General features: G+C 57.9%; 49 protein-coding genes and 1 riboswitch (2 of these 50 only partly in view). Of the genes, 22 read left to right on the forward strand and 27 right to left on the reverse strand.

Going from position 1 to position 57,671, the window contains the following annotated elements; all coding sequences use genetic code 11:
• From ileS to V1599_RS06235, 6 genes are all read left to right on the forward strand, one after another.
• Positions 1 to 2,073: the 3' portion of an isoleucine--tRNA ligase gene (gene ileS / locus V1599_RS06210; protein WP_395301210.1), read on the forward strand. Its footprint begins 744 nt before the window's first position; only the last 2,073 of its 2,817 coding nucleotides appear in the window; its start codon lies beyond the left edge, outside the window; it ends in the stop codon at positions 2,071 to 2,073.
• Positions 2,073 to 2,573, forward strand: coding sequence for a signal peptidase II (gene lspA / locus V1599_RS06215; RefSeq protein ID WP_112011067.1), 501 nt, complete (start codon positions 2,073 to 2,075; stop codon positions 2,571 to 2,573). The genes ileS and lspA overlap by 1 nt, the downstream gene beginning before the upstream one ends.
• Positions 2,574 to 2,625: 52 nt before the next feature.
• Positions 2,626 to 3,075, forward strand: a complete 450-nt coding sequence (fkpB, locus tag V1599_RS06220) for an FKBP-type peptidyl-prolyl cis-trans isomerase (protein WP_112011068.1) — start codon at positions 2,626 to 2,628, stop codon at positions 3,073 to 3,075.
• A gap of 1 nt (position 3,076) precedes the next feature.
• Positions 3,077 to 4,027 carry a 4-hydroxy-3-methylbut-2-enyl diphosphate reductase gene (gene ispH / locus V1599_RS06225; RefSeq protein WP_112011069.1) on the forward strand — a complete coding sequence of 317 codons (951 nt, stop codon included), beginning with the start codon at positions 3,077 to 3,079 and terminating at the stop codon, positions 4,025 to 4,027.
• A gap of 137 nt (positions 4,028 to 4,164) precedes the next feature.
• On the forward strand, positions 4,165 to 4,728 hold the full coding sequence (locus V1599_RS06230) for a glucose-6-phosphate isomerase family protein (RefSeq protein WP_395301211.1): 564 nt from the start codon (positions 4,165 to 4,167) through the stop codon (positions 4,726 to 4,728).
• Positions 4,721 to 5,491 (forward strand): glucose-6-phosphate isomerase family protein, encoded by a 771-nt coding sequence (locus tag V1599_RS06235; protein WP_297118730.1) that lies wholly within the window; start codon positions 4,721 to 4,723, stop codon positions 5,489 to 5,491. Before V1599_RS06230 ends, V1599_RS06235 begins: the two co-directional genes overlap by 8 nt.
• A 37-nt stretch (positions 5,492 to 5,528) precedes the next feature.
• Here the strand turns inward: V1599_RS06235 and V1599_RS06240 are convergent, their stop codons facing one another.
• From V1599_RS06240 to V1599_RS06260, 5 genes are read right to left on the reverse strand one after another with little or no spacing between them, the layout of a single operon-like run.
• Positions 5,529 to 6,347 carry a PTS system mannose/fructose/sorbose family transporter subunit IID gene (locus tag V1599_RS06240; protein ID WP_006173945.1) on the reverse strand — a complete coding sequence of 273 codons (819 nt, stop codon included), beginning with the start codon at positions 6,345 to 6,347 and terminating at the stop codon, positions 5,529 to 5,531.
• On the reverse strand, positions 6,347 to 7,144 hold the full coding sequence (locus V1599_RS06245) for a PTS sugar transporter subunit IIC (protein WP_112011072.1): 798 nt from the start codon (positions 7,142 to 7,144) through the stop codon (positions 6,347 to 6,349). Before V1599_RS06245 ends, V1599_RS06240 begins: the two co-directional genes overlap by 1 nt.
• 10 nt (positions 7,145 to 7,154) lie before the next feature.
• Positions 7,155 to 7,649: a PTS sugar transporter subunit IIB gene (locus tag V1599_RS06250; protein WP_112011073.1), complete on the reverse strand. Its 495-nt coding sequence runs from the start codon at positions 7,647 to 7,649 to the stop codon at positions 7,155 to 7,157.
• A gap of 10 nt (positions 7,650 to 7,659) precedes the next feature.
• On the reverse strand, positions 7,660 to 8,088 hold the full coding sequence (locus V1599_RS06255; RefSeq protein WP_112011074.1) for a PTS sugar transporter subunit IIA: 429 nt from the start codon (positions 8,086 to 8,088) through the stop codon (positions 7,660 to 7,662).
• A 2-nt stretch (positions 8,089 to 8,090) separates the two neighbouring features.
• Positions 8,091 to 9,836, reverse strand: a complete 1,746-nt coding sequence (locus tag V1599_RS06260) for a class I mannose-6-phosphate isomerase (protein ID WP_112011075.1) — start codon at positions 9,834 to 9,836, stop codon at positions 8,091 to 8,093.
• Between the two features lie 187 nt (positions 9,837 to 10,023).
• Here V1599_RS06260 and V1599_RS06265 point away from each other — a divergent pair, with 187 nt between their 5' ends.
• From V1599_RS06265 to V1599_RS06290, 6 genes are all read left to right on the forward strand, one after another.
• Positions 10,024 to 11,031, forward strand: a complete 1,008-nt coding sequence (locus tag V1599_RS06265; protein WP_112011076.1) for a LacI family DNA-binding transcriptional regulator — start codon at positions 10,024 to 10,026, stop codon at positions 11,029 to 11,031.
• A gap of 128 nt (positions 11,032 to 11,159) precedes the next feature.
• Complete coding sequence (gene dapB / locus V1599_RS06270) at positions 11,160 to 11,981, forward strand: 4-hydroxy-tetrahydrodipicolinate reductase (protein ID WP_112011077.1); 822 nt, start codon at positions 11,160 to 11,162, stop codon at positions 11,979 to 11,981.
• A 454-nt stretch (positions 11,982 to 12,435) separates the two neighbouring features.
• Positions 12,436 to 13,584 (forward strand): glutamine-hydrolyzing carbamoyl-phosphate synthase small subunit, encoded by a 1,149-nt coding sequence (gene carA, locus V1599_RS06275; RefSeq protein ID WP_112011078.1) that lies wholly within the window; start codon positions 12,436 to 12,438, stop codon positions 13,582 to 13,584.
• Positions 13,585 to 13,602: 18 nt separating this feature from the next.
• Complete coding sequence (gene carB, locus V1599_RS06280) at positions 13,603 to 16,827, forward strand: carbamoyl-phosphate synthase large subunit (protein ID WP_112011079.1); 3,225 nt, start codon at positions 13,603 to 13,605, stop codon at positions 16,825 to 16,827.
• A 123-nt stretch (positions 16,828 to 16,950) separates the two neighbouring features.
• Entirely contained in the window at positions 16,951 to 17,439 is a 489-nt protein-coding gene (locus tag V1599_RS06285; protein WP_258458430.1) for a toxin-antitoxin system YwqK family antitoxin, read from the forward strand.
• 111 nt (positions 17,440 to 17,550) lie between these two features.
• On the forward strand, positions 17,551 to 17,784 hold the full coding sequence (locus V1599_RS06290) for a YgdI/YgdR family lipoprotein (protein ID WP_112011080.1): 234 nt from the start codon (positions 17,551 to 17,553) through the stop codon (positions 17,782 to 17,784).
• A gap of 44 nt (positions 17,785 to 17,828) precedes the next feature.
• Here V1599_RS06290 and V1599_RS06295 read toward each other — a convergent pair whose 3' ends face one another.
• The gene (locus V1599_RS06295) at positions 17,829 to 20,741 is read right to left on the reverse strand and encodes an autotransporter outer membrane beta-barrel domain-containing protein (protein ID WP_395301212.1); all 2,913 of its coding nucleotides are present in this window, start codon (positions 20,739 to 20,741) and stop codon (positions 17,829 to 17,831) included.
• 373 nt (positions 20,742 to 21,114) lie between these two features.
• Here V1599_RS06295 and kefF point away from each other — a divergent pair, with 373 nt between their 5' ends.
• The 3 genes from kefF (at position 21,115) to folA (ending at position 24,097) form a co-directional block, all read left to right on the forward strand.
• Positions 21,115 to 21,645: a glutathione-regulated potassium-efflux system oxidoreductase KefF gene (gene kefF / locus V1599_RS06300; RefSeq protein WP_297118706.1), complete on the forward strand. Its 531-nt coding sequence runs from the start codon at positions 21,115 to 21,117 to the stop codon at positions 21,643 to 21,645.
• Positions 21,638 to 23,503, forward strand: a complete 1,866-nt coding sequence (gene kefC / locus V1599_RS06305; RefSeq protein WP_112011083.1) for a glutathione-regulated potassium-efflux system protein KefC — start codon at positions 21,638 to 21,640, stop codon at positions 23,501 to 23,503. The genes kefF and kefC overlap by 8 nt, the downstream gene beginning before the upstream one ends.
• A gap of 114 nt (positions 23,504 to 23,617) precedes the next feature.
• Positions 23,618 to 24,097 carry a type 3 dihydrofolate reductase gene (gene folA / locus V1599_RS06310; RefSeq protein ID WP_003856431.1) on the forward strand — a complete coding sequence of 160 codons (480 nt, stop codon included), beginning with the start codon at positions 23,618 to 23,620 and terminating at the stop codon, positions 24,095 to 24,097.
• 38 nt (positions 24,098 to 24,135) lie between these two features.
• Here folA and apaH read toward each other — a convergent pair whose 3' ends face one another.
• Genes apaH through lptD form a run of 6 tightly spaced genes read right to left on the reverse strand, consistent with a single transcriptional unit; the run spans position 24,136 to position 30,865 of the window.
• A complete protein-coding gene (apaH, locus tag V1599_RS06315) occupies positions 24,136 to 24,984 on the reverse strand; it encodes a bis(5'-nucleosyl)-tetraphosphatase (symmetrical) ApaH (RefSeq protein ID WP_112011085.1) in 849 nt (282 codons plus the stop codon).
• Positions 24,985 to 24,988: 4 nt separating this feature from the next.
• The gene (gene apaG, locus V1599_RS06320; RefSeq protein ID WP_112011086.1) at positions 24,989 to 25,366 is read right to left on the reverse strand and encodes a Co2+/Mg2+ efflux protein ApaG; all 378 of its coding nucleotides are present in this window, start codon (positions 25,364 to 25,366) and stop codon (positions 24,989 to 24,991) included.
• Positions 25,367 to 25,369: 3 nt separating this feature from the next.
• Entirely contained in the window at positions 25,370 to 26,191 is an 822-nt protein-coding gene (gene rsmA, locus V1599_RS06325; protein WP_395301213.1) for a 16S rRNA (adenine(1518)-N(6)/adenine(1519)-N(6))-dimethyltransferase RsmA, read from the reverse strand.
• Positions 26,188 to 27,177, reverse strand: coding sequence for a 4-hydroxythreonine-4-phosphate dehydrogenase PdxA (gene pdxA / locus V1599_RS06330; protein ID WP_181573229.1), 990 nt, complete (start codon positions 27,175 to 27,177; stop codon positions 26,188 to 26,190). Before pdxA ends, rsmA begins: the two co-directional genes overlap by 4 nt.
• Positions 27,174 to 28,460 carry a peptidylprolyl isomerase SurA gene (surA, locus tag V1599_RS06335; RefSeq protein WP_112011089.1) on the reverse strand — a complete coding sequence of 429 codons (1,287 nt, stop codon included), beginning with the start codon at positions 28,458 to 28,460 and terminating at the stop codon, positions 27,174 to 27,176. The genes pdxA and surA overlap by 4 nt, the downstream gene beginning before the upstream one ends.
• 53 nt (positions 28,461 to 28,513) lie before the next feature.
• Positions 28,514 to 30,865 carry an LPS assembly protein LptD gene (gene lptD / locus V1599_RS06340; RefSeq protein ID WP_112011090.1) on the reverse strand — a complete coding sequence of 784 codons (2,352 nt, stop codon included), beginning with the start codon at positions 30,863 to 30,865 and terminating at the stop codon, positions 28,514 to 28,516.
• A 240-nt stretch (positions 30,866 to 31,105) separates the two neighbouring features.
• Between lptD and djlA the strand changes: the two genes are divergently transcribed.
• A complete protein-coding gene (djlA, locus tag V1599_RS06345) occupies positions 31,106 to 31,924 on the forward strand; it encodes a co-chaperone DjlA (RefSeq protein WP_395301214.1) in 819 nt (272 codons plus the stop codon).
• 30 nt (positions 31,925 to 31,954) lie between these two features.
• Here the strand turns inward: djlA and rluA are convergent, their stop codons facing one another.
• The 6 genes from rluA to araB form a co-directional block, all read right to left on the reverse strand.
• Complete coding sequence (gene rluA, locus V1599_RS06350) at positions 31,955 to 32,614, reverse strand: bifunctional tRNA pseudouridine(32) synthase/23S rRNA pseudouridine(746) synthase RluA (protein ID WP_395301215.1); 660 nt, start codon at positions 32,612 to 32,614, stop codon at positions 31,955 to 31,957.
• 12 nt (positions 32,615 to 32,626) lie between these two features.
• The gene (gene rapA / locus V1599_RS06355) at positions 32,627 to 35,533 is read right to left on the reverse strand and encodes an RNA polymerase-associated protein RapA (RefSeq protein WP_395301216.1); all 2,907 of its coding nucleotides are present in this window, start codon (positions 35,531 to 35,533) and stop codon (positions 32,627 to 32,629) included.
• Between the two features lie 129 nt (positions 35,534 to 35,662).
• The gene (polB, locus tag V1599_RS06360) at positions 35,663 to 38,014 is read right to left on the reverse strand and encodes a DNA polymerase II (RefSeq protein WP_395301217.1); all 2,352 of its coding nucleotides are present in this window, start codon (positions 38,012 to 38,014) and stop codon (positions 35,663 to 35,665) included.
• Between the two features lie 212 nt (positions 38,015 to 38,226).
• Complete coding sequence (gene araD, locus V1599_RS06365) at positions 38,227 to 38,922, reverse strand: L-ribulose-5-phosphate 4-epimerase (RefSeq protein ID WP_395301218.1); 696 nt, start codon at positions 38,920 to 38,922, stop codon at positions 38,227 to 38,229.
• A 47-nt stretch (positions 38,923 to 38,969) separates the two neighbouring features.
• Positions 38,970 to 40,472 carry an L-arabinose isomerase gene (gene araA / locus V1599_RS06370; protein ID WP_112011095.1) on the reverse strand — a complete coding sequence of 501 codons (1,503 nt, stop codon included), beginning with the start codon at positions 40,470 to 40,472 and terminating at the stop codon, positions 38,970 to 38,972.
• 10 nt (positions 40,473 to 40,482) lie between these two features.
• Positions 40,483 to 42,192, reverse strand: coding sequence for a ribulokinase (gene araB / locus V1599_RS06375; protein ID WP_112011096.1), 1,710 nt, complete (start codon positions 42,190 to 42,192; stop codon positions 40,483 to 40,485).
• 335 nt (positions 42,193 to 42,527) lie between these two features.
• Here araB and araC point away from each other — a divergent pair, with 335 nt between their 5' ends.
• Both araC and V1599_RS06385 read left to right on the forward strand, forming a co-directional pair.
• On the forward strand, positions 42,528 to 43,373 hold the full coding sequence (araC, locus tag V1599_RS06380; protein WP_112011098.1) for an arabinose operon transcriptional regulator AraC: 846 nt from the start codon (positions 42,528 to 42,530) through the stop codon (positions 43,371 to 43,373).
• 128 nt (positions 43,374 to 43,501) lie between these two features.
• Positions 43,502 to 44,269 carry a DedA family protein gene (locus tag V1599_RS06385; protein WP_297118678.1) on the forward strand — a complete coding sequence of 256 codons (768 nt, stop codon included), beginning with the start codon at positions 43,502 to 43,504 and terminating at the stop codon, positions 44,267 to 44,269.
• 137 nt (positions 44,270 to 44,406) lie between these two features.
• Here the strand turns inward: V1599_RS06385 and thiQ are convergent, their stop codons facing one another.
• The 4 genes from thiQ to sgrR all read right to left on the reverse strand — a co-directional run bounded on the left by thiQ (position 44,407) and on the right by sgrR (position 49,485).
• Positions 44,407 to 45,108 (reverse strand): thiamine ABC transporter ATP-binding protein ThiQ, encoded by a 702-nt coding sequence (gene thiQ / locus V1599_RS06390; protein ID WP_395301219.1) that lies wholly within the window; start codon positions 45,106 to 45,108, stop codon positions 44,407 to 44,409.
• Positions 45,092 to 46,702 carry a thiamine/thiamine pyrophosphate ABC transporter permease ThiP gene (thiP, locus tag V1599_RS06395; protein ID WP_395301220.1) on the reverse strand — a complete coding sequence of 537 codons (1,611 nt, stop codon included), beginning with the start codon at positions 46,700 to 46,702 and terminating at the stop codon, positions 45,092 to 45,094. The genes thiQ and thiP overlap by 17 nt, the downstream gene beginning before the upstream one ends.
• Positions 46,678 to 47,661, reverse strand: a complete 984-nt coding sequence (gene thiB, locus V1599_RS06400) for a thiamine ABC transporter substrate binding subunit (RefSeq protein WP_395301221.1) — start codon at positions 47,659 to 47,661, stop codon at positions 46,678 to 46,680. The genes thiP and thiB overlap by 25 nt, the downstream gene beginning before the upstream one ends.
• 31 nt (positions 47,662 to 47,692) lie before the next feature.
• Positions 47,693 to 47,793, reverse strand: a riboswitch (TPP riboswitch).
• A gap of 36 nt (positions 47,794 to 47,829) precedes the next feature.
• On the reverse strand, positions 47,830 to 49,485 hold the full coding sequence (sgrR, locus tag V1599_RS06405) for an HTH-type transcriptional regulator SgrR (RefSeq protein ID WP_395301222.1): 1,656 nt from the start codon (positions 49,483 to 49,485) through the stop codon (positions 47,830 to 47,832).
• Between the two features lie 88 nt (positions 49,486 to 49,573).
• Here sgrR and sgrT point away from each other — a divergent pair, with 88 nt between their 5' ends.
• The 3 genes from sgrT (at position 49,574) to V1599_RS06420 (ending at position 51,395) form a co-directional block, all read left to right on the forward strand.
• On the forward strand, positions 49,574 to 49,726 hold the full coding sequence (gene sgrT, locus V1599_RS06410) for a glucose uptake inhibitor SgrT (RefSeq protein WP_112011104.1): 153 nt from the start codon (positions 49,574 to 49,576) through the stop codon (positions 49,724 to 49,726).
• Positions 49,727 to 49,846: 120 nt separating this feature from the next.
• Entirely contained in the window at positions 49,847 to 51,025 is a 1,179-nt protein-coding gene (locus tag V1599_RS06415) for a sugar efflux transporter (protein WP_112011105.1), read from the forward strand.
• A gap of 217 nt (positions 51,026 to 51,242) precedes the next feature.
• Positions 51,243 to 51,395, forward strand: a complete 153-nt coding sequence (locus V1599_RS06420; protein ID WP_045907789.1) for a Hok/Gef family protein — start codon at positions 51,243 to 51,245, stop codon at positions 51,393 to 51,395.
• A gap of 92 nt (positions 51,396 to 51,487) precedes the next feature.
• On the opposite strand, the gene leuD is transcribed toward V1599_RS06420, so the two are convergent.
• The 5 genes from leuD to leuL all read right to left on the reverse strand — a co-directional run bounded on the left by leuD (position 51,488) and on the right by leuL (position 56,347).
• Entirely contained in the window at positions 51,488 to 52,093 is a 606-nt protein-coding gene (gene leuD, locus V1599_RS06425) for a 3-isopropylmalate dehydratase small subunit (RefSeq protein ID WP_112011106.1), read from the reverse strand.
• Positions 52,094 to 52,103: 10 nt separating this feature from the next.
• Positions 52,104 to 53,504 carry a 3-isopropylmalate dehydratase large subunit gene (gene leuC, locus V1599_RS06430; protein WP_395301223.1) on the reverse strand — a complete coding sequence of 467 codons (1,401 nt, stop codon included), beginning with the start codon at positions 53,502 to 53,504 and terminating at the stop codon, positions 52,104 to 52,106.
• Positions 53,505 to 53,506: 2 nt separating this feature from the next.
• Positions 53,507 to 54,598, reverse strand: coding sequence for a 3-isopropylmalate dehydrogenase (leuB, locus tag V1599_RS06435; RefSeq protein WP_297118651.1), 1,092 nt, complete (start codon positions 54,596 to 54,598; stop codon positions 53,507 to 53,509).
• A complete protein-coding gene (gene leuA / locus V1599_RS06440; RefSeq protein ID WP_395301224.1) occupies positions 54,598 to 56,169 on the reverse strand; it encodes a 2-isopropylmalate synthase in 1,572 nt (523 codons plus the stop codon). The genes leuB and leuA overlap by 1 nt, the downstream gene beginning before the upstream one ends.
• A 91-nt stretch (positions 56,170 to 56,260) precedes the next feature.
• Positions 56,261 to 56,347 (reverse strand): leu operon leader peptide, encoded by an 87-nt coding sequence (gene leuL, locus V1599_RS06445; RefSeq protein ID WP_112011110.1) that lies wholly within the window; start codon positions 56,345 to 56,347, stop codon positions 56,261 to 56,263.
• 638 nt (positions 56,348 to 56,985) lie between these two features.
• Between leuL and leuO the strand changes: the two genes are divergently transcribed.
• Positions 56,986 to 57,671 carry the 5' portion of a transcriptional regulator LeuO gene (leuO, locus tag V1599_RS06450; protein WP_112011111.1) on the forward strand. It continues 259 nt past the right edge of the window, so the window shows 686 of its 945 coding nt (coding positions 1-686); the start codon lies at positions 56,986 to 56,988; the stop codon falls past the right edge of the window.

Below are 57,671 nucleotides of genomic sequence, written 5' to 3' on the forward strand. Positions count from 1 at the left end.
GCCAACCGCGCGATCTCCCTGTCCGGTGAGTTCGAGTACGCGCTGGTGCAGGTTGAAGGTCAGGCGCTGATCCTGGCAAAAGATCTGGTCGAAAGCGTGCTGAAGCGCGCGAACATCGCCGACTACACCGTGCTGGGCACCGTGAAGGGTGACGCGCTGGAACTGATGCGCTTCAAGCATCCGTTCCTCGACTTCGACGTGCCGGCGATCCTGGGCGACCACGTGACGCTGGACGCGGGTACCGGTGCGGTCCATACCGCTGGTGGCCACGGCCCTGACGACTACAGCATCAGCCTGAAGTACGGTCTGGAAATCGCCAACCCGGTTGGCCCGGACGGTTCATACCTGCCTGGCACCTACCCGGCGCTGGACGGCATCAACGTCTTCAAAGCGAACGACATCATCGTGGACATGCTGCGCACCAGCGGCGCGCTGCTGCACGTTGAGAAAATGCAGCACAGCTATCCGTGCTGCTGGCGCCACAAGACGCCGATCATCTTCCGTGCAACCCCGCAGTGGTTCGTCAGCATGGATCAGAAAGGCCTGCGCGCGCAGTCGCTGAAAGAGATCAAAGGCGTGCAGTGGATCCCGGACTGGGGCCAGGCGCGTATCGAATCTATGGTCGCTAACCGCCCTGACTGGTGTATCTCTCGTCAGCGCACCTGGGGCGTGCCGATGTCTCTGTTCGTGCATAAAGAGACGCAGGAACTGCACCCGAATACGCTGGAGCTGATGGAAGAAGTGGCGAAGCGCGTCGAGGTTGACGGCATTCAGGCGTGGTGGGATCTCGATGCCCGCGACATCCTGGGCGCGGACGCGGACAGCTACGAGAAGGTGCCGGATACCCTGGACGTGTGGTTCGACTCTGGTTCTACCCACGCCTCTGTGGTTGATGTGCGTCCAGAGTTTGCCGGTCACGCTGCCGATATGTATCTGGAAGGATCTGACCAACACCGCGGCTGGTTCATGTCATCGCTGATGATCTCCACCGCCATGAAAGGTAAAGCGCCTTACCGCCAGGTACTGACCCACGGCTTCACCGTGGATGGTCAGGGCCGTAAGATGTCCAAATCCATCGGTAACACCGTGTCACCGCAGGACGTGATGAACAAGCTGGGCGCGGACATCCTGCGTCTGTGGGTGGCTTCTACCGACTACACCGGCGAAATGGCCGTTTCTGATGAAATCCTGAAACGTGCCGCCGACAGCTATCGTCGTATCCGTAACACCGCGCGCTTCCTGCTGGCGAACCTGAACGGCTTTGATCCAGTGAAAGACATGGTGAAGCCGGAAGAGATGGTCGTTCTCGACCGCTGGGCGGTAGGCTGTGCGAAAGCGGCGCAGGACGATATCCTGAAAGCCTACGAGTCTTATGACTTCCACGAAGTGGTGCAGCGCCTGATGCGCTTCTGCTCCATCGAGATGGGCTCGTTCTACCTCGACATCATCAAAGACCGCCAGTACACCGCGAAAGCGGACAGCGTGGCGCGTCGCAGCTGCCAGACCGCGCTGTTCCATATCGCAGAAGCGCTGGTGCGCTGGATGGCGCCGATCATGTCCTTCACCGCGGATGAAATCTGGGGCTACCTGCCGGGCGACCGTGAGAAGTATGTCTTCACCGGTGAATGGTACGAAGGCCTGTTCGACCTCTCCAGCAGCGAAGCGATGAACGATGCCTTCTGGGACGCGCTGCTGAAAGTGCGCGGCGAAGTGAACAAGGTGATCGAGCAGGCGCGTGCTGACAAGAAGGTCGGCGGCTCTCTGGAAGCGACAGTGACCCTGTACGCCGAACCGGAGCTGGCGGCGAAGCTGACGGCGCTGGGCGATGAATTACGATTTGTCCTGTTGACCTCCGGTGCGAAAGTTGCGGATTATGCCGGGGCGCCTGCTGATGCACAGCAGAGCGAACTGCTCAAAGGGCTGAAAGTCGCGCTGAGTAAAGCCGAAGGTGAGAAATGCCCGCGCTGCTGGCATTACACCACCGATGTCGGCCAGGTGGCGGAACACGCAGACATCTGCGGACGCTGTGTAAGCAACGTCGCCGGTGACGGCGAAAAACGTAAGTTTGCCTGATGAGTAAATCTCTCTGTTCAACAGGACTGCGCTGGCTGTGGCTGGTTGTGGTGGTGCTGATTATCGATCTGGGCAGCAAGTTCCTGATCCTCCAGAACTTTGCTCTGGGGGATACGGTTTCGCTGTTCCCGTCGCTTAACCTGCACTACGCACGTAACTACGGCGCAGCGTTCAGTTTCCTGGCCGACAGCGGTGGCTGGCAGCGCTGGTTCTTTGCGGGTATCGCTATCGGTATCTGCGTGATCCTGGCCGTGCTGATGTACCGCTCGAAGGCAACGCAAAAGCTGAATAACATCGCCTACGCGCTGATCATTGGCGGCGCGTTAGGCAACCTGTTCGATCGCCTGTGGCACGGCTTCGTGGTCGATATGATCGACTTCTACGTCGGCAGCTGGCACTTCGCGACCTTTAACCTCGCCGATAGCGCAATTTGCGTCGGTGCGGCACTGATCGTGCTGGAAGGCTTCTTGCCGAAACCGGCCGCGAAAGAGCAGGCGTAACACACCCGCCCGGTGGTGTAATGCCACCGGGCAAAACAAGCGAGCAATTTGCATGTCTAAATCCGTACAGAGCAACAGCGCGGTTCTCGTTCACTTCACGCTGAAGCTGGATGATGGCTCCACGGCTGAATCCACCCGCAACAACGGCAAACCGGCCCTGTTCCGTCTTGGCGATACTTCCCTGTCTGAAGGCCTTGAGCAGCAGCTTCTGGGCCTGAAAGAGGGCGAGAAGAAGGCATTCTCGCTTGAGCCGGATGCGGCGTTTGGCGTGCCAAGCCCTGACCTGATCCAGTATTTCTCGCGCCGTGAATTTATGGACGCGGGCGAGCCGGAAATCGGCGCGATTATGCTCTTTACCGCTATGGACGGCAGCGAAATGCCTGGCGTGATCCGCGAAGTTAACGGCGATTCCATTACCGTTGATTTCAACCATCCGCTTGCCGGGCGTACCGTCCATTTTGATATTGAAGTGCTGGAGATTGACCCAGCGCTGGAGGCCTGAAATGCAGATCCTGTTGGCTAACCCGCGCGGCTTTTGCGCCGGTGTAGACCGCGCTATCAGCATTGTTGAAAACGCGCTGGAGATTTACGGCGCGCCGATTTACGTGCGTCACGAAGTGGTGCACAACCGCTACGTGGTCGACAGCCTGCGCGAGCGTGGCGCGATCTTTATCGAGCAGATCAGCGAAGTGCCGGACGGCGCGATCCTGATTTTCTCCGCGCACGGCGTGTCTCAGGCGGTCCGTAACGAAGCGAAAAGCCGCGACCTCACGGTGTTTGACGCCACCTGTCCGCTGGTCACTAAAGTGCATATGGAAGTGGCGCGCGCCAGCCGCCGTGGCGAAGAATCGATTCTGATTGGTCACGCGGGTCATCCGGAAGTGGAAGGGACGATGGGGCAGTACAGCAACCCGGAAGGGGGCATGTACCTGGTCGAGTCGCCGGAAGATGTGCTGAAGCTGAACGTGAAAAACGACGCGCGCCTGTCGTTTATGACCCAGACGACGCTCTCCGTGGACGACACCTCAGACGTGATTGACGCGCTGCGCCAGCGTTTCCCGAAGATCGTCGGGCCGCGTAAAGATGATATCTGCTACGCCACTACCAACCGTCAGGAAGCGGTGCGCGCGCTGGCTGAGCAGGCGGACGTGGTGCTGGTGGTCGGCTCGAAAAACTCCTCTAACTCTAACCGTCTGGCCGAGCTGGCGCAGCGGATGGGGAAATCCGCATTCCTGATTGATGATGCAACGGATATTCAGGAGTCGTGGGTGAAGAACGTCGCCTGCGTCGGCGTCACGGCGGGGGCTTCCGCGCCGGATATCCTGGTGCAGAACGTGATTAGTCGCCTCCAGGAGCTGGGCGGCGGTGATGCCATACCCCTGGAAGGACGCGAAGAGAACATCGTCTTCGAAGTGCCGAAAGAGCTGCGTATCGATGCGCGCGAAGTCGAGTAACTGAATTTTAATGAATGCAAAGCCAGGCACCGTGCCTGGCTTTTTTGATCCACGGCGCAATTCCGGCACGGCATCACAAGGTTAATCGATTAATCTGCTATGCTTTTCAGGCTGTTCTCCTCGGGCCGGAGACACATATGAAACCTGACATTACCCAGCCACCGCAGGTGGACTGGCTGACCGGCGCGTTCGCGCAGGGTCATATCCTGCGTAAAACGACGCGCATTGCCGATCTGGCGGGCGTGTTTGCCTGCACTGACGGCTGGCAGAACGGCGACCCGCAACGGCCCGTTTACGATGTTGAAATCCTCGACGGTAAGACGGTCGAAGGCAGCCTGTTCACTGGCGTAACCCATCTTCAGCCCGGAAAAGTCGGCAATGAATTCTTTATGACCCGCGGCCACTTCCACGCGCGCCGGGAGCAGGGGGAAGTCTACCTCGGGCTGCGCGGGACGGGATTATTGCTGCTGCAATCAGAGAACGGCAAGGCGTGGCTCGAATCCGTGAACGCCGGTTCGGTACATGTCATTCCCGGCTTTACCGCACATCGTCTGATTAACACCGGCACGGAGATACTCTCCGCGCTGGCGGTCTGGCCGACAGTCGCCGGGCATGATTACGCGGCTCTTCAGCAGGGTTTTGCGCTGAGGGTAACGGAGGTGGACGGCGACATCCTCGTGCGTGAGGTGCAGCATGGCTAATTACGGGCTGGATATGCAGATACATCATCGGCCGCTCGGCTTTTCATACGGAGAAGAGGTCACAGGCCCGATGCCGGAGATCCGCCGTCTGGATCAGATCCGCTCGTCGCTGCGCGATCCGGACTGTCAGGGGCCGGAAGAGGTGTACGCTATTGCGATGGACGTGGCGCGAATGCAGGACAGGGATGAGCTGAGCAAACGGATGCTGCTGTTTGGCGTGGTGACCTATGCCGCCGGACAGCTTGGCGACGAGCCCGTGCGCAGCCAGGGGCATGTTCATCGCATCAGCCTGCATAGCGGCTGGTCGCCGCCAGAGCTGTATGAAATCTGGCAGGGGACCGCCATTATTTATATGCAGGAGCGGGTTGAAAACGATCCGGGCCGCTGCTTTGCCGCGATCGCTAACGAAGGTGAGAAAGTGCTGGTTCCACCGGGCTGGGGTCATGCCACGCTCTCCGCCGATCCGGATGTTCCGCTGACGTTTGGCGCCTGGTGCGACCGGGAATATGGCTTTGAGTACGAGGCCGTGCGGGCCCATAAAGGGCTGGCCTGGTATCCGCTGATGCAGGACCGGCAGGTCGTCTGGCAGCATAACCCGCGCTATGCGCCGGGACGGTTACAGGTCATCACGCCGCGGCGGTATGACGAGTTTGGCATCACCGCAGAGCCTATCTACCAGCAGTTTATTGCCGATCCGGCGCGCTTTCAGTTTATTTCCCGGCCCGATAAAGTCGCCGCGCTGTGGCACAATTTTCACCCATAAAAAAACCGGGGCCAGCTGGCCCCGGTTATCACAGGCATTATCCGGCGAAAAGCCCCGACGCCACGCCAGCGGCGGCCAGCACCAGCAGAAGTAACATCGCCTTCACCGGTGAGACACCGCGTTTCGCCATCAGGTACCAGGTGCTCAGAACCACCACCAGCGGCAGCAGCTGCGGGAAAATCCCGTCGAGCATCTGCTGAACATGAATGTTAACCCCATCTTTGGTGATGAACTCCAGCCCGGTGCCGAGCTTCACATAGCTTGCCGCGACGCCGCCCATCACAAAAACACCCAGCAGGGACAGCGCTTCGCGCAGGCGGGTCGATTTGCTGCTCACCAGCATTTCAACAGAGCCGGATCCCATCTGGTAACCCTTCAGGAATAAGAACCAGGAGCCAGGTATGATAATGGCGAGCCAGGCCACGATGTAGAACAACGGTCCCAGGGCGTTACCGCCTGCCGCCAGCGCCATACCGATGCTGAGCAGAATAGGGATCAACATGCCGGGAATCATCGAATCGCCGATCCCGGCGATCGGCCCCATCAGGCCAACCTTGAGGGTATTGATCGTCTCACCATCGATAGGCTCACCGTTGGCCTTTTTCTCTTCAAGACCCAGCGCCATCCCGTTCACAATGGCGCCAATCTGCGGCTCGGTATTGTAGAAAGAGGCGTGGCGACGCAGCATTTCCCGCCGCTGGTCGGCATCCGGGTAGAGCTTTTTGGCGACCGGCAGCATGCTCAGGCAGAATCCAAACGACTCAAGGCGCTCAAAGCTCATCGACGACAGGTTGTGCATCATCCATGCCCGCCAGCAGCGGCGCAGATCCTTACGGGTCAGTTTACGTTCTTCCATCAGAATTCGTCCTCGTCATCGACGACCGGCGCAGAGGCGACGGCCTTTGCGGATTCCGGTTTGTAGTTATAGTGGATCAGCGCCAGCAGCGCGCCAACGATGACCAGCGCAACCATGTTGAGCTTCAGGAAAACGATGCAGACGAAGCCCACCAGAAAGTAGATCAGCATGCTGTAGTCTTTGATGATCTGCTTGAGCAGGATAGCGATGCCGACGGCGGGCAAGATCCCACCTAAAACGTTCATGGTGGACAGCACCACGGCCGGCAGGCTATCCATGATGCCGCTGATGTACTGCGCGCCGAAGAAGACGGCAATGAACGTCGGGACAAAACGCAGAATAAAGTTGGTCGCCTGGGGCCAGATGGCGCTGTTCAGATAGATCCCCCGCTCGTCGCCGCGCTCCAGGGCGTTATCCGCGCGATGGTTCCAGAAGGAGTTCAGCACCATCATCATATTAAACAGAATGGTCCCGGCAATGCCGATTGTGGCCGCCAGCGCCACCGCGACTTCCGGGCCTTTACCCGACAGAATGCCCAGCGCAATGGCCGGATAGGCGACAAAGTTAAGGTCGGCGGGCATCGACCCGCCCGGCGTCACCATGGCGATATAAACCGCCTGCACCGCCACGCCAATCATGATCCCGGTCTTGATATCGCCAAGGATAATGCCCACCAGCATGCCTGACACCAGCGGGCGGGTGATCAGATACCAGCCGCCGGTCAGGCCCAGCAGCCAGGGGCTGCTCAGCGCGCCCAGATAACAGAGCACGCCAATTAATGCCGCTTCGATAATCATCATTCGCTCCTTATTTCAGCTTTTGCCGGGCATCCTGCCAGCTGTAGCTGCTGGCATCCGGTACCAGACGAAATTCAATGAGATGCCCCTGAGCGTTAAGCCAGTCAAACGCCGCGATCTCCTCTGCGTTGACCGACTGGTTCGGGCCAATGGTGGTGGTCTCCGCGCGGGCGCTCATCGGGCCAACGTTGATTTTGCCGTTGCTGTTTTTCAGGCTGATACCGGCCTGTTCAATGCGCTGCAGGGTGAGGGGCGATTTGCCGATAACGAAATAGCGCTTGTCGCTGGCGATGACCTTCGGCAATTTTTGAATCGCCGTTGCGGTATCAAAAAGCCAGACTTTGGTGTCGGAGACGGCACCTTTCATGACGGAAGAGAGAAGGGGATCGGCCGCCACGGCGTCGTCAATGGCCACGATACCGTCGCAGGGCAGCTCTTTGGCCCAGCGTGTGATGAGCTGCCCGTGGATCACGCGGTCATCGATGCGTACAAAAGAAATGCTCATTGTGGAGTCCTCAAAAGTCGTCTGATTGCACGGCAGAAGCGGGAGCAGCTACCACCAGCGTGGGTTGGGTGAGCGCCAGCAGCAGGCTGGCCGCGGCGTTCACGTCGGCAAGCGCGTGGATCTCATCGGTTTGCAGCAGCATCGGCAGATTAACCCCGCCCAGCACCGCCACCGGCGGCGTGGCGTCTGGCGAAAAGGCGGCGCTGCTGGCGACGTTCCACGGCGTGCCGCTTTGCATATCGCACAGCACCAGTACACCCTCTGCGCGTTGTGAGGCCTGAGCCAGCACGCGGGCAAAGTCCTGCTTAAAGCCTTCAATTCCCGTCTCACCGGTGAGCGTAACGGCATAGCAGTAGGGCAGATCGCCGTAAACCATGCGGGCGCTGTCGAGCATCGCCTTTGCCATCGGCCCGTGGGAGGCCACAATGATGTTAATCATGCTTACCCCCTGACCCAGGCTTTAACGGTGGCGAGCTGTTGGCCTGCGCCTTTGCCCCACGGCGTGATTCGATATTCTCCTACGTCGGCAGGAATGATGAACGTCTCTGCGTAGTGCACGACGAAAGGCTCAAACGCGCCGCTCGGGCTGTCGACGCGCGCTTCGTCGCCCTCAACCAGATTAAGCACGTTGACGCCGCCTTCGGTGTGGTGAACGACCGGGCCGCTAAACCAGTGGCGGCGTGTTTCAATAAACTCACGTTCGTGCAGGCCGGTACGTTCTTCACGCCAGCCGTCACCCTCCGCCACCGGTTCAATACGGTTGACCAGGTTGTCATTTACCCATTGGGTGTCGCGCTGCCAGTCGATGACCTGCTCGCCGTGATCGAGGTGAACCGGGCGCGGTAAGCCATCAAGACCCAGGCGGCCCCAGTCCCAGAGCTTAAAGGTGAAAATGTAAGGGGTGGCGCTGATCTCAAGCACCATGGTGCCGGCACCTGAACAATGTACGGTTCCGGCCGGGATGAGAAAGTGATCGTGTTTTTTGGCGGGGATTTGATTCACAAAGCGTGCATCGTCGAACGGCTTTTCGCCCCGCGCGGCCTGGCGCAGATCGTCCATCATCGCCTCAGGCCGGGTGCCTGTTTGGGTGCCGAGATAGACCACGGCCCCCGGCTCGGCGTCGAGGATGTAGTAGCTCTCATCCTGGGTGTAATGCATGCCAAACTGCTGCTGAATGTACTCCGTCAGCGGATGCACCTGAAAACTCAGATTCTGCCCCCCGACGGTATCAAGAAAATCAAAGCGGATGGGGAACTCGGCCCCGAAGCGAGCGTGAACCTTTTCGCCCAGCAGCGCGCGCGGTTGCAACAGAACGACATCAATGGAGGGGATCTCGATCCGAACGTCGCCAAACCGCATCATCAGGCTGTTTTCCTCGGGCACGCAGTCAAAACACCATGCGTAGTTAGGCTTCGCTGGATCGAGATCGAATCGTTGTTTCATCCACTGGCCGCCCCAGACGCCGGGATCAAAGAAGGGAACAACGCGGAACGGCTGCCGTGTGGTCTGCTTAAGCCCCGCGCGAAGCGCCTCGCCGCTGACCATGGCCGGTGCGTCGGCCTGGGTGGTATCAAGCAGGAAATCACACCGCTTAAGCAGCGGCGTTTTGTGTCGGTCAAAGACGCGCCACTCAACGAAAAAGGCGCGTTTATACCGGCGCAGCATATCTTCAGTGAGGTTTTCAACGCCCCAGTTGCCCAGCTCGCCTGCGCGCATGCGCTGCTGAATTTCCCAGCGCGGCATATCGGCGTACACCAGCACATCCCCCGGATGGACCAGAGCGGCACCGGAGCCATACACAATCACCAGTCCCGCCGCCTCGGCCACCTGCTTTTGCAGGGCCGTTAATGCTTCGGCATCAAAAAACTCGGCGAGCTGGTGGCAGGAGAGTACGCCAAACACGCGGTCATCCGTCAGGTTGCGGGCCAGCATCTCGCTAAGCGTTTGCTCGTCGCGGCGGGCCGTTTCGACGTTTATCCGCACCGCGTCGCCGAACCGGGCAAGCACATTACGCTCCAGCTCAGCCAGTCGGACGCCGGGATAGCAATCAATAACCAGCACGGTTTTCCGGGACGTCAGGACCCCGGCGTTAAGCGTCGTAATAATGTCGTGCCACCCACGCCATGCGTGAGCGTCAAAGCCCCGAACAGAGACTTCAGGATGTTTGTTATAAGGGGGATAGGTCATTGTTTCACTCCGTTGTCGTTAAAATAAGATTAATCGATTAACCTTACGATGGAAGAGTGGTTAACGCGATTAACCTGGCAAAACGGCGAGGAAAGGCGGTTTTATGGCGGGGAGTGTGAACCGCTTCACAGGGAATTAGACAAAAATCAGGTTATTCGATTAATCTTTGAAGGATAAGGGAGGAACAATGACAACTGTAACGCTGGCGCAGGTCGCTGAACGAGCAGGCGTGTCGACCGCCACGGTGTCGATGGTCTTGCGAAACCGGGGGCGGATCTCGCAAGCCACCCGTGAAAGAGTATTAAAAGCGCTGGACGACGCGGGTTATGTTTATAACCAGACGGCGGCGAATCTTCGAAACCGCAGCAGCAACCAGGTCGGGCTGCTTCTGCACGATATTACTAACCCCTTTTACGGCGAGATGACGGCGGGGCTAAGTCATGAGATCGAGCGCCATGAGATGCTGCTGTTTCTGGCGAATAGCGAAGAGTCCGGCGAGCGACAGCAAAAGTTCGTTGATTCGCTGATGCGTAACAACGCGTGCGGTATGGTGCTGTGCGCGGCCCGCGAAACGCCACAGACGTTTTTTGACAGCCTCAAGCGCCGCAATATTCCCGCCATCATGGTGGTGCGGCCCGTTAACGATCCTGATTTCGACTTTGTCGGTACCGACAACTTTCTTGGCACCCAGATGGCGACCGCGCATCTGCTCGCCCTGGGACACCGGCATATTGCCTTTATCGGCGGGAGCCAGAGTTCCGGTACGCGTGCCCAGCGTATTGGCGGTTTTACCAGTAAGCTGCTCGAAAAAGGTCTTTCAGCGGACCCGCGATGGATTGTCCCCAGCCTGGCGAGCCAAAGCGACGGCGCGCGGGTAGCGGAGAGTTTGTTCAGCAAGTTCCCGGCGATCACCGCCGCGGTCTGTTATCAGGACATCGTCGCGCTCGGCGTGATGCAGGCGCTGCGTAAAATGGGGCGCGAGGTCGGGCGTGATTTTGCCCTGGTGGGGTTTGACGATATCACCGAGGCGGCGCTGGTCCAGCCTGCGCTCACCACCGTATCGGTGGCGGCAAAGGAGATAGGTCGTAAAGCCGGAGAGCTGCTCTACAGCCGAATTCAGGGCAATAATGAGCCGCCGAAACGTATCATCCTGCCGCCTGCCCTGGTGATCAGAGAATCATGCGGTTTCAGTTAGTATGCCTTTTACTGATATCGACTGCGGTTTCACATTAATTTCTAATTATGGGCGTTTTTAGTGGCAGCCTTCGCGAGGGCTGGTTACTCTGAAAACGATTTACATCATTTTAACGTAAGAGAATAACTATGCATGATGCACAGATCCGCGTCGCCATTGCGGGCGCGGGCGGACGTATGGGCCGTCAGCTGATTCAGGCGGCGCTGCAGATGGATGGCGTGGCGCTTGGCGCGGCGCTGGAGCGCGAAGGCTCATCGCTTCTGGGTACGGATGCGGGCGAGCTCGCGGGAGCAGGCCAGACGGGTGTGACCGTACAAAGTAGCCTGGACGCGGTTAAGAATGATTTTGACGTCTTTATTGATTTTACGCGCCCTGAAGGCACGCTGAACCATCTGGCATTTTGCCGCGAGCACGGTAAAGGGATGGTAATTGGTACTACCGGTTTTGATGACGCTGGCAAGCAGGCGATTCAGGACGCCGCAAAGGAGATTGCGATTGTCTTTGCCGCGAACTTTAGCGTCGGCGTTAACGTCATGCTGAAGCTGCTGGAGAAGGCGGCTAAGGTGATGGGCGACTATACCGACATCGAGATTGTCGAAGCGCACCACCGCTACAAGGTCGACGCGCCGTCCGGCACGGCGCTGGCGATGGGCGAAGCCATTGCGCAGGCGATGGACAAGGATTTAAAAGACATTGCCGTCTATTCTCGTGAAGGACACACCGGTGAGCGTGTTCCTGGAACCATCGGCTTTGCGACCGTTCGCGCGGGAGACATCGTCGGTGAACATACCGCGATGTTCGCCGATATCGGTGAACGCGTGGAGATCACGCATAAAGCTTCCAGCCGTATGACCTTCGCCAACGGTGCCGTTCGTTCCGCTCTGTGGCTGAAAGGCAAGAAAAAGGGTCTTTTCGATATGCGAGACGTGTTAGAACTTAACAGTTTATAGCTCTTTTTACCCTTCGTGATGTGGTTATTGCAGTCGTAATGACTTGATTGCATAGGGCAATATTTTATTGCCCTTTTATTTTGGCTGGCTGAGTCGTTTTATTGATTGAAGTCGTCAAAATAGAATGTTTTACCCGTCTGATTGGTTATTAAATTGTAAATTTTGACCATCCGGTCCACTTTTTATCACCCCGACCTAAATTTTTTTATTAAACTTGCCGCGCAAGCGTTTCCTAGGCCTATTTACCTGATCTTTTTGCCGCTTAACCTGTCATATGGCGTCAAGCCCTGCAAAAGAATAAGCAAAACATCCGTTTTGGGTTGACTTTTACCGACCAAATCCCCAGAATGCCGCCGTTTGCCAAAAATCCGCTGGCAACATATTTGCATTGCTTCATAGCGTCGTTATGAATTAATATGCAAATAAAGTGAGTGAATATTCTCTGGAGGGTGTTTTGATTAAGTCAGCGCTATTGGTTCTGGAAGACGGAACCCAGTTTATCGGTCGGGCCATAGGGGCAACGGGTTCGGCGGTTGGGGAAGTCGTTTTCAATACTTCAATGACCGGTTATCAAGAAATCCTCACTGATCCTTCCTATTCTCGCCAAATCGTTACTCTTACTTATCCCCATATCGGCAATGTCGGCACCAATGCTGCTGACGAAGAATCTTCCCAGGTACATGCACAAGGCCTGGTCATCCGCGACCTGCCGCTGATTGCCAGCAACTTCCGCAATACTGAAGACCTCTCTTCCTACCTGAAGCGCCATAACATCGTGGCGATTGCCGATATCGATACCCGTAAGCTGACGCGCCTGCTGCGCGAGAAGGGCGCACAGAACGGCTGCATTATCGCGGGTGATAACCTCGATGCAGCGCTGGCGCTGGAAAAGGCGAAGGCCTTCCCGGGCCTGAACGGTATGGACCTGGCAAAAGAAGTGACCACATCAGAAGCCTACAGCTGGACGCAGGGAAGCTGGACGCTGGAAGGCGACCTGCCGGAAGCGAAGACCGAGAGCGAGCTGCCGTTCCACGTTGTTGCGTATGATTTCGGTGCCAAGCGCAACATCCTGCGCATGCTGGTTGACCGCGGCTGCCGCCTGACGGTGGTGCCGGCACAGACCTCTGCCGAAGAGGTGTTGAAAATGAATCCGGACGGGATCTTCCTGTCAAACGGTCCAGGCGACCCGGCACCGTGCGATTATGCCATCGATGCGATTGAAAAATTCCTCCAGACCGAGGTGCCGGTATTCGGTATCTGCCTCGGCCATCAGCTGCTGGCGCTGGCGAGCGGTGCGAAAACTATCAAGATGAAGTTTGGTCACCACGGTGGTAACCACCCGGTAAAAGACATCGATAACAACGTGGTGATGATTACCGCGCAGAACCACGGCTTCGCCGTTGATGAAGCGACGCTGCCAGCGACGTTGCGCGTGACCCACAAGTCGCTGTTCGATGGCACCCTTCAGGGTATCCACCGTACCGACAAACCCGCTTTCAGCTTCCAGGGGCACCCTGAAGCCAGCCCGGGCCCGCACGATGCTGCACCGCTGTTCGATCACTTCATCGAACTTATTGAGCAATACCGTAAGACCGCTAAATAATCAGGAGCTGAGAAGACCATGCCAAAACGTACAGACATAAAAAGCATCCTGATCCTCGGCGCTGGCCCGATTGTTATCGGCCAGGCCTGCGAATTTGACTACTCCGGCGCGCAGGCGTGTAAAGCCCTGCGCGAAGAGGGTTACCGCGTTATCCTGGTGAACTCCAACCCGGCGACCATCATGACCGATCCGGAAATGGCCGATGCGACCTACATCGAGCCGATTCACTGGGAAGTAGTGCGCAAGATTATCGAGAAAGAGCGTCCGGACGCGGTGCTGCCAACCATGGGCGGCCAGACGGCGCTGAACTGCGCGCTGGAGCTTGAGCGTCAGGGCGTGCTGGAAGAGTTCGGCGTGACCATGATCGGCGCGACCGCCGACGCGATTGATAAAGCCGAAGACCGTCGCCGCTTCGACGTGGCGATGAAGAAAATCGGCCTCGACACAGCGCGTTCCGGTATTGCACACAATATGGAAGAAGCGCTGGCCGTTGCGGCTGACGTGGGCTATCCGTGCATCATCCGTCCGTCCTTCACCATGGGCGGCACCGGTGGCGGTATTGCGTATAACCGTGAAGAGTTCGAAGAGATTTGCGAGCGCGGTCTGGATCTCTCCCCAACCAAAGAGCTGCTGATTGACGAGTCGCTGATTGGCTGGAAAGAGTACGAGATGGAAGTGGTGCGTGATAAAAACGACAACTGCATCATCGTCTGCTCCATCGAAAACTTCGACGCGATGGGTATCCACACCGGCGACTCCATCACCGTTGCGCCAGCCCAGACCCTGACCGACAAAGAGTATCAAATCATGCGTAACGCCTCGATGGCGGTACTGCGTGAAATCGGCGTGGAAACCGGCGGCTCCAACGTTCAGTTCTCGGTGAACCCGAAAACCGGCCGCCTGATCGTTATCGAAATGAACCCGCGCGTATCGCGCTCCTCCGCGCTGGCGTCAAAAGCGACCGGCTTCCCGATTGCCAAAGTGGCGGCGAAGCTGGCGGTCGGTTACACCCTTGACGAGCTGATGAATGACATCACCGGTGGCCGCACGCCTGCGTCCTTCGAGCCGTCCATCGACTACGTTGTGACCAAAATTCCACGCTTTAACTTCGAGAAATTCGCCGGTGCGAACGACCGTCTGACCACCCAGATGAAGTCCGTTGGTGAAGTGATGGCGATTGGCCGCACGCAGCAGGAATCCCTGCAGAAAGCGCTGCGCGGCCTGGAAGTGGGCGCGACCGGCTTTGACCCGAAAGTGAGCCTGGACGACCCGGAAGCGCTGACCAAAATCCGCCGCGAGCTGAAGGATGCGGGCGCAGAGCGTATCTGGTACATCGCCGATGCCTTCCGCGCGGGCCTGTCCGTAGACGGCGTGTTCAACCTGACCAACATTGACCGCTGGTTCCTGGTGCAGATTGAAGAGCTGGTGCGTCTGGAAGAAAAAGTGGCGGACCTGGGCATCAACGGCCTGGACGCTGACTTCCTGCGCGTGCTGAAGCGTAAAGGCTTCGCCGATGCGCGTCTGGCTAAGCTTGCAGGCGTGCGCGAAGCGGAAATCCGCAAGCTGCGCGACCAGTATGACCTGCACCCGGTCTACAAGCGCGTGGATACCTGCGCGGCGGAGTTCTCAACCGACACCGCGTACATGTACTCCACCTATGAAGACGAGTGCGAAGCGAACCCGTCCGTCGACCGTGACAAAATTATGGTGCTGGGCGGCGGTCCAAACCGTATCGGCCAGGGCATCGAGTTCGACTACTGCTGCGTCCACGCCTCGCTGGCGCTGCGCGAAGACGGTTACGAGACCATCATGGTCAACTGTAACCCGGAAACCGTCTCGACCGACTACGACACCTCCGACCGCCTCTACTTCGAGCCGGTTACTCTGGAAGACGTGCTGGAAATCGTGCGCATCGAGAAGCCAAAAGGCGTAATCGTGCAGTACGGCGGCCAGACTCCGCTGAAGCTGGCGCGCGCGCTGGAAGCGGCAGGCGTACCGGTTATCGGTACCAGCCCGGACGCGATTGACCGCGCCGAAGACCGCGAGCGTTTCCAGCAGGCGGTTGACCGCCTGAAGCTGAAACAGCCTGCCAACGCCACCGTCACCGCCATTGAGATGGCCGTTGAGAAAGCGAAAGAGATTGGCTATCCGCTGGTGGTGCGCCCATCCTACGTGCTGGGCGGCCGCGCGATGGAAATCGTTTACGACGAAGCCGACCTTAAGCGCTACTTCCAGACCGCGGTGAGCGTCTCCAACGATGCGCCAGTGCTGCTGGACCGCTTCCTCGACGATGCGGTTGAAGTGGACGTGGACGCCATCTGCGACGGCGAAACGGTGCTGATTGGCGGCATCATGGAGCATATCGAGCAGGCGGGCGTTCACTCCGGCGACTCCGCCTGTTCTCTGCCAGCGTACACGCTGAGCCAGGAAATCCAGGACGTGATGCGCCAGCAGGTGCAGAAGCTGGCCTTTGAGCTGCAGGTTCGCGGCCTGATGAACGTCCAGTTCGCGGTGAAAGACAACGAAGTCTACCTGATTGAAGTCAACCCGCGCGCGGCGCGAACCGTGCCGTTTGTCTCCAAAGCCACCGGCGTGCCGCTGGCAAAAGTGGCGGCGCGCGTGATGGCGGGTCAGACGCTCGCTCAGCAGGGCGTGACTAAAGAAATCATCCCACCGTACTACTCGGTGAAAGAAGTGGTGCTGCCGTTCAACAAGTTCCCGGGCGTTGACCCGCTGTTGGGGCCAGAAATGCGCTCTACCGGGGAGGTGATGGGCGTGGGCCGCACCTTCGCAGAAGCGTTCGCGAAGGCGCAGCTGGGCAGTAGCTCCACCATGAGAAAATCGGGCCGTGCGCTGCTCTCCGTTCGCGAAGGCGACAAAGAGCGCGTGGTTGACCTGGCCGCCAAGCTGCTGAAACAGGGCTTCGAGCTGGACGCAACCCACGGCACGGCGATTGTGCTGGGCGAAGCGGGAATTAACCCGCGCCTGGTGAACAAGGTGCATGAAGGTCGCCCGCACATTCAGGACCGTATCAAGAATGGCGAATATACCTACATCATCAACACCACCGCGGGCCGCCAGGCGATTGAAGACTCCAAGCTGATTCGCCGCAGCGCGCTGCAGTACAAAGTGCACTACGACACCACCCTGAACGGCGGTTTCGCAACGGCGATGGCGCTGAATGCGGATGCCACCGAGAAGGTGATTTCAGTCCAGGAAATGCACGCGCAGATTACGAAGTAAGCTTCGGAATTCTCTCACAACCCGCTTCGGCGGGTTTTTTTTCAGCTACCCGACCAATTTTGGCGGTTGCGCCATCCCTCTCCTGAACGCATGTTAAGCCCACAAACTAAAAAGGAGCTGCATGTGATTCGTTCCATTACGCTGGTCTCTCTGGTGGTGCTGCTGTCTGGCTGCGCTGATTTTTCCTCATCCGTCACCAACACGATTGATAAAATGGGGATGACGCCTGATTACGCTAAAGGACTTCAGGACGACCTTCATCCGCAAAAAAAGCTCACCACGCCTGAAGTTAAGGTTGCTGATACAGTGCCGGAAGGAAAGCTGGTGGAGAAGTACGACAACGGCAACAAGAAGTTTGAAACCGTCGTTAAAGACCGCTGTTTCAATGAGTTCATCGATATTTACTATCCTAACGGCGTATTGAGAAGCCATACCCCGCTGGTGAACTGTAAAGCCGAGGGGCTGTCGCAGGGCTATACCCAGGAGGGCAAGCTGCGCTCGACAATTACCTTCAAAGCGAGCGTCGCGAACGGCGAGGCGAAAACCTACGACGCAAGCGGTAAGGTTGTGCAGACGGTCATGTACAAAGACGGTTTCCCGACGAAAAGCTAACGTGCGTTCTGCGGTGTCTTCAGAAAGTTCTGTATTCATCCATGAGCGTGGTGTTTTCTACTACAGTATTAACTCAGCTGATAAAAAATGACTAATAGCAGGGAGAATACGATGAAAAACAAACTTCTGATGACTTCAATTTTTGCCGCAGCAGCTATGTTTACCGTTGCCGGATGCTCGTCGAACCAGGCAGTGAAAACTACCGACGGGAAAACCATCGTGACCGACGGCAAACCGCAGGTTGATGATGATACCGGCCTGGTATCGTATAAAAATGCCGAGACGGGTAAGACCGAGCAGATTAACCGCGATCGCGTCAAGTCGATGGGTGAGCTGGATAACTAAAAAAAAGCCGTGGCCCAGGCCACGGCATTTTGTTTACTGAAAGATTACCAGCGGTGGTTCAACAGAACATGTCCGCCGTAGGCAGCATAGCTGTTTTCACCCCACTCACCGCTCGCACGCAGCGAGATGGTGGTGGTGTCGTTCAGGTTACCGGTGACGCCCAGCTCTAGCTGACCGCGATCGTCAGGCGTATCGTTGCTGGTGGTTTCGCCGTTAAAGGCCAGATCGTTTTGACCTGCGCCCTTCAGCCAGTTAACCGCAACGTAAGGCTGCCATGCCTTCACGTCTTTCTGCAGGAAGTAGCTGGACTTCACGCCAAGACGACCGAGCACGCCGTCGTTGTCCAGCGTGGTGATGCGAACGCCGTCGCGATCGGTGTGGTTTTCCTGATCGAGGTAGCTGTAGATTACCTGCGCCTGCGGCTCGATTTTCCAGGCACGCTCTTTCTCGGAAGCAACAACCCATGCATGTCCCACTTCGACAGACGCGGCAAAGCCCTGGCTGTGGTAGCTTTCATCGTTGCGGTCGCTGGTTACCTTGTTGTTGAACCAGCTATACGCCGCCCAGGTGTCAACGTAGTTGCCAAGACGCAAGTTCTGGTCTTCCTGCCAGGTCGCATACAGGCCTACGTTAAAGCCATCCACTTTACCCTGCGCGTCGCGCACGTTGTGTTTGGCATCGGAATGGGTTTTCGCCTGGCCCGCGCCGAACATGCCGCCCGCGTGGAGAACGCCGTTCTCCATGGCTTTGCTCATGAAATCACTGCCGACCTGAAGGGTCATGGTGGTGGTGTCGTAGCTGCCCTTATCACCGTCCACGTTGTTTTCGTGGTAGCGGCCCTTCACGTACATCCAGGTGTTGAGGTCGTCGACGTTGCGGAAGGTGATCTGATCGCGATCGTCACGCTTGTGCAGGAACATGCTCTGAGCGGCCAGATAGTTACCCAGATATGCGCCGGTTTCAGGTGCCAGCACTTCAGGCCCGGTATTGGTACCGTTGTTGGATGGGGTATTTCCCCCCGTGCCGTTGCCGTTATCGGTGTTACCGCCGTTGTTATTGTCGCCCGAATTGTCCCCGTTACCCGTGTCGCCACCGTTGCCACCGTTGCCACCGTTGCCACCGTCGGTATTGCCGCTGGTGTTGTCAGGATCGGTAGTATCGTCAGCAGGATCTTCGGAAGCATTCGCCGTGGATTCCAGATACCAGTTGCCATCGGTATGTTTGTTCAGGCTGTATTCCCATTTGCCCGCAACAACCGGTTTGGCTAAGGTCATTTTCGCATCAGAGCTTCCGCCAACGCTTACCACTTCCATTCCGTTAACCGTCTGTGCGCCCTGGCCGCCAATATTGTTGATGCTGATGCCGGATTGACCAAAGCTGCTGCCGGTGATGGTCAGGTGATCGGTCGCTGAGCTATCGTCGGCCACTACGCTGTTCATGACGATGGTGCTGCCCGCGGCGCCGGTATAGTCGCCTTTGATCGTGTAGTTGTTGCCAACGGCGTTATTCTGGCCACTCAGCAGCAGGGTGCCGTTATTGGTCATGTTACCGTTGAGGACATCGGCCGTTGCCGCCGAGGAAGCGTTATTACCAGCGATCGCGTTCCAGGCTGCCAGTGTGCCGCCGCTTAAAATCATCGCGTTGTTGTTCACCTCGCCCGCGGAAGCGAAGGTCGCTCCGTTTTCGACGGTGAGGGTCGCATTGCTGCCCTTGACGCCCAGCGTAGCCCCTTCCGCGACTAACGTTGTGCCACCGTGGAGAACGGTATCGCCGGAATAGCTGTTATTACCGGTGAGCGTCAGGATATTCGCATCGACCTTTTCCACGCTGCCGGTGCCGGTGATGCCGGTGGCAAAGGTGAAGTTTTCACCCTGGTTGAAAATAACGGTGCCGTTGTTGGTCAGGCCGCCGGTCAGCGTTGCCTTGCCTTTGCCGGTGCCAAGCTGCAGCGTGGCGTTTTTCGCCACCAGCGTATTGCCGCTGTTGGTGACATCGCCGCCGAGCGTCAGGCTGCCGGTATTCACTTTGATGGCGTCGCCGGAGCCGATCACGTCGATATCACCGGTCATCACCCAGTTTTCACCGGCCATTGTCACGGAGGCAAAACCGTCGCCGTCGTTCAGGCCGATAAAGTTGCTGTCTTCACTACCGGTACCGTTAAGCTCCAAAGTATTGCTTTTAGAGACGGTGGTAATGACATCTCCGTTCAGGATTGAGCCGGTTTTCAGCGTTAACGTATTTTCTTTGTCGCTGCCAAAGAAAATCGCGGTAGCGTCGCCATCAATTTTGCCGACGTTGGTTATATCCGTCCTGGCTGAATCCGTCACGTTAATACCGTTCGCGCTGGCCTTAATTTCACCGGCGTTAGTGATCTTGGTATTGCCATTCGTTAAAAAGATGCCATCACCGTTGGTCGCGGTAATTGTCCCGGCATTATTCACGCCGATGCCCACGGCGGAGCTGATGCCGGTTTGCCCTTTAATGCTCCCGGTCTTGCTATTGTTAATGTTAATAGCAGAGGATTTATCGCTGACTAAAATACCTTTTTCGGCACCGGTAACGCTGCCGCTGTTATTAAAGTCGCCCAGCATGGAGACAACGTGGACCGCACTACCTGTGGTTGAAGAAACAGAAGCTCCTGCAACGTTGTTGACCACGACGCGCTGTGCGCCAGTGTTGACGTTAAGGGCATCTTCTTTTCCTGAAAGATTTCCCTGATTGGTTGCCTCGGTGACGTTGGACCCTGTAACAGCCACTGCCGGGGTGGTATCTACAGAGGTAATGGTGACATCTTTGCCAATAATATATTGGGCATCAGAAGAGAATTCTTGTGGTACAGAGGTTGATTGATCAATAGATCCCGCAACAGCTATCATTGGAGTCAATACTAAAAGTGCGGGAAATAGTTTTGCCAGAGTTTTGGTTGTTCTGTTTAATTCAAATGATTTGTTACTCATATACACATCCATTTGTTTGAAACGCGTTCAAGATTGAGTTTGCTCGACATCATTTATTTATATTTATGACAAAATTTATCAAATGATGAAAATGACTCGAAATTATTCGTTTTTCAATGTGTTGTGTATATAGAGATTTGGTTAAGAGTAAATTTAGCAAATCTTAAAAATTATAAATTATCGATCTTTTGAGTGTAACTATTCACACAAATGATCATTACTAAGGACATTGCGCGAGTGAGCGGGTAGCCATAGGCGCAGTACCAGCCGTTGGCGTTTTGGGGCATGAAGCCGCGCGGCGCTTTAAGCGAAGAGACTAACTGTCTACACTCTTAGACACAAAGAGAACCTGGACAGGGAACACATCGCGCTTATGATTTTAATTATTTACGCGCATCCGTATCCGCATCACTCGCATGCGAACAAAAGGATGCTTGAGCAGGCAGGGACGATTGAGGGCGTAGAAATTCGCTCTCTTTATCAACTTTACCCCGATTTTAATATCGATATCGCCGCCGAGCAGGAGGCGCTTTCTCGTGCCGATCTGATCGTCTGGCAGCACCCGATGCAATGGTACAGTACGCCTCCGCTGCTCAAGCTATGGATTGATAAAGTCTTTTCCCACGGCTGGGCATACGGCCACAACGGCAATGCGTTAAAAGGCAAAAGCCTGATGTGGGCCGTGACCACCGGCGGCGGCGAAAGCCATTTTGAGATTGGCTCCTTCCCGGGCTTTGACGTTCTGGCGCAGCCGCTGCAGGCCACCGCGCTTTACTGTGGTCTCACCTGGGTTCCGCCTTTTGCTATGCATTGCACCTTTGTCTGCGACGATGAAACGCTGCAGGCGCAGGCTCGTCATTACAAAAAACGCTTACTTGAGTGGCAGGAGACGCACAATGGATAGCCATACGTTAATACAGGCGCTGATTTATCTCGGCGCGGCGGCGCTGATCGTACCCGTGGCGGTTCGCCTGGGGCTAGGATCAGTGCTGGGCTATCTGATCGCGGGATGCGTGATCGGCCCCTGGGGGTTCCGTCTGGTGACGGACGCCGAGTCGATTCTGCATTTTGCGGAAATTGGCGTGGTGCTGATGCTGTTTGTCATTGGCCTTGAGCTGGACCCGCAGCGCCTGTGGAAGCTTCGCGCCTCGGTATTTGGCGGTGGGGCATTGCAGATGCTGGCCTGCGGCCTGCTGTTGGGCGGTTTCTGTATTCTGCTGGGGATGGACTGGAAGGTCGCCGAGCTTATCGGCATGACGCTGGCGCTCTCCTCAACGGCCATCGCCATGCAGGCGATGAACGAGCGCAACCTGACGGTTTCCCAGATGGGGCGCAGCGCCTTCTCCGTGCTGCTGTTCCAGGATATTGCGGCCATTCCGCTGGTGGCAATGATCCCGCTGCTGGCGGCCAGCGGCGCATCGACCACGCTGGGCGCCTTTGCGCTGTCGGCCCTGAAGGTGGCGGGCGCGCTGGCGCTGGTCATTCTGCTGGGGCGCTACGTTACGCGTCCGCTGCTGCGCTTCGTGGCGCGCTCGGGGCTGCGCGAGGTATTCAGCGCCGTGGCGTTATTCCTGGTGTTCGGCTTTGGGCTGCTGCTGGAAGAGGCCGGGCTGTCGATGGCGATGGGGGCCTTTCTGGCGGGCGTGTTGTTGGCAAGCTCTGAATACCGTCACGCGCTGGAAAGCGATATCGAACCGTTCAAAGGCCTGCTGCTCGGGCTTTTCTTCATCGGCGTTGGGATGTCTATCGACTTCGGTACGCTGGTCACCCATCCGCTGAGGATACTTATTCTGCTGGTTGGATTCCTGGTCATTAAAATGGGGATGCTGTGGCTGATTGCCCGTCCGCTGAAGGTGCCCAACAAGCAGCGCCGCTGGTTTGCCGTCCTGCTGGGGCAGGGAAGCGAATTTGCGTTTGTGGTCTTTGGCGCGGCGCAAATGGCGAACGTGCTCGATCCCGAGTGGGCTAAAGCGCTCACCCTGGCGGTTGCGCTGTCGATGGCGGCGACGCCGGTCCTGCTGGTGCTACTGACGCGTCTTGAAAAATCCGACAGCGGTCAGGAGCGTGAAGCCGATGAGATCGACGAGGAACAGCCGCGCGTGATCATCGCGGGCTTTGGGCGTTTCGGCCAGATTACAGGCCGTCTGCTGCTCTCCAGCGGCGTCAAAATGGTGATTCTCGATCACGATCCCGACCACGTTGATACCCTGCGCAAGTTCGACATGAAGGTCTTCTACGGTGATGCCACCCGCGTCGACCTGCTGGAGTCTGCCGGGGCAGCGAAGGCCGAGGTGTTAATCAACGCGATCGACGATCCGCAGACCAGCCTGCAGATGGTGGAGCTGGTAAAAGAACACTTCCCGAACCTGACGATCATCTCCCGCGCGCGCGATGTGGATCATTACATTCAGCTGCGCCAGGCGGGGGTTGAGGCCCCGGAGCGTGAAACGTTTGAAGGCGCGCTAAAATCAGGCCGCATGGCGCTCGAAAGCCTTGGGCTGGGCGCCTATGAAGCCCGCGAGCGGGCCGACCTGTTCCGCCGTTTTAACACCGACATGGTTGAAGAAATGGTGGCAATGGCGGGAAGCACGGCTTCGGAACGCGCGGCGGTGTTTAAACGCACCAGCGCAATGCTGACGGAAATCATCAACGAGGACCGAAATCATCTGTCGCTGGTGCAGCGACACGGCTGGCAGGGCACGGAAGAGGGCAAGCATACCGGCAACCCTGAAGACGAACCGGAGAGTAAACCTTCCGCGTGAAGTGGAGTTGCCAGCAATATTAAAAAATATCTGTTTCTTTACTCTGCCGCCAGTCGACGAAAGATTAAGCTTTCCGTATAGTGGCGGCAATTTTTTGCATCCGGGAAATTTTCAATGATCAGTCTGATTGCAGCGCTGGCGGTAGACCGCGTTATCGGTATGGAAAATGCCATGCCGTGGAACCTGCCTGCCGATCTCGCATGGTTTAAACGTACGACGTTAAACAAGCCGGTAGTGATGGGCCGCCTGACCTGGGAGTCGATTGGTCGTCCATTGCCGGGCCGTAAGAATATCGTTATCAGCAGCCAGCCGGGCACTGACGATCGCGTTCAGTGGGTTAAATCCGTTGATGAAGCGATTGCCGCCTGCGGTGATGCCGAAGAGATCATGGTGATCGGCGGCGGTCGCGTGTACGAACAGTTCCTGCCAAAAGCGCAGAAGCTTTACCTGACGCATATTGATGCGGAAGTGGAAGGGGATACGCATTTTCCGGATTACGATCCGGACGAGTGGGAGTCCGTATTCAGCGAGTTTCACGACGCGGATGCGCAGAACTCACACAGCTACTGCTTCGAGATTCTGGAACGTCGCTAAGCGTTAAAACGCCTCTCCCTTTCGGGAGAGGTCTATTCTCAGGAGGCAACCGCCTCGCCTTCACTTAAGCCTGACTGTCGATTAGAGGGCTGCACGAAGTACGTTTGATCTTCCCAGCGCAGGCAGGTTAAATCCCCGCCCCAGCAGCAGCCGGTGTCCAGAGCATAAACGCCTTCCGGCGTACCTTTTCCTTCCAGCGATGCCCAATGGCCAAACGCGATGCTGTACTCGTTTGCGACCGGCCCGGGAATGGCGAACCACGGCTTGAGCGGCGCGGGCGCGTTCTCCGGCGTATCTTTGCAGTACATATCCAGCTGACCGTTCGGGAAACAGTAGCGCATGCGCGTAAAGGCGTTGGTGATGAAGCGCAGTCGCGCCAGGCCGCTAAGATCCTCGCTCCAGTTGTTCGGCATATCGCCGTACATGGCATCAAGGAAGAAAGGATAGGAGTCGCTTGCCAGCACCGCCTCGGCGTCACGGGCACAGGTCTTTGCCGTCTCAATATCCCACTGCGGCGTGATGCCCGCGTGCGCCATTACCAGCTTTTTCTCTTCGTCGATCTGCAACAGCGGCTGACGGCGAAGCCAGTTCAGCAGCTCGTCTGCGTCCGGCGCGTCAAGCAGAGGCGTAATACGATCTTTCGGCTTGTTGCGGCTGATCCCGGCAAACACGGCCAGCAGATGCAGATCGTGGTTACCCAGCACCATGCGCACGCTGTCGCCCAGAGATTTCACGTAGCGGAGCACGTCAAGTGAGCCTGGGCCGCGCGCGACTAAATCACCCGTCAGCCAGAGCGTATCCTGCCCGGGCGTGAAGTCGACCTGCTTTAATAATGCGATCAGTTCATCGTAGCAACCGTGAACGTCGCCAATCAGATATGTAGACATTAGATTAATGAATGAGTGTAGGTACGGCGAGACGGAACACAGGAATAGCAATACGGAACGGATTGCCATCGACGTCGACCATTTCATAATGGCCTTGCATGGTACCCATTGGCGTTTCAATTACCGCGCCGCTGGTGTACTGGTACTCTTCGCCAGGGACGATGTGGGGCTGTTCGCCGACCACACCCTCGCCCTGGACTTCTGTTTCACGGCCGTTGCCGTTGGTGATAAGCCAGTAGCGCCCGAGAAGCTGCACGGGCACCCGCCCCACGTTGCGAATGGTCACGGTATATGCAAAGACAAAACGTTCTTCATCCGGTGAGGACTGAGACTCAACATAGATGCTTTGTACATGGACACAGACGCGGGGCGAATCAATCATGGCTTAACCCTCCTTCGGCGGGGCATTGTCGCTGATGTAATTAGCCAGCTTGCAATACTGCTCCACGGAAATGTTCTCCGCACGCATTGCCGGATCAATCCCCAGCTCGGCTAATACCTCAACGGTGAACGAATTGCTCAGGCTGTTACGGATCGTTTTACGGCGCTGGTTAAACGCTTCAGTGGTGATGCGGCTCAGCACGCGCAGCTCTTTAACCGGGTACGGCATCGTTTTGTGCGGCACGAGGCGCACAACCGCAGAGTCTACTTTTGGCGGTGGCGTAAACGCGGTCGGTGGAACTTCAAGCACCGGGATCACGTTACAGAAATATTGTGCCATTACGCTTAAACGACCATACGCCTTACTGTTCGGTCCTGCAACCAGGCGATTCACCACCTCTTTTTGCAGCATGAAGTGCATGTCGGCAATGGCGTCAGTATAGCTAAACAGGTGGAACATCAGCGGAGTCGAGATGTTGTACGGCAGGTTGCCGAACACGCGCAGCGGCTGGCCCATTTTCTCTGACAGTTCGCCAAAGTCCATGGTCATGGCATCCTGCTGATAAATCGTCAGCTTGGGGCCAAGGAACGGATGCGTTTGCAGGCGTGCTGCTAAATCGCGGTCCAGTTCAATAACGGTCAGCGCGTCAAGGCGTTCGCCAACGGGCTCGGTCAGCGCGGCAAGACCCGGGCCGATTTCAACCATAGCCTGGCCTTTCTGCGGATTAATGGCAGAGACAATACTGTCGATCACGAACTGATCGTTGAGAAAGTTTTGCCCGAAACGTTTACGGGCTAAGTGGCCCTGATGGACTCGATTAGTCATTGCGTATTAACAATCATTTTGATGGCGAGATTAAGCGCCGTAATAAAACTGCCGACATCCGCTTTTCCTTTGCCTGCCAGATCCAGCGCAGTACCGTGGTCAACGGACGTTCGAATAAAGGGTAAACCGAGAGTGATATTCACACCGCGGCCAAATCCCTGGTATTTTAGCACGGGCAAGCCCTGATCGTGGTACATCGCGAGCACGGCATCGGCATTATCCAGGTATTTCGGCTGGAAGAGGGTATCGGCGGGCAGCGGGCCGCTAAGATTCATCCCTTTGGCGCGCATTTCTTCAAGCACCGGGATAATCGTGTCGATCTCTTCCGTTCCCATATGCCCACCTTCACCGGCGTGCGGGTTCAGGCCACAGACCAGCACGTGCGGCTGCTGAATGCCGAACTTGGTCTGCAGGTCATGGTGCAGTATCCCGATAATCTCCCGCAGCAGCGCAGGCGTGATGGCATCGGGAATCGCTTTGATCGGCAGATGGGTCGTTACCAGCGCAACGCGCATCTCCTCGGTTGCCAGCATCATCACGACTTTCGGGCTTTGAGAGCGCTCTTCAAAGAACTCGGTGTGCCCGGTAAAGGGAATGCCTGCCTCGTTAATCACACCTTTATGCACGGGGCCGGTGATAAGTGCGGCAAACTCGCCTTTCAGGCAGCCATCGCACGCGCGGGCGAGCGTTTCGACGACGTAATGGCCGTTTTCAGTACTCAGCTGGCCGGGAATAGCGGGGGTACGAAGCGGAATGGAAAGGAGCGTGAGCGTACCGGCCTGCTGTGGCCGGGGCGTCTGACCTTCAACGTAGGGAATTAGCGTTAAAGGAAGACCGAGCAAGGCTGCCCGGTCCTGTAACAGTGTTGCATCCGCGCAGACGACCAGTTCCACCGGCCAGCCGCGCTGAGCGAGCTGGACGACGAGGTCGGGACCAATCCCGGCGGGCTCGCCGGGAGTGATAACAACACGATGCGGTTTCATCAGTTGCTCAGGATTTTCACGTAGGCGCTGGCGCGTTGTTCCTGCATCCAGGTTGCCGCTTCTTCGGAGAATTTACGGTTAAACAGCATGCGGTAGGCCCTGTCTTTCTGCGCCGCATCGGTTTTATCCACGTTGCGGGTATCCAGCAGTTCGATCAGGTGCCAGCCGAAGGAAGAGTGAACCGGCGCACTCATCTGGCCTTTGTTCAGCTTCATCAGCGCATCGCGGAAGGCCGGATCGTAAATATCCGCTGCCGCCCAGCCCAGATCGCCGCCCTGGTTAGCTGAGCCTGGATCCTGTGAGAACTCTTTAGCCGCGTTGGCAAACGAGGTTTTGCCGCTCTTAATGTCAGCCGCGATTTGTTCCAGCTTCACGCGCGCTTGGTCGTCGGTCATGATCGGTGACGGCTTAAGCAGAATGTGGCGAGCGTGAACTTCCGTTACGGAGATGTTCTGGCTCTGACCGCGCAGATCGTTCACCTTCAGGATGTGGAAGCCCACGCCGGAACGAATAGGGCCGACGATGTCGCCTTTTTTCGCCGTGCTCAGCGCCTGGGCAAAGATAGACGGCAGCTCCTGAATACGGCCCCAGCCCATCTGGCCGCCTTTCAGCGCCTGCTGGTCGGCAGAGTAGGTAATGGCGAGCTTACCAAAGTCACCGCCGTTACGCGCCTGCTCGACGATAGAGCGCGCCTGGCTTTCCGCTTCGGCCGCCTGATCGGACGTTGGGTTTTCCGGCAGCGGGATCAGGATGTGGCTCAGGTTCAGCTCGGTGCTGGCATCGTTCTGATTACCCACCTGCTTCGCCAGCGCGTCGACTTCCTGAGGCAGAATGGTGACGCGACGACGAACTTCGTTGTTACGCACTTCTGAAATCAGCATCTCTTTGCGGATCTGGTTACGGTAGGTCCCATAGTTCAGACCGTCATAGGCCAGACGGCTACGCATCTGATCCATGGTCATGTTGTTTTGCTTTGCGATGTTGGCAATGGCCTGATCGAGCTGCTCGTCGGTGATCTTCACGCCCATTTTCTGCCCCATCTGCAGGACAATCTGATCCATGATCAGACGTTCCAGGATCTGGTGGCGCAGCGTGGCGTCATCCGGAAGCTGTTGACCGGATTCGCCCGAATTAAGCTTCACCGACTTCATCAAACCATCAACGTCACTTTCAAGCACGACGCCGTTATTAACCACGGCCGCGACTTTATCGACAACCTGGGGGGCTGCGAAGCTGGTATTCGCAACCATGGCGACACCGAGAAGCAGCGTTTTCCAGTTCTTCATACTTTTTCCATTTCAATTAACCGCAAAGCGGATTACGTTGTAAATCAAGCACATTACATTGAAGTGCGATACGGCAGAATGTTCGAGCGCAGCATCTGCTGCGTGCCCAGGCCGTAGTTGGAACTCAGGCCGCGCAGCTCAACATTAAAGCCAATCACGTTGTCGTATTTGCTCTGATTGTTTTGTGTATCCCAGCCGTTCAGCTTGCGCTCGTAGCCTACGCGCAGCGCATAGCAGCAGGAGTTATATTGCAGACCCACCATCTGGTCAGCCGGCTTGTTGGCGTTCGTATCGAAATAGTACGCTCCTACGATCGACCAACGGTCAGCGATTGGCCAGCTTGCCGCGCCGCCGACCTGCGAAATGCCTTCTTTGTACTGATCGGCATTGGCGTAGTTTGGCAGCGTCGCCTGGATGTATTCCGGGCTTGCGTAACGGTAGGTCAGCTGCAGCATACGGTCTTCGTCACGACGGTATTCAATAGCGGCACTGCTCGTCGCCACGTTGTCCAGACGCGTATCGTATTGCAGACCACCGCGCAGACCCCAGCGATCGGTCATGCGCCAGTAGGTATCGCCTGCCCATACCAGAGACCCCGTTTTGTTGTCTTTTTCCCAGTTGATGTCGTCATCACCGGTACGAGATTCGGTGAAGTAGTAGATTTGACCAACGGAAACGTTAAAACGTTCAACGGCAGCATCATCAAATACGCGGGTAGTGACCCCGGTCGTCAGCTGGTTCGCTGAAGCAATACGGTCAAGACCGCCGTAGGTGCGGTCGCGGAACAGGCCGCTGTAATCCGACTGCAGGAAAGAGGAATCGTAGTTCTGAATTTTGCTCTGATCGCGGTAAGGCACATACAGATACTGCATGCGCGGCTCAAGCGTCTGGGTGTATCCATCCGCCAGCAGGCCCATATCGCGTTCGAAAATCAGCTTGCCGTCCATCTTGAACTGCGGCAGCACGCGGTTAACCGACTCTTCAAGATCGGTACCATAGCGATTGTTATACCAGTCCAGGTTCTTCTGCTGGTAGTGCGTCGCCATCATCTTGGCTTCGGTATTCAGGCTCGCCCAGTTGTTGGAAATCGGCAGGCTGATGGTCGGCTCGAGGTGCACACGCGTCGCTTCCGGCATATCGGAGTTGGTGTTGACGAAATGCACCGCCTGGCCGTAAACGCGGGTGTCGAATGGACCGACGTCGTTCTGATACCAGTTAACGTCCAGCTGCGGCTCCGCGCCGTAGGTGCTTGACGTCTGCGTGTTGAAGACCTGGAACTGCTTGGTTGATACCGTGGCGTTAAAGTTTTGTACCGCATAGCCCGCGCTGAAAATCTGCGTGGCGTAGCCGTCGGTACTGGAACCGTATTTGGAGTCAAAGTCGTTGAAGTAGTAAGGATCGCTGACCTTGGTGTAGTTCACGTTGAAGCGCCACACCTGGTCCAGAACGCCAGCATGTTGCCAGAAGTACATCCAGCGGTGCTTATCACCGTCTTTAGGATGCTCGTCCTGGAACACGTCATCGGACGGCAGATAGTCAAATTCCATCAGGCCAGTGCCTGCCTGGGTCAGATAACGGAATTCGTTTTCCCACATGACGTTGCCGCGCTTGTGGATATAGTGCGGCGTAATGGTGGCGTCCATGTTGGGCGCGATGTTCCAGTAATACGGCAGGTAGAACTCGAAGTAGTTCGTGGTGCTGTATTTGGCATTCGGGATCAGGAAGCCGGAACGACGCTTATCGCCAACGGGGAGCTGCAAATAAGGGCTGTAGAAAACGGGCACCGGGCCGAGTTTGAAGCGTGCGTTCCAGATCTCAGCAACCTGCTCTTCACGGTCGTGGATCACTTCGCTGCCGACGACGCTCCAGGTATTCGACCCCGGCAGGCAGGACGTGAACGAGCCGTTTTCCAGAATCGTATAGCGGTTCTCACCGCGCTGTTTCATCAGGTCGGCTTTACCTCGCCCCTGGCGCCCCACCATCTGATAATCACCTTCCCAGACGTTGGTGTCTTTGGTGTTCAGGTTTGACCAGGCTTTCGGACCTTTCAGGATGACCTGATTGTCGTCGTAGTGCACATTACCCAGCGCATCAACCGTGCGCACGGGCGCAGCGGCCCCTTCCGGTTGCTTCTGGTGGAGTTGCACTTCGTCGGCCTGCAGACGGCTGTTGCCCTGGTTAATATCCACATTGCCCGTAAAGGTGGCATTGTCAGGATAATTACCCTTCGCACTGTCGGCGTTGATGGTTACCGGCAAGTCGTTTGCGTCGCCCTGAACGAGAGGACGATCGTAACTTGGGACGCCAAGCATACACTGCGAGGCAAGATCGGCTGCCAGCCCCTGATGGCTATACAGGGCGGTGCCAATCATTGTGGCCAGGAGGGTGGGGATACGTTTTTTCATACGTTGTATTTTAGTGTTCCGTCATCAGTGGCTACGGCTTACAAACGCTCAGAGACTATCTTACTCATCAGCGCAGTACCAGCGTTAATCCTGCCCGTTTGCGTGCCAGAGTGTTAGGCTCGCGATCGAATGACGAGTATGATAATGCAAATTATAGGCGATGTCCCTCAATTGACCGTGGCTCGACCACTGTAATGATGGAGTTGCGTCGAACCAGGACCATGACTATTTGGGGAGTATATGCAGTATTGGGGTAAAATCATCGGCGTTGCGTTCGCCATTGTGATGGGCGCTGGCTTTTGGGGCGTCGTGCTTGGGCTAATTATCGGCCATATGTTTGATAAGGCCCGCAGCCGTAAAATGGCCTGGTTTGCCAACCAGCGCGAGCGTCAGTCGCTCTTTTTCTCCACCACCTTTGAGGTGATGGGGCATTTAACCAAATCGAAAGGCCGCGTAACCGAGGCCGACATTCAGGTCGCCAGCGTTTTTATGGATCGCATGAACCTTCACGGTGAATCGCGCCTGGCGGCGCAAAATGCGTTTCGAATTGGTAAAGCGGATAACTATCCGCTGCGTGAAAAAATGCGCCAGTTCCGCAGCATCTGCTTTGGCCGTTTTGATTTAATTCGGATGTTTCTGGAGATTCAAATCCAGGCCGCGTTCGCCGACGGCTCGCTGCACCCTAACGAGCGCGACGTTCTGTACGTGATTGCAGAAGAGCTCGGCATTTCCCGGATGCAGTTCGATCAGTTCCTGCGCATGATGCAGGGCGGGGCGCAGTTTGGCGGCGGCTATCAGCACCAACAGTCGTCCGGCGGCGGCTGGCAGCAGGCGCAGCGTGGCCCAACGCTGGAAGATGCCTGCAACGTGCTGGGCGTTAAGCCAACGGATGACGCTACCACCATCAAGCGCGCCTACCGCAAGCTGATGAGCGAGCACCACCCGGACAAGCTGGTGGCGAAAGGCCTGCCGCCAGAGATGATGGAGATGGCGAAGCAGAAGGCGCAGGAAATTCAGAAAGCGTATGAGCTGATCAAAGAGCAGAAAGGATTTAAATAGACAATGGCCCGACAGCGTCGGGCCATTTTTTTAGAAGTCGACAGGCGCCTTGAACGTCATGGCATTGCCAAAGGCCGGATGCGTAACGGTCAGCGTCTGCGCGTGAAGCTGCAGGCGGCTCGCCATGGCCAGCGCTTCCGGGGAGGCGTAGAAACGATCGCCTAAAATCGGATGGCCCAGCGCCAGCATATGCACGCGCAGCTGGTGCGAGCGCCCGGTAATGGGCTTAAGCAATACGCGCGCGGTGTTATCCGGCGCGTACTCCAGCACTTCATACTCGGTTTGCGCCGCCTTGCCGGTTTCATAGCACACCTTTTGCTTTGGCCGGTTCGGCCAGTCGCAGATCAGCGGCAAATCCACCAGCCCTTCCGCGGGTTGTGGATGGCCCCATACGCGCGCAACGTACTGCTTTTTCGGCTCGCGTTCGCGGAACTGACGCTTCAGCTCGCGCTCCGCCGCCTTATTCAAAGCCACCACAATCACGCCGCTGGTTGCCATATCCAGACGATGGACGGATTCGGCCTGCGGATAGTCACGCTGAATGCGCGTCATCACGCTGTCTTTGTGCTCGTCCAGACGCCCCGGCACGGACAGCAGGCCGCTCGGCTTGTTGACCACCATAATGTGCTCATCCTGATACAGAATGACCAGCCACGGGTCCATCGGCGGATTGTAGGGCTCCATTACCATTTTTCGCTCCGCTTACTGATGCGTGACAACGATCAGACGCAGCGCGTCCAGACGCCAGCCCGCCTGATTCAGGCTTTCCAGCACCTGCTGGCGGTTGCTTTCAATCGCCGCCAGCTCGTCGTCGCGGATGTTCGGGTTCACTGCCTTCAGCGCTTCCAGGCGCGACAGCTCGGCAGAGAGCTTCTCGTCGGCCTCGGCGCGCGCGGCATCGATCAGCGCGCGGGCCGCTTTCTCAGCCTGGATTTCGCCCTGCTGCAGAATGGCATGCACGTCCTGCTGAACCGCGTTGACCAGCTTGCTGCCCGTATGGCGGTTCACGGCGCTCAGCTGGCGGTTAAAGCTTTCGAACTCCACCTGGCCCGCCAGGTTGGTGCCGTTCTTATCGAGCAGCAGGCGCACGGGAGTCGCCGGCAGGAAGCGGTTAAGCTGCAGCTGCTTCGGCGCCTGGGCTTCCACCACGTAGATCAGCTCCAGCAGCAGCGTGCCGACCGGCAGCGCCTTGTTTTTCAGCAGGGAAATCGTGCTGCTGCCGGTGTCGCCGGAGAGGATCAGGTCCAGACCGTTGCGGATCAGCGGGTGTTCCCAGGTGATGAACTGCGCGTCTTCGCGGGACAGCGCGACGTCGCGTTCGAAGGTGATGGTACAGCCGTCCTCCGGCAGGCCCGGGAAATCCGGCACCAGCATATGATCGGACGGCGTCAGGACGATCAGGTTCTCGCCGCGATCGTCCTGGTTGATCCCCACGATGTCGAACAGGTTCATCGAGAAGCCGATCAGGCTGGTATCGTCATCCTGCTCTTCGATGCTTTCCGCCAGCGCCTGCGCTTTCTCGCCGCCGTTGGAGTGGATCTCCAGCAGGCGGTCGCGCCCCTGTTCCAGCTGCGCCTTCAGCGCGTCGTGTTTTTCACGGCAGGCTTTAATCAGCTCGTCGAAGCCTTCGGTCTCTTCCGGCGCGGCCAGGTAGCCAATCAGGTCACCGTGCACCTGGTCGTAAATGGTGCGGCCCGTCGGACAGGTGTGCTCAAAGGCGTCCAGCCCTTCGTGGAACCAGCGCACCAGCACGGACTGGGCGGTTTTTTCCAGGTAAGGCACGTGGATCTGAATATCATGCGCCTGGCCAATACGGTCCAGACGGCCGATGCGCTGCTCGAGCAGATCCGGGTTAAACGGCAGATCGAACATCACCAGGTGGCTGGCGAACTGGAAGTTACGGCCTTCGGAACCGATCTCCGAGCACAGCAGCACCTGCGCGCCGCTGTCCTCTTCGCTGAACCAGGCCGCGGCGCGGTCGCGCTCAACGATGGACATGCCTTCGTGGAACACGGCGGCGCGAATGCCTTCACGCTCGCGCAGAACCTGCTCCAGCTGCAGCGCGGTGGCGGCTTTGGCGCAGATCACCAGCACCTTCTGAGAGCGGTGCGCGGTCAGGTAGCCCATCAGCCACTCAACGCGCGGGTCGAAGTTCCACCATGTTCCGGTATCGCCTTCAAATTCCTGATAAATCTGTTCCGGGTAAAGCATGTCGCGGGCGCGATCTTCCGCGCTCTTGCGCGCGCCCATAATGCCGGACACCTTAATCGCCGTCTGGTACTGGGTCGGCAGCGGCAGCTTGATGGTGTGTAATTCGCGTTTCGGGAAGCCCTTCACGCCGTTGCGGGTGTTGCGGAACAGCACGCGGCTGGTGCCGTGGCGGTCCATCAGCATATCGACCAGCTCTTTGCGCGCGGATGCCGCGTTGTCGCTCTCGCTGTTGGCCGCCTGCAGCAGCGGCTCAATGTCCTGCTCGCCGATCAGGTCGCTCAGGGTATTCAGCTCGTCGTTTGACAGGCGGTTGCCCGCCAGCAGCAGCGCGACGGCGTCGGCAACCGGACGGTAGTTATTTTGTTCTTCCACGAACTGCGCGAAGTCGTGGAAGCGGTTCGGGTCGAGCAGGCGCAGGCGGGCGAAGTGGCTTTCAAGGCCCAGCTGTTCCGGCGTCGCGGTCAGCAGCAGGACGCCCGGCACGCGCTCGGCCAGCTGTTCAATCGCCATGTATTCGCGGCTTGGGGCATCTTCGCTCCAGACCAGGTGGTGCGCTTCGTCAACGACCAGCAGATCCCACTCGGCGTCGCACAGGTGCTCCAGGCGCTGCTTGCTGCGGCGCACAAAGTCCAGGGAGCAGATCACCAGCTGTTCGGTGTCGAACGGGTTATCGGCATCGTGCTGGGCTTCGGCGTAGCGCTCGTCGTCGAACAGCGAGAAGCGCAGGTTAAAGCGGCGCAGCATTTCCACCAGCCACTGGTGCTGCAATGTTTCAGGAACCACAATCAGCACGCGCTCGGCCGCGCCGGAGAGCAGCTGCTGGTGCAGGATCATCCCCGCTTCGATGGTTTTCCCCAGGCCAACTTCGTCTGCCAGCAGCACGCGCGGCGCGTGGCGGCGGCCCACGTCATGGGCGATGTTGAGCTGGTGGGGGATCAGGCTGGTGCGCTGGCCGCGCAGGCCGCTCCACGGCATGCGGTACTGTTCGCTCTGGAACTTACGCGCGCGGTAGCGCAGGGAAAAGCGGTCCATGCGGTCAATTTGCCCGGCGAACAGGCGGTCCTGCGGCTTGCTGAACACCAGCTTGCTGTCGAGCAGCACTTCACGCAGGATGACGTTGGCCTCGTCGGTATCGAGGCGAGTCCCGATATAGGCGAGCAGTCCATTCTCTTCTTTTACGTCTTCAATCTTGAGCTGCCAGCCGTCGTGGCTGGTCACGGTGTCACCCGGATTGAACATCACGCGGGTCACAGGGGAGTCATTGCGAGCGTACAGGCGGTTTTCACCGGTGGCGGGGAAAAGGAGGGTAACCATGCGCGCATCGACTGCCACCACGGTTCCTAATCCAAGTTCGCTTTCTGTATCGCTGATCCAGCGTTGACCAAGTGTAAAAGGCATAGTTGTTCGGCTCTACTCTTTAATTGCAGGCAATAGTTCGACCGCCGTCGCAGAATGACGGCCATCGAAAAATGGGTCCGGGAATGGAAAGGGCGCTATGGTACTGGATGGCAGCGCTTTCGTCACGCGTCAAAATAGGCCAAGTTGCCCTGTCACTAGTGTAGCAAAGTCGTCGTCCATGAAGGGCAAAATTCCCTCCGCAACCGGCTGAAGCTGACGCGTAAGATAGTGGTCGTAATCCAGCGGCGAGCGTTGGTAATCAATGGGTTCCGGGCCGCTGGTGGTCCAGACGTATTTAATGGTGCCGCGGTTTTGATACTGCGGCGCGCGGCCCCGCTTAACGTTCTCTTCATCCGCCAGCCGCGCGGCGCGCACGTGGGGCGGAACGTTACGCTGGTACTCAGCCAGCGGACGGCGCAGGCGCTTGCGGTACACCAGCTGGTCATCCAGCTCGCCTGCCATCAGGCTGGCGATGGTTTCGCGCACGTAGTCCTGATAGGGCTCGTTGCGGAAAATCCGTAAATAGAGCGTCTGCTGAAACTGCTGCGCCAAGGGGGTCCAGTCGGTCCGTACCGTTTCAAGGCCTTTAAACACCATGCGCTGTGCGTCGCCTTCCTGAATCAGCCCGGCGTAGCGCTTCTTGCTGCCCTGGTCGGTGCCGCGGATGGTGGGCATCAAAAAGCGGGCGAAATGGGTTTCAAACTCCAGCTCGAGCGCGCTGGTTAAGCGCTCTTTTTGCAAATTTTCACGCCACCAGCCGTTGACGTAGGCGACCAGCGCTTTGCCAATGCGGGCGGCGTCCTCTTCCGAATGCGCGCTTTTCAGCCAGACGAACGTTGAGTCGGTATCGCCGTAGATAACGTCGTAGCCCTGAGATTCAATCAGCGCTTTGGTCTGGCGCATAATTTCATGTCCGCGCATGGTAATAGACGACGCCAGGCGAGGATCGAAGAAGCGGCAGGCGCTGGTGCCGAGCACGCCGTAAAACGCGTTCATAATGATCTTGAGCGCCTGCGAGAGCGGCTTGTTGCCGTGGCGTTTCGCCTCGTCGCGGCCGCGCCAGATGTTGCCCACAATTTCCGGCAGGCAGTGTTTTTCCCGCGAGAAGCGCGCGCCGAGGAAGCCCTCGGTGCTGTGCTCATCGTCCGGCTGCGCCATCCCTTCAATCAGCCCTACCGGGTCTATCAGGAAGGTACGGATAATCGACGGATACAGGCTTTTATAGTCCAGCACCAGAACTGAATCATATAGCCCGGGCCGGGAGTCCATGACGTACCCGCCGGGGCTGGCCTGTGGCGGCACGTCGCCGAGGTTAGGCGCAACGTAGCCCGCGCGATGCATGCGGGGAATATAGAGATGGCCGAAGGCGGCAACCGATCCCCCGTGTCTGTCGACGGCGAGGCCGTTCACCGTCGCGCGCTCCAGCAGAAACGGCATAATTTCGGTTTTATGGAAAATCTGCGTCACCAGCTCGCAGTCTTTCAGGTTGTAGGTAGCCAGCGCGGGTTTATCTTCGTTAAAGCGGCGGTCGATTTCGTCCATCCTGTCCCACGGGTTGTCGATGGACTTGCCTTCGCCGAGCAGCTCCCGGGCCACGGCTTCCAGAGCGAAAGAGGAGAAGTTCCAGAAAGCGGATTTTAAGGCCTCAATGCCGTCGATAATCAGGCGGCCGTTGGCCTGTGCAAAGAATACGCCGTTCTTGAAACCGTGCTCGCGCCACTCCAGCTCGCTATTTCCGCGCCCCAGCATCAGCGGAATGCGATAGCGCTCGGCGTGTTTTTGCAGCACGCGCAGGTCAAACTGCACCACGTTCCAGCCGATCAGCACGTCCGGATCGTGCTCGGCAAACCACTGGTTAAGCTTCTCCAGCAGCTGCGGACGGCTGCTGACGTACTCCAGCTGGAAGTCGAGCTGTGACGCGTCGCCGTTCGGCGGACCGAGCATATAGACAACGCGCTGCCCGCAGCCTTCCAGGCCAATGCAATACAGTTCACCGTGGCGGGTGGTTTCGATATCCAGGGAGACCCACTTCAGCGGCGGGCGGTAGTGCGGGTTCGGCTTCAGGCGCGCGTCGACGAGCCTGCCGTTCCGTAAGGCGCCATCGACCCAGACGGGAGCGGTGATAAACCGCTCCATCAGAAAACGTTCCGGCGGACGAATATCCGCCTCGTAAAGCGTGATGCCCGCCTCGCGCAGCAGCTTTTCATAGCGCATCAGCTGGCGATGGGCGCGGCAGTACAGGCCGTAGACCGGCTGGCGGTGGAAATCCTTCAGCCCGAGCGGGGTAATGCGCCAGCCGTTTTCCCCGCGAAGCAGTTGTTTCACTTTTTCAACGTGCGCTTCAGAAATAAACGCCACGGATTCCTGCGGCGGCAGCGTGACGTTCAGCGGGCCGCTGTCCGTGGCCAGCCAGAACTCAACTTCCGTCCCCTGAGGCGTGTCCCGCCAGTGTCGGGTCAGTAAAAAGCCTTCTTGCGCCACGCCGTTATCCCAGAAAACAAACCAGGCCTGATTATAGCCTGGTTAAAGGGTTTTGGCTGGGGTTTTATACAGTTATATGTTAACGACGGCCCCTCACCCCGCCCTCTCCCCACGGGGGAGAGGGAGAAAATCCAGACCTGCTCTAACGTTGATTACCGCACTGGCCAGTCCCCTCTCCCCCGTGGGGAGAGGGTTAGGGTGAGGGGTAAGGATTACTGCCCGTAATACGCCTTCGCGCCGTGCTTACGCAGGTAGTGCTTATCCAGCAGGGTTTGCTGCATATCCGGGAGCTGCGGCGCCAGCTGGCGGCAGAAGATTCCCATATAGGCCACTTCCTCCAGCACGATAGCGTTATGCACCGCGTCTTCCGCATTTTTGCCCCAGGCAAACGGTCCGTGGGAGTGCACCAGCACGCCAGGCATCTGCGCCGCGTCGATACCCTGTTTTTCAAAGGTTTCGACAATCACGTTGCCGGTTTCCCACTCGTACTCACCGTTGATTTCCGCCTCGGTCATTAAGCGCGTGCAGGGAATGGTGCCGTAAAAGTAATCCGCATGCGTGGTGCCGGTCGCCGGAATGGACTGGCCCGCCTGCGCCCAGATGGTGGCGTGACGCGAATGGGTATGCACGATGCCGCCGATGGTCGGGAACGACTGATACAGCAGACGGTGGGTTGGCGTATCGGAGGAGGGTTTTTTGTTGCCTTCCACCACTTCACCCGTTTCGATGCTGATCACCACCATATCGTCTGCCGTCATCACCGTGTAATCCACGCCCGAAGGCTTGATCACGAACACGCCTTTTTCGCGGTCAACGGCGCTGACGTTGCCCCAGGTTAGCGTCACCAGGTTATGTTTCGGCAGCGCCAGGTTGGCTTCGAGCACCTGTCGTTTGAGATCGTCTAACATTGTTGTCTCCCTGCCCGGTGAACGCGGTGCCACCGGGCATTCCGTACTTAGCGTTTCGAACCGTAATAGACTTCGTTCCAGCGCAGCGCGTCTTTGAACGCTGGCAGGCGGGTGTCGTTATCAATCACGGTCAGTTCGATATCGTGCAGCTCGGCGAACTGACGCATGTCGTTCAGATCCAGCGCGTGGCTGAACACCGTATGGTGCGCGCCGCCGGCGACGATCCAGGCTTCGGACGCGGTAGCCAGATCCGGCTGCGCTTTCCACAGGGCGTTGGCGACCGGCAGTTTTGGCAGAGAGTGCGGCGTTTCAACCGCATCCACGCAGTTGACCAGCAGGCGGAAGCGATCCCCCAGATCGATCAGGCTGGCGTTGATGGCCGGGCCCGTGCGGGTGTTGAAGATCAGACGGGCGGGATCGGCCTTGCCGCCGATGCCGAGATACTGCACGTCGAGGATCGGCTTCTCTTCGACGGCGATCGACGGGCACACTTCCAGCATGTGCGAGCCGAGCACGAGGTCGTTGCCGTTTTCGAAGTGATAGGTGTAGTCCTCCATAAAGGAGGTGCCGCCCTGCAGACCGGTTGACATCACCTTCATGATGCGAAGCAGGGCGGCGGTTTTCCAGTCGCCTTCGCCCGCAAAGCCGTAGCCCTGCTGCATCAGACGTTGTACCGCCAGGCCCGGGAGCTGTTTCAGGCCGTGGAGGTCTTCAAACGTTGTCGTAAAGGCGTGGAAGCCGCCCTGTTCCAGGAAGCGCTTCATGCCCAGCTCGATGCGCGCCGCGTCCAGCACGTTCTGGCGCTTGTCGCCGTGGATTTGTGCCGCAGGCGTCAGGCGGTAGCTGCTTTCATATTCGTCAACCAGCGCGCTCACGTCGCCGTCGCTGATTTCATTGACCACCTGCACCAGATCGCCCACCGCCCAGGTGTTGACGGAGAAGCCGAACTTGATCTGCGCCGCGACTTTATCGCCGTCGGTGACCGCCACTTCACGCATGTTATCGCCGAAACGCACGACCTTCAGGTGGCGGGTATCTTGTTTAGACACCGCCTGACGCATCCACGAGCCAATACGCTGCTGCGCCTTGCCATCCTGCCAGTGGCCGGTGACCACCGCGTGCTGCTGGCGCATGCGCGCGCCGATAAAGCCGAACTCGCGGCCGCCGTGCGCGGTCTGGTTCAGGTTCATGAAGTCCATGTCGATGCTGTCCCACGGCAGGGAGGCGTTGAACTGAGTATGGAACTGCAGCAGCGGTTTGTTGAGGATTGCCAGGCCGTTGATCCACATTTTGGCCGGGGAGAAGGTGTGCAGCCACACGACCATCCCGGCGCATTTGTCGTCGTAGTTGGCCTCGCGGCAGATGTTGGTAATTTCGTCCGGCGTTGTACCCAGGGGTTTCAGCACCAGCCTGCACGGCAGTTTTGCTTCCGCGTTGAGGGCATTAACGACGTGCTCGGCGTGTTTCGTCACCTGCTGCAGCGCTTCCGGCCCGTACAGGTGCTGGCTGCCAATCACAAACCACACTTCATAATTATTAAAAATGGTCATCATCGTGTCCTTAATGGGTCAGGGTTGCCGTCGTGTCCGCGGTGTGTTTTGACGGGGCGGCGACAGGGAGATAGTGGAGTTCCGCGCTTTTCGCCCACTGCTGGTAGCGCTGATAGAGTTGTTCGAATCGTTGGGCCTGCTCTGCACGCGGCTGGAGCGTGTTTTCGACGGCGCTGGCCATATGCTGTTGCGCGGTGGGGATATCTGCATGAACGCCCGCGGCGACGGCGGCGAAAATCGCCGCGCCCAGCGCGCAGCATTGATCGGAAGCGACAATCTGCAGCGGACGGTTGAGCACGTCGCAGCAGGCCTGCATGATCACCGGGTTTTTACGGGCGATGCCGCCCAGCGCCATCACGTTGTTGACGTCGATGCCCTGGTCGGTGAAGCACTCCATGATGGCGCGCGCGCCGAAGGCCGTTGCGGCAACCAGGCCGCCGAACAGCGCAGGCGCGTCGGTCGCCAGGTTGAGATCCGCGATCACCCCCTTCAGGCGCTGGTTAGCAAACGGCGTGCGTCGGCCGTTAAACCAGTCAAGCACCACCGGGAGATGGTCGAGAGACGGATTTTTCGCCCAGGCTTCCGTGAGCTGCGGCAGGAGCTGCTTTTTGCTCTCGTCGATCTGGGCTTTCAGTTCAGGATGCGCCGCCGCCAGCCGATCCAGCGGCCAGCCCAGCACGCGACCAAACCAGGCATAGATATCGCCAAACGCGGACTGGCCGGCTTCCAGACCGATGAAGTCCGGCACCACGCTGCCGTCAACCTGGCCGCAGATGCCTTTTACCGCGCGGTCGCCCACGCTGGCCTTGTCGGCTATCAGGATGTCGCAGGTCGAGGTGCCGATAACTTTCACCAGCGTGTTGGGCTGCGCGCCCGCGCCGACGGCGCCCATATGGCAGTCGAACGCGCCGCCGGAAATCGCTACGTTTTGCGGCAGGCCGAGGCGCGTCGCCCACTCCTCGCAGAGCGTGCCCACCGGCACGTCGGCGGTGAAGGTGTCGGTAAACAGCGGGTAGGTCAGGCTGTTGTTGAGGATCGGGTCGAGCTCATCGAAGAAGGCGGCCGGCGGCAGGCCGCCCCAGCCTTCATGCCACAGGGATTTATGCCCGGCGCTGCAGCGGCCGCGGCGGATATCCTGCGGGCGCGTGGTGCCGGAAAGCAGCGCGGGGACCCAGTCGCAAAGCTCCACCCACGATGCCGCAGCCTGCGCTACCGCCGCGTCCGCGCGGGTCACGTGCAGGATTTTGGCCCAGAACCATTCGCTGGAGTAAATGCCGCCGATATAGCGCGAGTAGTCCGTTTTGCCTGGCTGATGGCACAGGCGGGTGATGGCTTCGGCCTCATCAACGGCGGTGTGGTCCTTCCACAGCACGAACATGGCGTTCGGGTTGTCGGCAAACTCCGGGCGCAGCGCCAGCACGCGGCCTTCGGCATCTATCGGAGCGGGGGTAGAGCCGGTGCTGTCGACGCCGATGCCGACAATCTCCGCGCGCTGCGCGTCGGTCAGTTCAGCCAGTACGGTTTTGATGGCCGCTTCCATCGACTCGATGTAGTCGCGCGGATGGTGGCGGAACCGGTTGTTTGGCCCGTCGCAGTAGCGCCCCTCTTGCCAGCGCGGGTACCACTCAACGCTGGTTGCTATCTCCTGGCCGGTTGAACATTCCACCGCCAGGGCGCGAACCGAGTCGCTGCCGAAATCGAGGCCAATCGCAATTGCCATGGTGTTACTCCATAAAAAACAGGTATGGAGGAACATTAGAGACTGGGGGCAAAAATCGTCAGGCAGTATTCGCTAATCTTATGGACTAAATTGCTGTAGCAACGGAAAGTGTGACGCTGTGCAAATAATCAATGTGGACATTTCTGCCGTAGTTATAGACACTTTTGTTGCTGCCGAATCGCCATTGATGAAGGATAAATTCGCGGAGAAGGCGGTAGCACGGTGAAGGGAAAAGTGCAGCGAGCCATTTTGGACCTTTACCCACGCCGTTTTTAACCTGCTTTTATCGATATGGACAATTGGTTTCCTTCGGGACCGCCGGGAGAACTGAATTTATGGCTGAAACGCAAAACGATCCCCTGTTGCCTGGCTACTCGTTTAACGCGCATCTTGTCGCGGGGCTGACGCCCATCGAGGCGGAGGGCTATCTGGATTTTTACGTCGACCGACCGCTGGGGATGAAGGGCTATATTTTAAATCTCACGGTGCGCGGCGAAGGGGTGATTCAAAACGGCGACCAGCAGTTTGTCTGCCGCCCCGGCGACATCCTGTTGTTCCCGCCGGGGGAGATCCACCACTATGGCCGTCATCCGGAGGCGAAGGAGTGGTATCACCAGTGGGTCTATTTCCGCCCGCGCGCCTACTGGCAGGAGTGGCTCTCCTGGCCCGCGATTTTTGCCCATACCGGCTTTTACCGGCCCGACGACGCGCACCAGGCGCAGTTTCGCGAGCTGTTTGCGCAGATTATCGAGGCGGGGCAGGCGGGGGGGCGCTACGCCGAGCTGCTGGCGATCAACCTGCTTGAGCAGCTGCTGCTGCGGCGCATGGAGGCGATCAACGAGTCGCTGAACCCGCCGCTGGATAACCGCGTGCGCGATGCCTGCCAGTACATCAGCGATCACCTGGCCGATAGCCAGTTTGATATCGCCAGCGTTGCCCAGCACGTCTGTCTGTCGCCGTCGCGCCTGTCGCATCTATTCCGCCAGCAGCTTGGCGTGAGCGTGCTGAGCTGGCGGGAGGATCAGCGCATCAGCCAGGCGAAGCTGCTGCTCAGCACCACCCGTATGCCTATTGCGAGCGTGGGGCGCAACGTAGGGTTTGAGGATCAACTCTATTTCTCCCGCGTCTTTAAAAAATGCACCGGCGCCAGCCCGAGTGATTTCCGCGCAGGTTGTGAATAAACGGTAAAGAAAAATAAACATACAGGTGAACCTGCCCGGCAACCTGTAAACTATTCAGACAATTGTTGCCTTGACGCGACGCAGGGCGCTGAGCAGAATCGCTGATTCGTTTACCGATCGGAATCGTTATGCAGGCATTGCTGGAACATTTTATTACCCAGTCCGTTATGTATTCGCTCATCGCCGTGGCGCTGGTGGCGTTTCTGGAATCACTGGCGCTCGTAGGGCTTGTCCTCCCCGGCACCGTGATGATGGCGGGGCTCGGAGCGCTTATCGGCAGCGGTGAGGTCAACTTCTGGCAGGCGTGGATGGCCGGGATCGTCGGCTGCCTGCTGGGCGACTGGATCTCGTTCTGGCTGGGCTGGCGCTTTAAGAAGCCGCTGCACCGCTGGTCGTTTATGAAAAAGAACAAGGCGCTGCTGGATAAAACCGAGCACGCGCTGCATCAGCACAGCATGTTCACCATTCTGGTAGGCCGTTTCGTTGGGCCAACGCGTCCGCTGGTGCCGATGGTGGCGGGGATGCTGGATCTGCCCGTCGCGAAGTTCGTGGTGCCGAACATTATCGGCTGCGTGTTCTGGCCGCCGTTTTACTTCCTGCCGGGGATCCTGGCGGGGGCCGCGATTGATATTCCTGACGGTATGCAGAGCGGCGAGTTTAAGTGGCTGCTGCTGGGAACGGCGGTGCTGCTGTGGCTGGCGGGCTGGCTGTGCTGGCGGCTGTGGCGCAGCGCGAAAGCGAACGTCGATCGCCTGACGCGCTATCTTCCGCGCTCTCGCCTGTTGTGGCTGGCCCCGCTGACGCTGGGTGTGGCCGTGGTCGCGCTGGTCGCGCTGATTCGCCACCCGCTGATGCCGGTATATGGTGAGATTTTATTGAAAGTGGTCAGCCGTTAAGGACTTTTCCCTCTCCCCGTGGGAGAGGGTCAGGGTGAGGGCATCAGACGGCACAAGGTAAAAGCAAAACGGCAACCAGAGTTGCCGTTTTTAATGTTTGTACCCTCTCCCTGTGGGAGAGGGCTAGGGTGAGGGCATCAGACCGCACGAATCCCCAGCAGTGAAGATGCCCCCGCTCTACCGCTCAGCAGTTCTTCCGTCTTCCCATCCCACAGAATCCGCCCCTCGGCGACGACTACCGATCGCGGCGCAATCCGCGCGGCATCTTCTATGCTGTGCGACACCATCAGCATGGTGAGCTGCTGGCGCTGGCAGACGTCCTGCACCAGCGCCAGCATCTCCTGGCGCAGCGCCGGATCGAGCGCGGAAAACGGTTCGTCCAGCAGCAGCACCGGCTGCTCGCGCACCAGGCAGCGTGCCAGCGCCACGCGCTGGCGCTGGCCGCCGGAGAGCTCGGCGGGCAGACGGTCAATAAAATCCCCAATCCCCATCTGCGCGGCGATGGTCTCGAGCTTTTGCCGCTGGGCGGCGCTGAGCTTCATGCCCGGGTGCATCCCCAGCGCGATGTTCTGCCGCACCGTCAGGTGGGTAAACAGGTTATTTTCCTGAAACAGCATTGAAACCGGACGCCGCGCGGGAGGCGTGCGGGTATGATCCTGATTTTCTATCAGAATCGACCCACTCGCCGGCTGCAGGAAACCGGCAATCAGGCTGAGCAAGGTGCTCTTGCCCGCGCCGCTGGGGCCGAGGATCGCGATCGTTTCACCCTGTTTTACCGACAGCGTGAAGCGCATCGGCAGATGCTGGTAGAGCCAGGTTACATCAGTCAGTTTTAACATCACGCCCCGGAAGTTTTTCGATAACGGTAAATAACGCAAAGCACAGCAGCAGGAGCAGCAGCGCCGTGACGGCCCCGTCCTGGCTGCGGTAGGAGCCAATTTGCTGATACAGCCAGAATGGCAGCGTGCGGAAATCGTCACTGCCGAACAGCGCCACCACGCCAAAATCGCCCATCGATAGCACGCAGGCAAAGGCCAGCGCCTGCGCCAGCGGACGCTTCAGCGCGCGCAGTTCAACCACCTTCAGCCGCTGCCAGCCCTGCATCCCCAGCGACTGGCAGAGCAGGCCGTAGCGGCTGTTCACGTCGCGCATTGGGTTTTCCAGCACTTTAATGGCGTATGGGATCGCCATCAGGGCGTTGGTAAAAATGACGATCCCGTCGGCGCTTTCCGGCAGGCCAACGGTACTGTTGAACAGCAAAAAGAAGCCCGTCGCCAGGACGATGCCCGGCATGGCCAGGATCAGCATCCCCGTCAGCTCCAGCGCTTGTCCAGCCCGGCGGGCCTGACGCGCGTAAAGCTCGCGGCTGCTCCAGAGCAGCATCATGGTCAGAAGAACACAGAGTACTCCCGAGGCGAGCGCGATGCGGACCGAGGTCCACGTTGCCTGCAAGAGCACGGGCTGGCGGAGCACGGACGCCAGGTTCAGGTTGACGCCGTCGACAACGACAGCCATCAGCGGCGGCAGCAGCAGCAGCAGGGCGAGCGCGATAAGGACCACGTCCGCGATGCGGCTGTGCAGGCTATCCTGCGGGTCGCGCCAGCCTGATACCTGATTGCTGCCGGGGTTAAAGGCTTTGCTCAAGCGCTGGGCGAGCAGCACCAGCGCCAGGCAGCAAACCATCTGCACCATCGCCAGCAGCGCGGCGCGGCCGGGATCGTAGTCATAGCTTAGCGCCTGGTAGATCGCCAGCTCAATGGTGGTGGCCTGCGGCCCGCCGCCAAGGGAGAGTACGGTGGCGAAGCTGGCGAAGCACAGCATAAAGATAAGCGCCGCGGTCGGCGGAATGTGCCGCCTTAGCCACGGCCATTCGACAAAGCGGAAGAACGAGACGCCGCGCATGCCGAGCTGGGCGGCAAGCTGGCGCTGCTCGCCGGGGATGCTTTCCAGCGCCTGCAGGAAGAGCCGCGTTGCCATCGGCATGTTGAAGAAGATGTGCGCCAGCAAAATGCCCTTCAGCCCGTAGGGTGAGAACGTCCACTCCAGGGCGAGAAAATGGAAGAGCGAGGCGAGCCAGCCCTGACGCCCGTAAACGCTCAGAATGCCAAACACGGCCACCAGAACGGGCAGGATCAGCGTCATGGCGCACAGGCGCAGCAGGGCCTGCCTGCCGGGAAAACGCCGGCGATAAAGCGCTCTGGCCAGAAAAATGGCCGGGATTGTCGACAGCAGGGCAGAGAGAAACGCCTGCCAGAACGAGAACCGGATAACGTGCCACAGATAGCCGTCGTGCCAGAACGCGAGAAGGTTGCTCTCCGGCGCGTTGAACCACAGCGCAAGAAATGCCCCGAGGCTCACCGCCACCATCAGCACGGCGGCAAGCAGCCCGGGGAGTAGCCAGCCGGGGATCAACGGCTGACGGCGCGTTGCCATTCACTTACCCATGCTGCGCGCTGCGCGGCGACCTGCTGCGGCGTAAACTCCAGCGAGGTTTTTGGCTTAGTCAGCCGATCAAATCCGGCGGGAAGCGTGACGTCGGTGACCGGATACATCCAATTGCCCGTCGGGATTGTTGTCTGGAACGCCGGGGAAACCATAAATTTCAGGAACTTTTCGGCCAGTTCCGGCTGCTTGCTGGCGGCGGTTCGCGCGGCGACTTCTACCTGCAGATAGTGGCCTTCGGCGAAATCAGCGGCCGCGTAGTTGTCTTTCTTCTCGGCGATGATGTGGTAGGCCGGAGAGGTGGTGTAGCTCAGCACCAGGTCGCTTTCGCCTTTCAGGAACAGGCCGTAGGCTTCGCTCCATCCCTTAGTGACGGTGACGGTTTTGGCGGCCAGCTTCTGCCAGGCGTCAGGCGCTTTGTCGCCGTAGACTTTCTGCATCCACAGCAGCAGCCCCAGACCCGGCGTGCTGGTGCGAGGGTCCTCGTAGATCACGCGCCATTTCCGATCGCTTTCAACCAGCTCTTTCAGGCTTTTCGGCGGGTTTTTCAGCCTGTTTTTGTCATACACGAAAGCAAAGTAGCCGTAGTCGAACGGCACAAAGGTGTCATTCTTCCAGCCGCCCGGCACGTTCACGGCATCGGTCGCGACGCCGCTTTTGGCAAACAGCTTCGTTTGCGTGGCCGCGTCCAGCAGGTTGTTATCCAGCCCGAGCACCACGTCGGCCTTGCTGTTTTTGCCCTCCATGCGCAGGCGGTTAAGCAGCGATACGCCGTCCTCCAGCGCCACGAACTTCAGCTCGCAGCCGCAGTCGGCTTCAAAAGCTTTTTTGACCACCGGGCCTGGGCCCCAGTCGGCGGAGAAAGAGTCATAGGTGTAGACCGTCAGAACGGGCTTCGCGAACGCGGGCAGCGCAAACAGCGCCAGCAGGGGAAGACATTTTTTTAACACTTTGCACCTCAGGGTTGAGTGGCAAAGGATTTTGAGAGACAGCCTCAAATCCCTTCGCCGGCGTTATCCGGATCAGGTTCGACGGGTATTATCTCAGCGCACATCAGTGATGCAGCACCCCGTTGAGAACGGCGCTATTGTAATGATTTGGTGAATATTACGAAAGCGTTATGGCTCCGGCGGGGCAAACCAGGCGGATTTAAAATCAAACCAGCCCAGGGTGTTCATCCGCAGGCCGCGCATGCTGCGCTGGCCCTGAATCATCAGCCAGTGATGGATAAGCGGCACAATCGCCTGCTGCGCAAGCAATTGCTGGCACCAGGCGGCCAGGCTCATTTCGCCCGCACGCCACTGGGCGGCGTCCTGCTGCCAGTCACGGTCAATGCAGTGCTGGATCAGCGGCACTTCGTACAGGTGTGAAAAGAGCGAGAAATCAAGCGGCAGGGTGAAGTTGGCGCTGTTGAGCCAGATGTCGCTGACGATGTCTCCGCGGTGCCATTCGTCATAATCCACCTCCTGAATATCAAGGTGAACGCCCTCGGCGGCCAGCAGCTTGCTCATAATTCGGGCAATAAAGCGGTGCTCCACGTGGTCGCGGTAGTAGGTCAGGGTAATCGACTCAAGCCCGGCAGGCTTTTCTCCGTGCACGGGCCGGGCGTGGTGCCAGCGCGGCAGCAGGCCGTAGGCCGGGAACCAGTAGGTCTGGTATTGCTCTTCGGCCAGGTAGATCAGGTTGGACGGAGAGAGGATGTGGCTCACCCACCTGCGCACCTCTCGGCTGGCGCCTCGGCGGCTGCGGGCGTCAAACAGCAGGTAATAGCAGCCCTCTTCAAGACGGCTCTCCACGGCTTTTTCCCCGTCGGTTGGCCCTTCCAGCGTGAGGCCACAGCTCAGCTCTTCGCTGATCTCAGGCAGGACCCACACGTTGACTTCGTCGATCAGCGCGCGAAAGCCGAAGTAGTCGTCAAAGGCGCGGATTTTCAGCTGGTTGCTGGTGTTGCGCGTTACCGCGTAGGGACCCGTTCCTACCGGCTGGCTGGCAAAATGGGGCAGGGATGCCCATTCGCGCGGCAGGATCATCGACGGAACGTAGCCCATGAGCCACGGCAGCCACCGGTCCGGCTCGGTCAGTTCAATATCAATGGTCCAGGCCGTGGGGGAGTGGACGCGCGACACGTGGGCATACAGAGGAAGCGCGCGCGCCCGCTGAAGAGAGTCAATGACGTCGTCCATTTCCAGCTCGCGGCCGTGGTGGAAATGAATACCGGGACGTAAAAAAAAGCGCCAGTGGAGAGGGGAAAGTTGCTGCCAGTGGTGCGCGATATCGGCTTCCAGTTCCCCGTTTTCCTCATTTATCCGCGTCAGGCCGTTGAAGATCTGGCGGGCGATGTGGGTTTCCGAACGGCGCAGCGCCGTGCCGGGGAGCAGGTTTTTCATCGGGCGATAGTAAAGCACGCGCAGGATGTGGCGCCCCTGGCGAAAGCTGCGCCCAAGGTGCGAGACCAGCATCTGGCGGACGGCGGCCTTGTCGCCGACCAGCTGAACCAGCTGGTCGATGCGATCCTGTTCCAGCAGATCTTCCGCGCGCTGCTGCTGTAGCGCCAGCCCGGTATAGAGGAAGGTCAGCCGCGATCGCTTCCCGCGTCCCGCCTCGGCTTCCCAGCTTAGCCAGCCCTGCTGCTGCATGGTGTTCAGCAGCGTGCGCATATGGCGTCGCGAGCAGCTCAGCAGGTCGGCCAGCTCGCTAAGCGTGGTCTCCTTCGATTGCCCCTCGCAGCACTGCCAGAGGCGGATAAACTGTTGTTGCAGACGACCAGAAGGCATAAAAGGGGAACTCCTGACAAAAAACCAGCAATTTATTTATCCCTATATTAGGCCAATAATTCTTCTCGATGAAGTGAGGAGGTAAATTATGAAGAGGTCTACCGCACGTCAGTTTTATCAGCAGTACTTTTCAGCGACGAAGGGAGCGTCCTGGCTGGCCCGCCGGTGTGCAGAGCAACGGCTGAAAATGTTGGAAGATCTGATGCAGTGGGACGTTACGCAACCGACCTCTTCTCGCTAACTCGCCTCGATCATGTGTGACTGAGTATTGGTGCTAATCACCCGCCAGCAAAATGTTTTTGCTGGCTTTTTTCGTTTATCCTTTCACCCAATTTCGATTCCCTTTCACAAGGACTTGCGCATGCTGTGGTTGATGACGATGGGGCGACGCCTGAACGGCGTGTATGCCGCTTTTATGGTGGTGGCCTTTATGATGGGCGTAGCGGGCGCGCTTCAGGCGCCGACGCTGAGCCTGTTTCTCAGCCGCGAGGTTGGTGCGCAGCCGTTCTGGATAGGGCTGTTTTATACCGTTAACGCCATCGCGGGGATCCTCGTGAGCCTGTGGCTGGCGAAGCGCTCTGACAGCCAGGGGGATCGCCGACGGCTGATCCTCTTTTGCTGCGCGATGGCGGTGGGCAACGCGCTGCTGTTTGCGTTCAACCGTCATTACCTGACGCTCATTACCTGCGGCGTGCTGCTGGCGTCGCTGGCGAATACCGCCATGCCGCAGCTGTTCGCGCTGGCGCGTGAATACGCCGATAGCTCGGCGCGGGAAGTGGTGATGTTCAGCTCGGTAATGCGCGCGCAGCTATCGCTGGCGTGGGTGATTGGCCCGCCGCTGGCGTTTATGCTGGCGCTGAACTATGGCTTTACCACCATGTTTACCATCGCCGCCGGGATATTTGTTATTAGCCTGGTGCTGATTGCCTTTGCGCTGCCGTCGGTGGCCCGCGTGGAGCAGACGACGGATAAACCGATGACGGACGTGAGCGGCTGGCAGGACAAAAACGTGCGGATGCTGTTTATCGCCTCGACGCTGATGTGGACCTGCAACACCATGTACATCATTGATATGCCGCTGTGGATCAGCAGCGATCTGGGGCTGCCGGACAAGCTCGCGGGGATCCTGATGGGCACCGCGGCGGGGCTGGAAATCCCGGCGATGATTCTGGCGGGTTATTACGTTAAGCGCTTTGGTAAACGCAAAATGATGGTGGTTGCGGTGGCGGCGGGCGTGCTGTTCTATCTTGGGCTGATATTCTTCCATTCACGCGAAGCGCTGCTGGCGCTGCAGCTGTTCAACGCGGTGTTCATCGGAATTGTCGCCGGGATTGGCATGCTCTGGTTCCAGGACCTTATGCCGGGGCGGGCAGGGTCGGCAACGACGCTTTTTACCAACAGTATTTCGACCGGCGTAATTCTGGCTGGGGTGATTCAGGGCGCGCTGTCGCAAAGCTATGGGCACGGCGTGGTGTACTGGATGATAGCGGCGATTTCGCTGGTGACCCTGATTCTGACGTGTCGCGTTAGGGATGTCTGATTCTGGAAGGCCGCTTCACGAAATGAAACGACTTTATGACAGGTGCCGAGAAGGAGAATAGAGTGCGTGGCGGGTGCTTGAGGCTGTTTGCCTCAGGCTTTCGCAAGAGGCAAACAGTGGAGAGTCCCGCATCAATAAAACTGATGGGGAGACCAACTTCACAACCAACATTGCGAGGTTAGTCTCTTCGTTGCCGAAAAGCAATAAGGAGGCTGGAATGCCAAAACGTACTCTGCTGTTAGGTTTGTTTTTGATCTGTACGACGTTGTTGATCTTCACCTGGATGGTGCGCGACTCGCTCTGCGAGCTGCACTTCAGACAGGAAAAAACAGAGATGGCGGCAGTGTTGGCGTACGAAGCAAAACGTTAACGGTATGGGCGGGGGAGTGTTCCCCGCCACTCCAGCGTGGTTGAGCCTCAACGCACCCTTATCAATGGCCCGCTCCGTGCGGGCCATTGCCTTTAGCCCATAAACGCGGGCTGTTTTTTCTCGTAGGCCGAGATAGCCTCTTCGTGCTGGAGCGTCAGGCCAATGCTATCCAGCCCGTTCAGCATGCAGTGGCGGCGGAACGCGTCAATGCTGAAGCCGTAGCGTTTATCGCCGGCTTTTACCTCGCCCGCTTCCAGATCCACTTCGAACGACATGCCCGGGTTCGCCTGAACCAGCGCAAACAGCTCGTCGACCTCGGCATCGCCCAGCGTGACCGGCAGCAGCTGGTTGTTGAAGCTGTTGCCATAAAAGATATCCGCAAAGCTCGGCGCGATAACCACTTTAAAACCGTAGTCGGTCAAGGCCCACGGCGCGTGTTCTCGAGATGAGCCGCAGCCAAAGTTTTCGCGAGCCAGCAGAATCGACGCGCCTTTGTATTCCGGGAAGTTCAGCACGAACTCCGGATTAGGCACTTCACCCTTATCGTCCAGGAAACGCCAGTCGTTAAACAGGTGTGCGCCAAAGCCCGTGCGCGTCACCTTTTGCAAAAACTGCTTAGGAATGATGGCGTCGGTATCGACGTTTGCGGCGTCCAGCGGGACAACCCGGCCCGTATGTTGCGTAAATTTCTCTGCCATGATTGTCTCCTTATTTCAGGCTGCGGATATCGGCGAAATGACCGGTGACTGCCGCAGCGGCGGCCATTGCCGGGCTGAGCAGGTGGGTGCGCCCACCGCGGCCCTGACGGCCTTCAAAGTTACGGTTGCTGGTGGAGGCGCAGCGTTCGCCCGGGTTCAGGCGATCGTTATTCATCGCCAGGCACATGGAGCAGCCCGGCAAGCGCCACTCGAAGCCGGCGTCGATAAAGATCTTGTCCAGACCTTCCGCTTCCGCCTGTGCCTTCACCGGACCGGAGCCTGGCACCACCAGCGCCTGAACGCCTGGCGCCACTTTACGACCTTTGGCAATCTCTGCCGCGGCACGCAAGTCTTCGATACGGGAGTTGGTGCAGGAGCCGATAAAGACTTTATCAATGGCGACATCGGTCAATGGCACGCCGGGTTTCAGCCCCATATAGGCCAGCGCTTTTTCCGCGCTGGCGCGCTCGACCGGATCGGCGAAGGACGCCGGATCGGGAACGCTGTCGTTGACGGAGATGACCTGGCCGGGGTTAGTGCCCCAGGTAACCTGCGGCGCAATCTCTTCTGCCTGCAGGGTCACGACGGTATCAAAGGCTGCGCCGTCGTCGGTTTTCAGGGTGGCCCAGTACGCGACCGCGTCGTCAAAATCTTTGCCTTTCGGCGCGTGCAGACGGCCCTTCACGTAGTTGAAGGTTGTCTCGTCCGGCGCGACCAGACCGGCTTTCGCGCCCATTTCAATGGCCATGTTGCACAGCGTCATGCGGCCTTCCATGCTCAGCGCCTGAATGGCCTCGCCGCAAAACTCAACCACGTGACCCGTGCCGCCCGCGCTGCCGGTTTTGCCGATAATCGCTAGCACGATGTCTTTCGCGGTGATCCCCGGCGCCGCTTTGCCTTTTACTTCGATCTTCATTGTTTTGGCGCGGCCCTGCTTCAGGGTCTGCGTCGCCAAAACGTGTTCAACCTCTGAGGTGCCGATACCGAAGGCCAGCGCGCCAAAGGCGCCGTGCGTGGCGGTATGGGAGTCGCCGCAGACGATGGTCATACCGGGCAGGGTGATCCCCTGCTCAGGCCCCATCACGTGGACGATGCCCTGATACGGGTGGTTCAGGTCGTACAGCTCAACGCCAAACTCGCTGCAGTTCTTGATCAGCTCCTGCATCTGGATTCGCGCCATTTCGCCGGACGCGTTAATGTCTTTGGTCTGGGTCGAAACGTTGTGATCCATGGTCGCGAAGGTTTTACCCGGCTGACGCACCGGACGATTGTGCGCGCGCAGCCCGTCAAACGCCTGCGGGGATGTGACCTCGTGGACCAGATGGCGGTCGATATACAGCAGCGGGGTTTCGTTAGGCGCTTCGTAAACAACGTGCGCATCAAACAACTTTTCGTATAACGTCTTCGCCATGATTACACCCCTTCTGCGACATAGCGGGCAATGATATCGCCCATTTCATCGGTACTCACCGCCGCCGCACCGCGAGCTAAATCACCGGTACGGATGCCTTCTTCCAACGCGCGGTTAATGGCGTTTTCAATGGCGATTGCAGCATCACCTGCATCCAGGCTGTAGCGCAGCAGCAGCGCCAGGGACAAAATCTGCGCAATCGGGTTGGCGATGTTTTTGCCTGCGATATCCGGCGCGGAACCGCCCGCCGGTTCGTACAGGCCGAAGCCCTCTTCGTTGAGGCTGGCCGATGGCAGCATGCCCATGGAGCCGGTGATCATCGCACATTCGTCAGACAAAATATCCCCGAACAGGTTGGAGCACAGCAGCACGTCAAACTGAGACGGATCTTTGATCAGCTGCATGGTCGCGTTGTCGATGTACATGTGCGACAGCTCGACGTCCGGATACTGCTTGCTGATTTCGCTGACGATCTCGCGCCACAAAATAGACGACTGCAGCACGTTTGCCTTATCAATGGAGGTCACCTTGTGGCGACGCTTGCGCGCGGACGCAAAGGCAATGTGGGCGATACGCTCAATTTCGAAGCGGTGATACACCTCGGTATCAAACGCTTTCTCATGCTGACCGCTGCCTTCGCGGCCTTTCGGCTGGCCGAAGTAAATGCCGCCGGTCAGCTCACGCACGCACAGAATGTCGAAGCCGTTGGCGGCGATGTCCGCGCGCAGCGGGCAGAACTCTTCCAGACCCTGGTACAGCTTTGCCGGACGCAGGTTGCTGAATAATTTGAAGTGCTTGCGCAGGGGCAGCAGCGCGCCGCGTTCCGGCTGCTCTGCCGGCGGCAGGTGCTCCCACTTCGGGCCGCCCACGGAACCAAACAGGACGGCATCGGCGTTTTCACACCCTTCAACGGTCGCTTTTGGCAGCGGCGTACCGTGGTTATCAATCGCAATGCCGCCGACATCGTAGTGGCTGGTGGTAATTTTCATCGCAAAACGCGAGCGAACGGCTTCCAGTACTTTCAGCGCCTGTGCCATCACTTCCGGGCCAATACCGTCACCCGGCAACACGGCAATATGGTAGTTCTTCGACATTACACGGTTTCCTTATTGTTCTCTTTATTCTGAGCCTTGCGTTGCAACTCTTTTTCAACTTCGGCGGCGCGCCAGATGTTGTTCAGGACGTGCACCATTGCTTTAGCGGACGATTCGACAATGTCCGTCGCCAGGCCGACGCCGTGGAAGCGACGACCGTTGTGGTTGACGACAATATCGACCTGGCCCAGCGCGTTTTTGCCCTGGCCTTTCGCCGTCAGGTCATATTTGACCAGCTCAAGGTCAAACTCGGTGACGCGGTTAATCGCCTGATAGATAGCATCGACCGGACCGTTGCCGTTGGCCGCTTCGGCTTTAATCTCATCCCCGCACGCCAGCTTGACCGACGCGGTAGCGATGTCGCTGGAGCCGGACTGCACGCTAAAGTAATCCAGGCGGAAGTGCTCTGGCTCTTCCTGCTGCTTGTTAATGAATGCCAACGCTTCCAGATCGTAATCAAAGACCTGGCCTTTTTTGTCGGCCAGCTTCAGGAACGCGTCGTACAGCTGATCCATGTTGTAGTCGCTGTCCTTATAGCCCATCTCTTCCATGCGGTGCTTCACCGCCGCGCGGCCCGATCGGGAGGTCAGGTTCAGCTGCACCTGGTTCAGGCCGATGGATTCCGGCGTCATGATTTCGTAGTTTTCGCGGTTTTTCAGCACGCCGTCCTGGTGGATGCCGGAGGAGTGGGCGAACGCGCCGGTGCCGACAATCGCCTTGTTCGCCGGAATAGGCATGTTGCAGATCTGGCTGACGGTCTGGCTGGTGCGCCAGATTTCGTTGTGATTGATGCGCGTATTGACGTTCATGATGTCTTTACGCACCTTGATCGCCATGATCACCTCTTCCAGCGAGCAGTTGCCCGCGCGCTCGCCGATGCCGTTCATCGCGCCTTCAACCTGACGCGCGCCGGCGTGGACGGCCGCAATGGCATTGCCAACGGCCAGGCCCAAATCGTCGTGGGTATGTACAGAGATAATTGCCTTATCGATATTCGGCACGCGGTCGTACAGGCCGGTAATGATGTTGGAGAACTCAAACGGCATGGTGTAGCCGACGGTGTCAGGGATGTTGATCGTTCTGGCACCGGCACTGATGGCGGCTTCAACCACGCGGGCCAGGTCTTCAATCGGCGTGCGGCCCGCATCTTCACAGGAAAACTCAACGTCGTCGGTATAGTTGCGCGCGCGCTTGACCATGTAGACCGCGCGCTCGATCACCTCATCCAGCGTGCTGCGCAGCTTAGTTGCAATATGCATAGGCGAGGTGGCAATAAAGGTGTGGATGCGGAAGGCTTCGGCCACTTTCAGGGACTCTGCCGCAACGTCGATATCTTTCTCAACGCAGCGCGCCAGGCCGCAGACGCGGCTGTTTTTAATGGTGCGCGCGATAGTTTGAACGGATTCGAAATCACCCGGAGAGGAGACGGGGAAGCCGACCTCCATCACGTCGACGCCCATACGCTCGAGTGCCAAGGCAATCTGCAGTTTCTCTTTCACACTCAGGCTTGCCTGTAATGCCTGTTCGCCGTCGCGTAAAGTGGTATCGAAAATAATGACTTGCTGGCTCATGGGTTAGGTCCTTGTCTGTCCTGGGGCGCCTTGCTACGAGCATAAAAAAACCCGCGCAGCGGCGCGGGTTTTGAGTCTTACTGGAGACGATTCAGTTCTGAATTTCGCTCGCCAGCCTACCGCGCACAGTGGATGCGTTTAGTAGTAGTAGGCCGGTGAAACGAACGGTGCGAATCATGAATCATGCTCCTGTTAAATACGTGATGCCTTTAGTGGTACTGGATACGCTCGATCATGTCAACCCCTGACAATCAAAACGCCCCGGTTAGCTTAGGATGCTAATGAAAGTGCTTTAGCTAATTGTGCTGGTTTTTCGCTTTTCAGCGATTCGAATAGTCTAATTTTGGACTGAAAAACAATAATTGAATCATTTGAATATATTTCGTTGCAACCGCGACGGTATTTCGAGTGCTGCGTCGAATACACGGAAAGTATATCAATTTCATTGAGTTATAGATTTCATGAATGTTTTTCGATCGGCGATGTTTGAACAGGATGAAGCAATAATGTTAAGCGAAAGATACGGTTTGATGGAAGAGTTTAATAATACTTAATATGTCTTTAATTTGCGGTCAGTTGTTTATTTGTCTGAGTTATGGTTTCATTTCATCGTTATCGTTTTTTATATCATTTTAAAGAGGAGAGCCCCCACGAGCGATCGGCAGGTAAGGGTCCTCTTTATATTCCTTTTTTCTTTATATATTCCGAATTTTAAATAATTCCCTTTTGCTAGTTATATCTGCATGGTAAATCATATATTTGGTGATTATCATTATGGTTCGGTAAAGGGAGTTTAGCGTGACAGTGGAGTTAAAAATGTCAGGAAATAATATTAATCAGCCTCAGGCCTATGATGGCGTAAAGCCTCAGTTGCGCACCGTCGATCTTAATCTGCTGACCGTCTTCGACGCCGTCATGCAGGAGCAAAATATTACGCGAGCGGCACAGTCGCTTGGCATGTCGCAGCCTGCGGTGAGTAATGCAGTTTCCCGGCTTAAGGTCATGTTTAACGACGAATTATTCGTTCGCTACGGTAGAGGGATACAGCCGACCGCGCGCGCGTATCAGCTCTTTGGCGCCGTTCGCCAGGCACTACAGCTCGTTCAGAACGAACTGCCAGGCTCGGGCTTCGAACCCTTAAGCAGCGAGCGCGTCTTTAATCTTTGCGTTTGCAGCCCCTTAGATAATTATCTGACCTCGCTTATATACAATAAAGTTGAGGAAATCGCCCCAAACATTCACCTCGTTTTTAAATCATCCTTAAATCAGAATACCGAGCATCAGTTACGCTATCAGGAAACGGAGTTTGTTTTGGGCTATGAAGAGTTCCGTCGTCCGGAATTTTCCTGCGTCCCGCTCTTTAAAGATGAAATGGTATTAGTTGCCAGCAAGAAACATCCGCGTATGAATTCTCCGCTGCGCGAAAGCGATGTCTATAACGAACAGCACGCGGTTGTTGCGCTCGATCGCTACGCGTCATTTAGCCAGCCGTGGTATGACAC

Origin of the sequence: Enterobacter sp. ECC-175, assembly GCF_043968675.1 — a bacterium.
In the GTDB taxonomy this organism is placed as follows: domain Bacteria; phylum Pseudomonadota; class Gammaproteobacteria; order Enterobacterales; family Enterobacteriaceae; genus Enterobacter.

Bases quoted from the DNA above. Each gene is read 5' to 3' on its own strand.
- leuC (WP_395301223.1), bottom strand. From the start codon at position 53,504: ATGGCGAAGACGTTATACGAAAAGTTGTTTGATGCGCACGTTGTTTAC.
- sgrR (WP_395301222.1), bottom strand. From the start codon at position 49,485: ATGCCTTCTGGTCGTCTGCAACAACAGTTTATCCGCCTCTGGCAGTGC.
- sgrT (WP_112011104.1), top strand. From the start codon at position 49,574: ATGAAGAGGTCTACCGCACGTCAGTTTTATCAGCAGTACTTTTCAGCG.
- surA (WP_112011089.1), bottom strand. From the start codon at position 28,460: ATGAAGAACTGGAAAACGCTGCTTCTCGGTGTCGCCATGGTTGCGAAT.
- V1599_RS06385 (WP_297118678.1), top strand. From the start codon at position 43,502: ATGCAGGCATTGCTGGAACATTTTATTACCCAGTCCGTTATGTATTCG.
- V1599_RS06295 (WP_395301212.1), bottom strand. From the start codon at position 20,741: ATGAGTAACAAATCATTTGAATTAAACAGAACAACCAAAACTCTGGCA.
- V1599_RS06245 (WP_112011072.1), bottom strand. From the start codon at position 7,144: ATGATTATCGAAGCGGCATTAATTGGCGTGCTCTGTTATCTGGGCGCG.
- rluA (WP_395301215.1), bottom strand. From the start codon at position 32,614: ATGGTAATGGAGCCCTACAATCCGCCGATGGACCCGTGGCTGGTCATT.
- kefC (WP_112011083.1), top strand. From the start codon at position 21,638: ATGGATAGCCATACGTTAATACAGGCGCTGATTTATCTCGGCGCGGCG.
- V1599_RS06230 (WP_395301211.1), top strand. From the start codon at position 4,165: ATGAAACCTGACATTACCCAGCCACCGCAGGTGGACTGGCTGACCGGC.
- dapB (WP_112011077.1), top strand. From the start codon at position 11,160: ATGCATGATGCACAGATCCGCGTCGCCATTGCGGGCGCGGGCGGACGT.
- V1599_RS06250 (WP_112011073.1), bottom strand. From the start codon at position 7,649: ATGAGCATTTCTTTTGTACGCATCGATGACCGCGTGATCCACGGGCAG.
- lptD (WP_112011090.1), bottom strand. From the start codon at position 30,865: ATGAAAAAACGTATCCCCACCCTCCTGGCCACAATGATTGGCACCGCC.
- leuB (WP_297118651.1), bottom strand. From the start codon at position 54,598: ATGTCGAAGAACTACCATATTGCCGTGTTGCCGGGTGACGGTATTGGC.
- V1599_RS06255 (WP_112011074.1), bottom strand. From the start codon at position 8,088: ATGATTAACATCATTGTGGCCTCCCACGGGCCGATGGCAAAGGCGATG.
- ispH (WP_112011069.1), top strand. From the start codon at position 3,077: ATGCAGATCCTGTTGGCTAACCCGCGCGGCTTTTGCGCCGGTGTAGAC.
- apaG (WP_112011086.1), bottom strand. From the start codon at position 25,366: ATGATTGATTCGCCCCGCGTCTGTGTCCATGTACAAAGCATCTATGTT.
- rapA (WP_395301216.1), bottom strand. From the start codon at position 35,533: ATGCCTTTTACACTTGGTCAACGCTGGATCAGCGATACAGAAAGCGAA.
- rsmA (WP_395301213.1), bottom strand. From the start codon at position 26,191: ATGACTAATCGAGTCCATCAGGGCCACTTAGCCCGTAAACGTTTCGGG.
- V1599_RS06290 (WP_112011080.1), top strand. From the start codon at position 17,551: ATGAAAAACAAACTTCTGATGACTTCAATTTTTGCCGCAGCAGCTATG.
- araC (WP_112011098.1), top strand. From the start codon at position 42,528: ATGGCTGAAACGCAAAACGATCCCCTGTTGCCTGGCTACTCGTTTAAC.
- djlA (WP_395301214.1), top strand. From the start codon at position 31,106: ATGCAGTATTGGGGTAAAATCATCGGCGTTGCGTTCGCCATTGTGATG.
- araD (WP_395301218.1), bottom strand. From the start codon at position 38,922: ATGTTAGACGATCTCAAACGACAGGTGCTCGAAGCCAACCTGGCGCTG.
- thiQ (WP_395301219.1), bottom strand. From the start codon at position 45,108: ATGTTAAAACTGACTGATGTAACCTGGCTCTACCAGCATCTGCCGATG.
- araA (WP_112011095.1), bottom strand. From the start codon at position 40,472: ATGACCATTTTTAATAATTATGAAGTGTGGTTTGTGATTGGCAGCCAG.
- V1599_RS06235 (WP_297118730.1), top strand. From the start codon at position 4,721: ATGGCTAATTACGGGCTGGATATGCAGATACATCATCGGCCGCTCGGC.
- carB (WP_112011079.1), top strand. From the start codon at position 13,603: ATGCCAAAACGTACAGACATAAAAAGCATCCTGATCCTCGGCGCTGGC.
- folA (WP_003856431.1), top strand. From the start codon at position 23,618: ATGATCAGTCTGATTGCAGCGCTGGCGGTAGACCGCGTTATCGGTATG.
- thiP (WP_395301220.1), bottom strand. From the start codon at position 46,702: ATGGCAACGCGCCGTCAGCCGTTGATCCCCGGCTGGCTACTCCCCGGG.
- V1599_RS06265 (WP_112011076.1), top strand. From the start codon at position 10,024: ATGACAACTGTAACGCTGGCGCAGGTCGCTGAACGAGCAGGCGTGTCG.
- V1599_RS06260 (WP_112011075.1), bottom strand. From the start codon at position 9,836: ATGACCTATCCCCCTTATAACAAACATCCTGAAGTCTCTGTTCGGGGC.
- lspA (WP_112011067.1), top strand. From the start codon at position 2,073: ATGAGTAAATCTCTCTGTTCAACAGGACTGCGCTGGCTGTGGCTGGTT.
- apaH (WP_112011085.1), bottom strand. From the start codon at position 24,984: ATGTCTACATATCTGATTGGCGACGTTCACGGTTGCTACGATGAACTG.
- V1599_RS06240 (WP_006173945.1), bottom strand. From the start codon at position 6,347: ATGGAAGAACGTAAACTGACCCGTAAGGATCTGCGCCGCTGCTGGCGG.
- leuL (WP_112011110.1), bottom strand. From the start codon at position 56,347: ATGATTCGCACCGTTCGTTTCACCGGCCTACTACTACTAAACGCATCC.
- leuA (WP_395301224.1), bottom strand. From the start codon at position 56,169: ATGAGCCAGCAAGTCATTATTTTCGATACCACTTTACGCGACGGCGAA.
- V1599_RS06420 (WP_045907789.1), top strand. From the start codon at position 51,243: ATGCCAAAACGTACTCTGCTGTTAGGTTTGTTTTTGATCTGTACGACG.
- kefF (WP_297118706.1), top strand. From the start codon at position 21,115: ATGATTTTAATTATTTACGCGCATCCGTATCCGCATCACTCGCATGCG.
- V1599_RS06415 (WP_112011105.1), top strand. From the start codon at position 49,847: ATGCTGTGGTTGATGACGATGGGGCGACGCCTGAACGGCGTGTATGCC.
- leuD (WP_112011106.1), bottom strand. From the start codon at position 52,093: ATGGCAGAGAAATTTACGCAACATACGGGCCGGGTTGTCCCGCTGGAC.
- fkpB (WP_112011068.1), top strand. From the start codon at position 2,626: ATGTCTAAATCCGTACAGAGCAACAGCGCGGTTCTCGTTCACTTCACG.
- araB (WP_112011096.1), bottom strand. From the start codon at position 42,192: ATGGCAATTGCGATTGGCCTCGATTTCGGCAGCGACTCGGTTCGCGCC.